The sequence below is a fragment of the Parabacteroides sp. 52 genome (genome assembly GCF_010500925.1).
In the GTDB taxonomy this organism is placed as follows: domain Bacteria; phylum Bacteroidota; class Bacteroidia; order Bacteroidales; family Tannerellaceae; genus QVMG01.
Genome location: NZ_QVMG01000006.1, coordinates 57,672 through 115,342, shown reverse-complemented (window position 1 = coordinate 115,342; position 57,671 = coordinate 57,672). Strand labels below are relative to the sequence as shown.

At 41.0% G+C, this 57,671-nt stretch carries 55 protein-coding genes, 1 tRNA gene and 1 pseudogene (2 of these 57 cut by a window edge); 22 read left to right on the top strand and 35 right to left on the bottom strand.

Annotation, left to right across the window (positions count from 1 at the left end):
* The 4 genes from D0T51_RS05675 to D0T51_RS05660 all read left to right on the top strand — a co-directional run.
* Positions 1-150: the 3' end of a glycosyltransferase gene (locus D0T51_RS05675; RefSeq protein WP_163726405.1), read on the top strand. Its footprint begins 1,041 nt before the window's first position; only the last 150 of its 1,191 coding nucleotides appear in the window; the start codon falls outside the window, past its left edge; its stop codon occupies positions 148-150.
* A gap of 161 nt (positions 151-311) precedes the next feature.
* Entirely contained in the window at positions 312-1,316 is a 1,005-nt protein-coding gene (locus D0T51_RS05670; protein ID WP_163726403.1) for a radical SAM protein, read from the top strand.
* 9 nt (positions 1,317-1,325) lie between these two features.
* Positions 1,326-2,399 (top strand): glycosyltransferase family 4 protein, encoded by a 1,074-nt coding sequence (locus D0T51_RS05665; protein ID WP_163726399.1) that lies wholly within the window; start codon positions 1,326-1,328, stop codon positions 2,397-2,399.
* A gap of 30 nt (positions 2,400-2,429) precedes the next feature.
* Positions 2,430-3,671 (top strand): glycosyltransferase family 4 protein, encoded by a 1,242-nt coding sequence (locus D0T51_RS05660; RefSeq protein WP_163726396.1) that lies wholly within the window; start codon positions 2,430-2,432, stop codon positions 3,669-3,671.
* A 10-nt stretch (positions 3,672-3,681) separates the two neighbouring features.
* Here D0T51_RS05660 and D0T51_RS05655 read toward each other — a convergent pair whose 3' ends face one another.
* Genes D0T51_RS05655 through D0T51_RS05635 form a run of 5 tightly spaced genes read right to left on the bottom strand, consistent with a single transcriptional unit; the run spans position 3,682 to position 10,090 of the window.
* Positions 3,682-4,572, bottom strand: coding sequence for a phosphorylcholine transferase LicD (locus tag D0T51_RS05655; protein WP_163726393.1), 891 nt, complete (start codon positions 4,570-4,572; stop codon positions 3,682-3,684).
* A 5-nt stretch (positions 4,573-4,577) separates the two neighbouring features.
* Positions 4,578-5,819: an oligosaccharide flippase family protein gene (locus D0T51_RS05650; protein WP_163726432.1), complete on the bottom strand. Its 1,242-nt coding sequence runs from the start codon at positions 5,817-5,819 to the stop codon at positions 4,578-4,580.
* 5 nt (positions 5,820-5,824) lie between these two features.
* Entirely contained in the window at positions 5,825-7,639 is a 1,815-nt protein-coding gene (locus tag D0T51_RS05645; protein ID WP_163726390.1) for an aminotransferase class I/II-fold pyridoxal phosphate-dependent enzyme, read from the bottom strand.
* An 11-nt stretch (positions 7,640-7,650) separates the two neighbouring features.
* Complete coding sequence (locus D0T51_RS05640; RefSeq protein WP_163726386.1) at positions 7,651-9,273, bottom strand: Wzz/FepE/Etk N-terminal domain-containing protein; 1,623 nt, start codon at positions 9,271-9,273, stop codon at positions 7,651-7,653.
* Between the two features lie 7 nt (positions 9,274-9,280).
* Positions 9,281-10,090 (bottom strand): polysaccharide biosynthesis/export family protein, encoded by an 810-nt coding sequence (locus tag D0T51_RS05635; RefSeq protein ID WP_163726384.1) that lies wholly within the window; start codon positions 10,088-10,090, stop codon positions 9,281-9,283.
* Between the two features lie 199 nt (positions 10,091-10,289).
* On the opposite strand from D0T51_RS05635, the gene D0T51_RS05630 reads away from it, so the two are divergent.
* The 9 genes from D0T51_RS05630 (at position 10,290) to D0T51_RS05590 (ending at position 18,753) form a co-directional block, all read left to right on the top strand.
* Entirely contained in the window at positions 10,290-11,123 is an 834-nt protein-coding gene (locus tag D0T51_RS05630) for a S1 RNA-binding domain-containing protein (protein WP_163726428.1), read from the top strand.
* A gap of 290 nt (positions 11,124-11,413) precedes the next feature.
* Positions 11,414-12,004: an imidazole glycerol phosphate synthase subunit HisH gene (hisH, locus tag D0T51_RS05625; protein ID WP_163726382.1), complete on the top strand. Its 591-nt coding sequence runs from the start codon at positions 11,414-11,416 to the stop codon at positions 12,002-12,004.
* Between the two features lie 8 nt (positions 12,005-12,012).
* Positions 12,013-12,735, top strand: coding sequence for a 1-(5-phosphoribosyl)-5-[(5-phosphoribosylamino)methylideneamino]imidazole-4-carboxamide isomerase (gene hisA / locus D0T51_RS05620; RefSeq protein WP_163726379.1), 723 nt, complete (start codon positions 12,013-12,015; stop codon positions 12,733-12,735).
* A 93-nt stretch (positions 12,736-12,828) separates the two neighbouring features.
* Complete coding sequence (gene hisF, locus D0T51_RS05615) at positions 12,829-13,584, top strand: imidazole glycerol phosphate synthase subunit HisF (RefSeq protein WP_163726376.1); 756 nt, start codon at positions 12,829-12,831, stop codon at positions 13,582-13,584.
* 20 nt (positions 13,585-13,604) lie between these two features.
* The gene (gene hisIE / locus D0T51_RS05610; protein ID WP_163726373.1) at positions 13,605-14,201 is read left to right on the top strand and encodes a bifunctional phosphoribosyl-AMP cyclohydrolase/phosphoribosyl-ATP diphosphatase HisIE; all 597 of its coding nucleotides are present in this window, start codon (positions 13,605-13,607) and stop codon (positions 14,199-14,201) included.
* A gap of 90 nt (positions 14,202-14,291) precedes the next feature.
* A complete protein-coding gene (locus D0T51_RS05605) occupies positions 14,292-14,963 on the top strand; it encodes a cell division ATP-binding protein FtsE (RefSeq protein WP_163726370.1) in 672 nt (223 codons plus the stop codon).
* Positions 14,964-15,051: 88 nt separating this feature from the next.
* The gene (locus tag D0T51_RS05600; protein ID WP_163726368.1) at positions 15,052-16,368 is read left to right on the top strand and encodes an aspartate kinase; all 1,317 of its coding nucleotides are present in this window, start codon (positions 15,052-15,054) and stop codon (positions 16,366-16,368) included.
* Positions 16,369-16,425: 57 nt separating this feature from the next.
* Positions 16,426-17,583, top strand: a complete 1,158-nt coding sequence (gene lysA, locus D0T51_RS05595) for a diaminopimelate decarboxylase (protein WP_163726364.1) — start codon at positions 16,426-16,428, stop codon at positions 17,581-17,583.
* Positions 17,584-17,586: 3 nt separating this feature from the next.
* Positions 17,587-18,753, top strand: a complete 1,167-nt coding sequence (locus D0T51_RS05590; protein WP_163726361.1) for a glycosyltransferase — start codon at positions 17,587-17,589, stop codon at positions 18,751-18,753.
* A 29-nt stretch (positions 18,754-18,782) separates the two neighbouring features.
* Here the strand turns inward: D0T51_RS05590 and lepA are convergent, their stop codons facing one another.
* A complete protein-coding gene (gene lepA / locus D0T51_RS05585) occupies positions 18,783-20,570 on the bottom strand; it encodes a translation elongation factor 4 (protein WP_163726358.1) in 1,788 nt (595 codons plus the stop codon).
* Between the two features lie 84 nt (positions 20,571-20,654).
* On the opposite strand from lepA, the gene D0T51_RS05580 reads away from it, so the two are divergent.
* Together D0T51_RS05580 and D0T51_RS05575 are read left to right on the top strand one after the other, a co-directional pair.
* Entirely contained in the window at positions 20,655-22,826 is a 2,172-nt protein-coding gene (locus D0T51_RS05580; protein ID WP_163726355.1) for a tetratricopeptide repeat protein, read from the top strand.
* 64 nt (positions 22,827-22,890) lie between these two features.
* Positions 22,891-23,670 (top strand): 4Fe-4S binding protein, encoded by a 780-nt coding sequence (locus D0T51_RS05575; RefSeq protein ID WP_163726351.1) that lies wholly within the window; start codon positions 22,891-22,893, stop codon positions 23,668-23,670.
* A gap of 67 nt (positions 23,671-23,737) precedes the next feature.
* Here D0T51_RS05575 and D0T51_RS05570 read toward each other — a convergent pair whose 3' ends face one another.
* Entirely contained in the window at positions 23,738-24,892 is a 1,155-nt protein-coding gene (locus D0T51_RS05570) for a DNA alkylation repair protein (RefSeq protein ID WP_163726348.1), read from the bottom strand.
* Between the two features lie 220 nt (positions 24,893-25,112).
* On the opposite strand from D0T51_RS05570, the gene D0T51_RS05565 reads away from it, so the two are divergent.
* Both D0T51_RS05565 and D0T51_RS05560 read left to right on the top strand, forming a co-directional pair.
* Complete coding sequence (locus tag D0T51_RS05565; RefSeq protein ID WP_163726345.1) at positions 25,113-25,823, top strand: DUF169 domain-containing protein; 711 nt, start codon at positions 25,113-25,115, stop codon at positions 25,821-25,823.
* Between the two features lie 14 nt (positions 25,824-25,837).
* Positions 25,838-26,470, top strand: coding sequence for a bifunctional 2-polyprenyl-6-hydroxyphenol methylase/3-demethylubiquinol 3-O-methyltransferase UbiG (locus D0T51_RS05560; protein WP_163726342.1), 633 nt, complete (start codon positions 25,838-25,840; stop codon positions 26,468-26,470).
* A gap of 297 nt (positions 26,471-26,767) precedes the next feature.
* Here the strand turns inward: D0T51_RS05560 and D0T51_RS05555 are convergent, their stop codons facing one another.
* From D0T51_RS05555 to D0T51_RS05510, 10 genes are all read right to left on the bottom strand, one after another.
* Positions 26,768-27,769, bottom strand: a complete 1,002-nt coding sequence (locus tag D0T51_RS05555) for a type II toxin-antitoxin system HipA family toxin (protein ID WP_163726339.1) — start codon at positions 27,767-27,769, stop codon at positions 26,768-26,770.
* Positions 27,766-28,092: a HipA N-terminal domain-containing protein gene (locus D0T51_RS05550; RefSeq protein WP_163726335.1), complete on the bottom strand. Its 327-nt coding sequence runs from the start codon at positions 28,090-28,092 to the stop codon at positions 27,766-27,768. The genes D0T51_RS05555 and D0T51_RS05550 overlap by 4 nt, the downstream gene beginning before the upstream one ends.
* Before the next feature lie 10 nt (positions 28,093-28,102).
* Positions 28,103-28,309 carry a helix-turn-helix domain-containing protein gene (locus D0T51_RS05545; protein WP_163726332.1) on the bottom strand — a complete coding sequence of 69 codons (207 nt, stop codon included), beginning with the start codon at positions 28,307-28,309 and terminating at the stop codon, positions 28,103-28,105.
* 326 nt (positions 28,310-28,635) lie between these two features.
* Positions 28,636-29,475 (bottom strand): AraC family transcriptional regulator, encoded by an 840-nt coding sequence (locus D0T51_RS05540; RefSeq protein WP_163726329.1) that lies wholly within the window; start codon positions 29,473-29,475, stop codon positions 28,636-28,638.
* Positions 29,476-29,522: 47 nt separating this feature from the next.
* Positions 29,523-30,062: a flavodoxin gene (locus tag D0T51_RS05535; RefSeq protein ID WP_163726326.1), complete on the bottom strand. Its 540-nt coding sequence runs from the start codon at positions 30,060-30,062 to the stop codon at positions 29,523-29,525.
* An 11-nt stretch (positions 30,063-30,073) separates the two neighbouring features.
* Complete coding sequence (locus D0T51_RS05530; RefSeq protein WP_163726323.1) at positions 30,074-30,607, bottom strand: flavodoxin family protein; 534 nt, start codon at positions 30,605-30,607, stop codon at positions 30,074-30,076.
* Positions 30,608-30,611: 4 nt separating this feature from the next.
* Positions 30,612-31,460, bottom strand: coding sequence for an aldo/keto reductase (locus tag D0T51_RS05525; protein WP_163726321.1), 849 nt, complete (start codon positions 31,458-31,460; stop codon positions 30,612-30,614).
* 4 nt (positions 31,461-31,464) lie between these two features.
* Positions 31,465-31,674: a tautomerase family protein gene (locus D0T51_RS05520; RefSeq protein ID WP_163726319.1), complete on the bottom strand. Its 210-nt coding sequence runs from the start codon at positions 31,672-31,674 to the stop codon at positions 31,465-31,467.
* A 4-nt stretch (positions 31,675-31,678) separates the two neighbouring features.
* Positions 31,679-32,689, bottom strand: coding sequence for an alpha/beta hydrolase (locus tag D0T51_RS05515; protein WP_373457008.1), 1,011 nt, complete (start codon positions 32,687-32,689; stop codon positions 31,679-31,681).
* Positions 32,690-32,732: 43 nt separating this feature from the next.
* Positions 32,733-33,203 (bottom strand): cupin domain-containing protein, encoded by a 471-nt coding sequence (locus tag D0T51_RS05510; protein WP_203583327.1) that lies wholly within the window; start codon positions 33,201-33,203, stop codon positions 32,733-32,735.
* A gap of 168 nt (positions 33,204-33,371) precedes the next feature.
* Here D0T51_RS05510 and D0T51_RS05505 point away from each other — a divergent pair, with 168 nt between their 5' ends.
* The 3 genes and pseudogenes from D0T51_RS05505 to D0T51_RS05495 all read left to right on the top strand — a co-directional run.
* Complete coding sequence (locus D0T51_RS05505) at positions 33,372-33,800, top strand: MarR family winged helix-turn-helix transcriptional regulator (protein ID WP_163726314.1); 429 nt, start codon at positions 33,372-33,374, stop codon at positions 33,798-33,800.
* A gap of 130 nt (positions 33,801-33,930) precedes the next feature.
* Complete coding sequence (locus tag D0T51_RS05500) at positions 33,931-34,437, top strand: DUF2269 family protein (RefSeq protein WP_163726311.1); 507 nt, start codon at positions 33,931-33,933, stop codon at positions 34,435-34,437.
* 2 nt (positions 34,438-34,439) lie between these two features.
* A pseudogene (locus D0T51_RS05495) lies at positions 34,440-35,027 on the top strand (DUF169 domain-containing protein); the annotation flags it as partial.
* A gap of 380 nt (positions 35,028-35,407) precedes the next feature.
* Here D0T51_RS05495 and D0T51_RS05490 read toward each other — a convergent pair.
* From D0T51_RS05490 to D0T51_RS05440, 11 genes are all read right to left on the bottom strand, one after another.
* A complete protein-coding gene (locus tag D0T51_RS05490; RefSeq protein ID WP_163726308.1) occupies positions 35,408-36,871 on the bottom strand; it encodes an RNA-binding domain-containing protein in 1,464 nt (487 codons plus the stop codon).
* A gap of 24 nt (positions 36,872-36,895) precedes the next feature.
* Positions 36,896-37,933 carry a nucleoid-associated protein gene (locus tag D0T51_RS05485; protein WP_163726305.1) on the bottom strand — a complete coding sequence of 346 codons (1,038 nt, stop codon included), beginning with the start codon at positions 37,931-37,933 and terminating at the stop codon, positions 36,896-36,898.
* On the bottom strand, positions 37,906-39,102 hold the full coding sequence (locus D0T51_RS05480) for a hypothetical protein (protein ID WP_163726302.1): 1,197 nt from the start codon (positions 39,100-39,102) through the stop codon (positions 37,906-37,908). The genes D0T51_RS05485 and D0T51_RS05480 overlap by 28 nt, the downstream gene beginning before the upstream one ends.
* Positions 39,102-40,151, bottom strand: a complete 1,050-nt coding sequence (locus D0T51_RS05475) for a nucleoid-associated protein (RefSeq protein ID WP_163726299.1) — start codon at positions 40,149-40,151, stop codon at positions 39,102-39,104. Before D0T51_RS05475 ends, D0T51_RS05480 begins: the two co-directional genes overlap by 1 nt.
* Before the next feature lie 29 nt (positions 40,152-40,180).
* Positions 40,181-41,413: a hypothetical protein gene (locus tag D0T51_RS05470; RefSeq protein ID WP_163726296.1), complete on the bottom strand. Its 1,233-nt coding sequence runs from the start codon at positions 41,411-41,413 to the stop codon at positions 40,181-40,183.
* Between the two features lie 14 nt (positions 41,414-41,427).
* Positions 41,428-43,404, bottom strand: a complete 1,977-nt coding sequence (locus D0T51_RS05465) for a restriction endonuclease subunit S (protein WP_163726294.1) — start codon at positions 43,402-43,404, stop codon at positions 41,428-41,430.
* Positions 43,404-44,840, bottom strand: a complete 1,437-nt coding sequence (locus D0T51_RS05460; RefSeq protein ID WP_163726292.1) for an N-6 DNA methylase — start codon at positions 44,838-44,840, stop codon at positions 43,404-43,406. Before D0T51_RS05460 ends, D0T51_RS05465 begins: the two co-directional genes overlap by 1 nt.
* Before the next feature lie 3 nt (positions 44,841-44,843).
* Positions 44,844-47,228, bottom strand: coding sequence for an EcoAI/FtnUII family type I restriction enzme subunit R (hsdR, locus tag D0T51_RS05455; protein WP_163726289.1), 2,385 nt, complete (start codon positions 47,226-47,228; stop codon positions 44,844-44,846).
* 4 nt (positions 47,229-47,232) lie between these two features.
* A complete protein-coding gene (locus D0T51_RS05450) occupies positions 47,233-47,433 on the bottom strand; it encodes a helix-turn-helix transcriptional regulator (protein WP_163726287.1) in 201 nt (66 codons plus the stop codon).
* An 80-nt stretch (positions 47,434-47,513) separates the two neighbouring features.
* The gene (gene mobA / locus D0T51_RS05445; protein WP_163726282.1) at positions 47,514-47,945 is read right to left on the bottom strand and encodes a conjugal transfer protein MobA; all 432 of its coding nucleotides are present in this window, start codon (positions 47,943-47,945) and stop codon (positions 47,514-47,516) included.
* A gap of 266 nt (positions 47,946-48,211) precedes the next feature.
* A complete protein-coding gene (locus tag D0T51_RS05440) occupies positions 48,212-48,589 on the bottom strand; it encodes a DUF3408 domain-containing protein (protein ID WP_163726279.1) in 378 nt (125 codons plus the stop codon).
* Positions 48,590-48,976: 387 nt separating this feature from the next.
* On the opposite strand from D0T51_RS05440, the gene D0T51_RS05435 reads away from it, so the two are divergent.
* A complete protein-coding gene (locus D0T51_RS05435) occupies positions 48,977-49,291 on the top strand; it encodes a helix-turn-helix domain-containing protein (protein WP_163726275.1) in 315 nt (104 codons plus the stop codon).
* Positions 49,291-49,590, top strand: a complete 300-nt coding sequence (locus tag D0T51_RS05430) for a helix-turn-helix domain-containing protein (RefSeq protein WP_163726272.1) — start codon at positions 49,291-49,293, stop codon at positions 49,588-49,590. Before D0T51_RS05435 ends, D0T51_RS05430 begins: the two co-directional genes overlap by 1 nt.
* A gap of 191 nt (positions 49,591-49,781) precedes the next feature.
* On the opposite strand, the gene D0T51_RS05425 is transcribed toward D0T51_RS05430, so the two are convergent.
* The 7 genes from D0T51_RS05425 to D0T51_RS05395 all read right to left on the bottom strand — a co-directional run.
* Entirely contained in the window at positions 49,782-51,002 is a 1,221-nt protein-coding gene (locus D0T51_RS05425; RefSeq protein WP_163726269.1) for a site-specific integrase, read from the bottom strand.
* 241 nt (positions 51,003-51,243) lie between these two features.
* Positions 51,244-51,316 (bottom strand) — tRNA-Phe (locus D0T51_RS05420).
* A gap of 83 nt (positions 51,317-51,399) precedes the next feature.
* The gene (gene thiL, locus D0T51_RS05415; RefSeq protein WP_163726266.1) at positions 51,400-52,431 is read right to left on the bottom strand and encodes a thiamine-phosphate kinase; all 1,032 of its coding nucleotides are present in this window, start codon (positions 52,429-52,431) and stop codon (positions 51,400-51,402) included.
* A gap of 11 nt (positions 52,432-52,442) precedes the next feature.
* Entirely contained in the window at positions 52,443-53,549 is a 1,107-nt protein-coding gene (gene lpxK / locus D0T51_RS05410) for a tetraacyldisaccharide 4'-kinase (RefSeq protein ID WP_163726263.1), read from the bottom strand.
* A 102-nt stretch (positions 53,550-53,651) separates the two neighbouring features.
* Positions 53,652-54,623: a DUF4922 domain-containing protein gene (locus D0T51_RS05405; protein ID WP_163726260.1), complete on the bottom strand. Its 972-nt coding sequence runs from the start codon at positions 54,621-54,623 to the stop codon at positions 53,652-53,654.
* Positions 54,620-56,077, bottom strand: coding sequence for a glycosyltransferase family A protein (locus D0T51_RS05400; RefSeq protein ID WP_163726258.1), 1,458 nt, complete (start codon positions 56,075-56,077; stop codon positions 54,620-54,622). The genes D0T51_RS05405 and D0T51_RS05400 overlap by 4 nt, the downstream gene beginning before the upstream one ends.
* 519 nt (positions 56,078-56,596) lie before the next feature.
* Positions 56,597-57,671, bottom strand: the 3' portion of a protein-coding gene (locus tag D0T51_RS05395) for a TonB-dependent receptor (protein WP_163726256.1). It continues 1,226 nt past the right edge of the window; the window shows 1,075 of its 2,301 coding nt (coding positions 1,227-2,301); the start codon falls outside the window, past its right edge; its stop codon occupies positions 56,597-56,599.

Genomic DNA, 57,671 nt, shown 5'->3' with positions numbered 1-57,671 from the left:
CATGCTGTAGAAGAACTAAAGGAAGAAATCATTAAAGCCTTTGATGTATTTACTGTTAATTTTGATTATCAGCAGATTAAAGAGGAATCATTGGAGAAGTTCAAAGAAGCGAATCATTATGCCGAATTGATGCGTATCTATGGTCTCTGATAGTATCAGATAGAAGGATGACGCCCTCCATATGCATTTATAGTAACTCGCTGGAGATTAAATCCTATAATCTTTGTATCTTTGCAGAAGAAAGCATAGTTAATTCATAGGTATGATGGAAGAAAGGAATTTCTTTCAAAATATAGATTAGAACAACTGAGATGAAGAATATAATACAAGCAAGCCTGATTACCACTTTTCGTTGCAATGCTAAGTGTAATATGTGTAATATCTGGAAGTATCCAACCAAACCTTCCGAAGAAATAGATCCTAAATATTATGCCAAATTACCGGACGGACTCCGCATAAACATAACAGGAGGGGAGCCTACTTTGCGCGAAGATATAGATGAGATCTTCCGTATCTTATACCCCAAAGCCTCATTGTTGGAGTTGAGTACAAATGGTTTTTATACAGATAAGATTGTACATTTAGCGGAAAAATATCCCAACATTCTTATTCGTGTCAGCTTGGAAGGTCTTCCGGCAATGAATGATTATAAGCGAGGTACGCATGATGGATTCGATCATGCCTTGCGAACCATGCTGGAATTGAGAAAGACCAAATGTAAGAATATCGGTTTTTCCGTGGTTATTTCAGAAGATAATTACAAAGATCTGCTTCATTTGTATGAATTATGTTCTTCTTTGGGGGTTGAATTGGGCAATTCTGTCGTGCACAACTCCTGGTATTTCCACAAAGAAGATAATGCCACGGAAGGAAAAGGAGCGTTGGAAGAACATGAAAAATTTGTATCGGCCCTGTTGCAATCCGAAAGAAGAGGATTGAAAAATAAATTGAAAGACTATGGCCGTGCTTACTTCAATAAGAGCATCCACCAGCGTTTGCGTGGAGATAATCCGGGTTATAGACCTCATTGTGGTGCGTTGAAAGACTTCTTTTTTATTGATCCCTATGGAAATGTAACCCCTTGTAACGGATCTAAAGAAGAATGGATATTGGGGAATATCATCGAATCGGATTTTGATGATATCATGCATTCAGCCAAAGCCCGGGAGATAGAAGAAAGAATATCTACTTGTCAGCGGAATTGTGCTTTTATTGTTACGGAAAGACATGATATGTTGCGCCGTCCCTGGGTGCCTATCAAATGGGTTGTCGACAATAAACTTCGGCTCATGCGTGGAAATAGAATCCAATTTTAATCTTGTCGGATGCGTATTTTTGTGTTTGGTACCAGGGGATTCCCCGGCGTGCAGGGAGGAGTCGAAAAACATTGTCAGGAGTTGTATACCAGAATGCCGGCTTCTTTTCAGATAACAGTGTTCAGGCGCAAAGCCTTTCTTGCACTGCATGCAGAAAAACACTATGAAAATATTCATTTCATCGATCTTGTTTCTACAAAGATAAAAGGGTTTGAATCTTTCTTTCACTCCTTTTTATGTACGGTAGTCTGTCTTTTGAAAAGACCGGATCTTGTGCATATCCATAACATCGGACCGGGTATATTTACCCCCTTTCTGCGGATGGCAGGTATCCCTGTTGTCCTAACCTTTCACAGTCCCAATTATGAACATAAGAAGTGGGGCAAGGTGGGGCGTTTTATCCTGCGGATGGGAGAGACGCTTTCGTTGAAATATGCGAATCGCCTTATTTTTGTAAACCGTTTTCAGCGCGAAAAGTATACGCAAAAGATAAAGGATAAATCGCTTTATATTGCGAATGGCATTGAAACTCCTGGGCTCAGTGAACGAACGGATTATATAGAGTCTCTTGGCTTACGATCCCGTCATTACATATTGGCTGTTGGCCGGATAACGCAGGAGAAAGGATTCGATTCTTTAATCGAAGCCTATCTGCCACTGAAGGACAAAGATATATCCTTGGTCATAGCCGGTACGGCAGATTACAAACAGGAATTTGCTGTGCAAGTAATGCAGAAGGCCAAGGAGAATGGGGTGGTGATGCCGGGATTTGTTTCCGGAGAGTCTTTAAGGCAGCTTTACTCTCATGCACGCTTATTCGTATTACCTTCTTACAGCGAAGGTTTTCCTCTTGTTCTTTTAGAGGCGATGGGGTATCATTTGCCTGTTGTGGTCAGTGATATTCCGGGAAATAGACAACTCGATCTGCCGGAAGAGGTCTATTTTACTCCGGGAGACTGTCCGATTTTATCTCATAAAATGGAGGAAAAAATACGCAGTTTTTCTCCTGTCTCTTATGATTTGACAAAATACAGTTGGAAAGACATTGCATCTTCTACAATGCAAGTGTATAATGACATATAGACAAGTATTTATCAGAGAAAACACAAGCGTATGCAGCAAAGACTAAAAATACTTATAACTGCCAATCATTGTGCGCCCAATCAGGGGTCAGAGCATGGGGTAGGTTGGAACTTTGTGTGGCAAATATCACAATATCACGATGTGTATCTGGTGTGCAATAAACACGATTATATTCAGGGTGTTATTGATTTTGTTAACTCAGAAGAAGGCAAGAAGAGAAATATAAAGTTGTATTTGGTAGAGCAAAAAGTGAAATATACCAAGAGGATACGCTTCTTTCCTTTCTTGTATTATATGGATTATGAACGTTGGCAGAAAAATGTCTATTCATTGGTATCGGATATTTTGCGTACGGAGCCGATAGATATCATACATCATATCACGAATATCACATTCCGTGAACCGGGTTTTCTCTGGAAATTAGACAAACCGTTTGTTTGGGGGCCTGTCGGAATTTTGGGGGATGAACCCATTAAATTCATTCATTTCTATAGCCGGAAAGAGGCTTTTAAGATGGTGATCAGGAGGTGGACCTGCATCTATCAATTGAATTTCTCCGGCCGGTTGAAAAAAGCCGCTCAAAGAGCCGCTGTCTGTCTTTGCGTAAGCAATCATGCTGCTCAGGTTATGCGAAAGAAATTGGGAGCGAGACGAACGGAGGTCATACCTGAAACCGGAGCTATCCTGCGCGATCTTCAGGCGATCCCAGGCCCAAGAGCTGCATCGGATCCGATTCAATTATTGTGGGTGGGAAGGTTTGACTCCAGCAAAGGTGTCTTATTTTTGATAGAAGCCCTCAAACGTATACAGGAAGTAGGGGATGTAAAGTATAAGTTAATCCTTGTAGGCGATGGTGACCAACGGGAAGAGGCTCTTGAATTATGTGAAGAATATGATATAGACTATGCGTATAAAGGCTATGTGCCGTATACGGAAGTAGCCGATTTGTATCAGCAGTCCCATCTTTTCTTTCTGACCAGTCTGATGGATGCGACGACAACTGTTGTTTTTGAAGCATTAGCTAATTACTGCCCTGTTATAGCTCTGAATCATTTGTCTTTTAGCGAGATTGTCGATCAGACGTGTGGAGCCAAGATCGACTTGCGGTCTCCGGAGCAAATAGCAGACGATATGGCTTCTACCATCCGCCATTTTTATTTCCATGAAGAAGAGCGTTATCCCTTGAGCCTGGGTGCCAGAAAGAAAGCAGAAGCCTATTCTTGGGAGAAAAAGATGGAACAGATCCATCGTATTTATCAGTCTCTAGTCTGATAAAGGAAAATTATACAGGATTGTTCATTTCCTCTTTATGAGGTACAGGGTATATGGGTTCCAAGGTGATATAATGTCCGGGACGCCTTTTCTCAGCAGGCGGCGGCGTCATATAATCGGGACCGTATAGTCTTGTTAGATAAGCGTCTGGATTGTTCGGTACATAAAAAGGATAGCCTTCGAATGATATCTTCCGCAAAGGGAATATCTCGTCGTGAGAGAAGAACCGGATCCATATCGTGTCGAATCCATGACCGATAAGGCTTTCATTCCCCAATTTTTTATTTTTCCGGATACGTTTTTGAGAGAATTGGATGTATTGAGTTTTTAATCCGTAGAATAAGGGTTTGAAATAAGAGATGAAAAGACTCTTCTTGGATAGATGTTTGTATAATTCTGCATCCAGGCATCTGGAAATAATGGAATTATAGCGTTTGATACATCTTTCGATAAAGAAAGACGGATTAGTCGAATGATATTTATCCATAGGGAAAATATCGATAAATATACCTTGTATATGTTTTTTATTTGCCTGTCCCGAAGTAATAAACAAACTGTTTAAGTCTCTCACCTTACAGGGCAGGGAGAGGTAGTCGTAGTTCGGGTCTGTTTCTCTTGTCTGTAAAAATAAATCGGAAGGGAATTCAGTAGGAGCAATGCGAACAAATTTTTCATAATCTTCTCTCATCATACAGATATCCAAATCATCATCCCAGGGGATAAAGCCTTGATGGCGAACCGCTCCCAGGAGGGTGCCAGAGCATAACCAATAGGAGATAGAATGTTTTTGGCATATATGGTCTACTATCCGCAACATCCGAAGCATAACCAGTTGGGCCTGGCGAAGCTTGGTCTCGCCGGTAGCTCTGTTGTCTGAAAAGTCCGAGTAAGTATTTTCCATGGCGTTTATGATTGGGGGGAAGAGAATAATTTGAACTGGATGATGCCTCGTATGCGCAAAGCAAACAAGAATGTTTCCGATACAACGACCATCATAGCAACTGTATACATATTAAGGACGTTGAAAAAATAAAGTATGCTCAGGCCTGCGATATGGAATATCGACATGCACATCACGGTCCAATTGGTATAAAGAGGGTGCCCCATTGCTGCCAGAAAAGGATATCCTACCAGCATCGAAGGAATGGTCACCAGGCATCCGATGCTGAAAATCCGGAATATATCTGTACTGAGTCCCGGATCTTTGTAGATAATATGAAAGATCGGGGTAGCCAGTAAGAAAATGAAAATGACCAGGGCAACATTGCCTGCGCTGATGTATTTCAATATCCTTTTGAAAAAGGGAACATCTCTTGTTTTTGCCATATGCGGGAATAAGACGCCTGTTACCGGACCTATTAATTGGTTATATGCCTGGTATATCTTTTCTGCAGCGGCATAATAGCCTGCAGCGGTATCTCCGCACACGAAGCTAAGTATCAAGGTATTGCTTGATGTTAAAGCGATAGATGCCCTTGATAAGAAATAACTGGAGCTATCGACCACAGCATATTTTATCTGTTTGAATGCGGGAAAGAAAAATCTCATTTTCATTTTCCGATAGATCAGATACAAGCTGACTATTCCGGAAGCTATATAACCGGCGCTGTAAAAAACCGGAACTAACAGATAGTCCTGTGAACCTCTGATGAATAAGAAAAAGCAAATGCAGCTGATGCCCTTGGTGATAACATTGATTAAGGTAATGTACTTCATGGACTCCATACCCTGGAAGAACCACATCGGGAACATCACATTTCCTATTACCATGCCAAAGAATAAAAGGTAGAACCCCGGATTATTACTGAACTTGGGTACTATTCCGATAAGGGCAGACAAAATGATAAAACTGAGTATGCCGAAAAGCAATCGTCCGATCATGGCACTGTTCAGATAAGAGTTGATCTTTTCTGTATTATTCCGGTGTTGTGAGATATATTTTGTGCCGGATAAGTTGAAACCAAAATCGGTAAAGATGATAAAATATTGGATCAGTGTATATCCTGCAGAGACTATACCCCAATGTTCAACTCCTAAGGTTCTGAATAAAAAAGGAAAAGTGATGAACTGTAATAAAAAATTAACCCCTTGTAAGGTTACAAGCGAGAAAAAGTTCGTAATCATCAATTTACTCAGACCCAGTTTCATCTGTTTCAAAGGCATTCTTGTTTGAGTGCTTCGTATAAAAGCGTATTCTCCTTTTCGCTTTTGATAGCGATTCGGATGAATTGTTTATCTTCTATTCCGCACTTGGCAGTACAATCTTTTATCAATATATTGTGTTTTTCAACGAGTATCGTGCTCAATTCGTTGGAAGAGTAGCCGGATAAGATCTCACATAAGAAGTAATTCGCCGAAGAGGGCATAACCCGCAAACAGGGTATTTCGTATAAAAGAGAATAGAACCTGTTTCGTTCTTTTACAAAAGACTTACACGCCTTCTCGTAATCCTCCTGGTACTTGACATAGATCTGCATATAAAACTCTGCAAAAGAATTTATATTCCAGATAGACACCTCTCGCTTGATATCATCAATAAGGCGTTCATCTCCGGAGGCCATGAATCCCAGGCGCAGTCCCGGTACCCCAAATGATTTGGATATGCTTTTTATAAGAATCAAATGCGGATTCTTTGCCAGGAAATCGGAGTCAAACAACGAATAGGCTTTGTCCGTATCCGCAAAATCAACAAACGACTCATCGATAATCAACCGGATATTTTCTTTTTTAGTCCACTCGGTCAGGGAAAGCAATTCCTCTTTGTGTATAAAATTACCCGAAGGGTTATCCGGATTAATCAGTATCAACTGCTGAATGGAATGTTGGCTGTAAAAACGGATAAGGTCTTCGCTTGTATATCTAAAAGAGTCGTTTTCCGGTTTATAATAGACCAATAACTCTTTCCGGATGCGGTTGGGGTATTCTTCAAAGGTAGGAAGGATGACACCCGTCGTTAATTCATTTGTCTGTAAATAGGCATGAATCAATTCGGCAGCTCCGTTTCCGACTACGATTTGTGCCGGTTTTATATTTACATAACGTGCCGCTAATTGCGCATTAACCTGCATGCCGGAGGGGTATTGGGTCAACAACGTATCGAAATTCGCTTTTAGCTCCGCTTTCATTTTCTCTGTCGGAAAGAAAGGATTGACCAGGTAACAAAAATCCATCAAGAAAGGAAAGCGCCAATATCCTCCGTATCTGTTGCCGTATAACTTCAATGCGCTGCCGGCATCAGCAAATAATGTTTCTGCATTATTCAGATCCTGTTGGTCATCAATTTCGTACCAGGCTTCCTCTTGCAGAGGCAATGCTTTTAGTTCCGGATTGTCCAGTAAGGAGATGACTTTGAGTACCTGTTCGTAATATTCATTATTTCCCAAAGCTTTACAATATGCCTCCAGGAAAGGAATGTATTTGTATTCAGAGAAATTGCGGCTGAATTTGTAGATGTTTACTGTTTTGTAATAGGAGGCACTCTCGTTGTATTTGAACGCAGCTTTGGAAATGAAGCTCAAAACGGAGTTGTCTTCGTTTAAGGTAACCACCGTTCCGTCCATCCAATTCTGATATTTTGCTACGACAGCTAAATTGGGATAAGGATGGGCGATCAGTTTTTCGAGTATTTCATCGGCAAAAATCAGATCCGACTCTAACAGGAGCGTATCGTCTTGTTTGAGTTTGTCTTTGGCCAGGTATAAGGAATAGATATTATTCGTTTTATCGTAAACCGGATTGTGAATATATTCAATCGCCATATTCTTATAAGAAGAGCCGATCAGTTTTTGAACATTTTCACCTTTATAACCAATAACCAGGAATACCCGTTCGATATGGAAAGAGTTTAGTTGGTCCAACATTCTTTCAATCAGGGTAACGCCATGTATTTTCAGCATACATTTTGTGTTATCCTTCGTCAGGTCTCCCAACCTTCTGCCCATGCCGGCAGCCAAAATTATCGCTTGCATAATGTGACTCCTTATGCTGTTCTTTTGTATTCTTTTTTCAATTCGACAAAGATCTTTTTGGATTCAATCCAAACGATGGGCGCTACCAGCGTGAAAAGCATCATACCCAAGAGGGCAAATAGTTTACGAGGAGCCACTCTTTTCTTTTTAACAAAGGCCTGATCTATTACCCGGGCACGGTCTTTCATGTCGCCGACGGTAAGTGCAATCTCTTCTCTTTTTTGTAAAAGGATGAGGTATACTCCCTGAAGAATCTCTTGCTGTCTTTTGTAGTTGGTGTATTCCCGTTCCAAAGTGGGCACTTCTCCCATCTTACTGTATAACTTATTCTCCTTGTTTTTCAGTTCGTTTACTGTCAGGGCAAGGCTGTTTTTGGCATTGGCAATCGTTTGAACGACCCCTTCCCGGAGTTTATCCAACTGTGCGTTGGTAGACTGAATAAGCGGACTTTCCGGGCGAGATGCTTTCAATATCTGGTTTCGCTCGATCAACTTTTGATTATACATAGAGATCGGTCCTCCTCCGCTTTCCCCGTCTTGTGCGGTAAGCAGGATAGGCACAATATTGTATTTGTTGGCAGGGTTTTCAACGAACTCACTCATCATATTTATAACATGCACCTGGGCTTCTGCTTCGATGATTTTAACCTGGAGTTCCTGCATTTGTCCTACGTAAAACTCAACATCGTACTGAATATCAGTCATGTTGTGTTTGAGTTTGAATTCTTCCAACACACGTTCGGTCTGATCCAATTCACCCAACAGATGGTCGATGCGCCCTTTGACGAAGAACATAGACTTGGCCGCTTCTTCCTGTTTGACCTTTTCATGGTGCTCGTTGAATTTGCGCATGAGCGTATTCAACAGATCTACCCCTCTGCGTTTTTGATGATCCTGACAGGATAATTCCAGTATGTTGGAGGATTTACTCACCTCGTCAATCAAGATGGCACCTACATATTGCTCGGCCACCCAATTTAAGGGTTTGACTTTGGCTTTTATTTTGTACGGTTTGTTCTGCTTCTCTGCTCCTTCTTTGTAGTTCAACACAAAGTCGCCTTCTTGCAAAGAGATTGTGGCCGGCAGCGAAGCATATTCGAATGTCCGTTTTTCCCCTTCGTCTTTGACGTTGACCTTGGCTTTCCCATCGCTGGCGATAGAGATGGTAAACTCGATATCATCCAAGATATTCGCATTGGTCTCCTCATTGAATGTGAGTGAAAGAGGGGCATCTGTATACAATGTATAAAGAAAAGAATTCGGTTTTTTGTATTCTACCTGAAGACCCAACTCTTTGATAACCTGTCCCATTAATTCGTTCGAAGCCAGGATTGTTTTTTCATCATCTACATTCACCGTAGAAGACGATCCCCCTCCCAGGCCGAAAGATTTCATTAAGCCGGCAGCCTCTCCTAGGCCGAAGGAGCCGCTGCTGCCTTCGTCTGCTTGCAGTTGAACGCGTGCCATTACCTCAAACGTATTAGGAACTAATGTCAGATATAAAACAGCCAGAAGCAGGGAGGTGATACCGGCTGCGACAAACACTTTCCAATGATGTAAATAACCAACAAAAATTTCTTTTAACCCTATTGTTTCTTTCTCTTCGTGAGCGGGTGTTGTCTCTATTTTATTCATGTGTATGTTATTTTCGAATCGCTAATATAACGGTTGTAATCACAGAAACGGCACTTAATATAGAAGAGAATACTGTTATATTGTATTGTTGTGCCTGGCTATACCGTGCGTTGCGGATTTTCGCCTTGTTGGGTGTCACATAAATGGCGTCATTCTGTTTCAGGTAATAAAAAGGAGAGGCAAACAGGGCCGGGTCGGTTATGTCGATAAAGCCTACTTCTTTTTTTCCGTTATTATCTCGCAGTATCATTATATTATCCCGTCGGGCATTGATTGTTAAGTCTCCCACATGCCCTAGGGCATCCAGGATGGAGATCCGGTCTGTCTTTATCGAAATGGGCCCCGGGCGGTTTACTTCTCCCAATACCGTTACTTTGAAGTTGACAATCTGCACTTTGACTATAGGGTCTTCGATATATTGGGAGATGTCTTTTTTCAATTGATCTTCCAGTTCGTGTTTGGTTAATCCTTGTACATGTATTTTTCCCAATACCGGATAATTAATATCTCCATTCGCATCGACAGCATATGTCAATAAAGCGGGAGCCGCCTGCACGACCACTTCTCCTTCGACCATGCTGGAATACGCATACGTAGGAGGGTTGAAAGGAGTTACCACATGCGGATCCCAACTGGTAACCGTGATCGTTAATAAGTCGTCCGGACATATAGGGGTACGGTACGTCTGAGCCATCTCTTCAAATTGAGCCGGAGTTAACTCTTCGATACCTTGGAAATAAACGACATCTTTGGGAGCAGAACAGGCTCCGAAAAAAAGAACAAAGAGGAAAACAAATGCTGCTAATTTTAATCTCATAGGTTTTTTTGTTGTTCAAATAAGGTTGCAAATATACGCTTTTTACTTTAACGCGGGAAATGATAAGCCTCCCGTTGGTTGAAGTTACACATATAACGACGGACTTATTGAAATATTGCTGCATGGGAGACTAAAATATACAAAGGAGTGTATGCTTTTTTATTATTATTTACGTATGTTTGCCGCAAAAGAAAAAAGCATGGTAGAAGTAGGGCAATATAATAAACTGAGAATTGTTAAGGACTTGGATTTCGGTGTTTACCTGGATGGAGGCAATGATTTGGAGATTTTGCTTCCGGCACGTTATGTACCCCGGAATGTCAAACCGGGTGATGAGGTGGAGGTGTTCATCTATCACGATAATGAGGGGCGACTGATTGCTACGACTGCTCAACCGAAGGCCGTTGTCGGTGAATTTAAATATATGCAGGTGAAGTCCGTCAATGCGATGGGTGCCTTTCTGGATTGGGGCTTGATGAAAGATCTGCTTGTTCCTTTCAAAGAGCAGAAGGTTGCCATGCAAAAAGACAGGTGGTATCTAGTGTATGTACGCATTGATAATGTTACAGGACGTATTATGGCTTCTGCCCGCGTAGAGAAGTTTCTGAATAATATCCCCCCGGATTATGTGCAAAACCAGGAGGTGGATTTAATCGTGATGGACGAAACGGAAATAGGCTATCGGGTAATTATCAATCATGCGCATACGGGCCTTGTCTATTTCAGCGAAGTCTTCCGGCGCCTTGAAAAAGGCGAATCATTGAAAGGATATATCAAAGAAGTCCGGGAGGATGAAAAGATAGATGTGAGCCTTACCCCCTTGGGTTATCAGAAAGTAGAGGGTATTGCAGGCGTTATCCTTGAATCCTTGCGAGCACAGGGTGGCTATATCGCCGTACACGACAAAAGTGATCCGGAGCTTATTTATTCTCTTTTCCGTTGCAGCAAAAAAGCTTTCAAACAAGCCCTTGGTGCCTTATACAAACAACAACTGATTCTTCTGGAAAAAGAAGGCATCCGCCTGGTGGATTAATCCCCGTATTTTCTTGCATTTTAGGAAGTCGTTTACTGTCGATGTGCATGGACTGTTCTGTTGCCGATGGGCATCAGCAATATTGCCGATGCGCATCAGCAATATTGTCGATGCGCTTCGGCAATATCGACGATGCCCATCGGCAATAGAATTCTCCTTATAGGAGTGCGAAGAAGGGGGTAGACTATTTAACACAAATGTTGCTTGTTTGTTTACTTTCTTACAGTATTATAAGGGATTGTTATGATAATTTGTTACTTTTGTGGCTTAATTTTTTAAGCAAGCCTAGAATGGAAGTTGCCATTATCAAATACAATGCCGGAAATATTTATTCAGTCGATTATGCCCTGAAACGATTGGGTATAACACCTGTAGTCACGGCAGACCCTGAAATCCTTCAAAAAGCGGATAGGGTTATCTTTCCAGGGGTGGGAGAGGCCTCAACCACCATGAAATACCTGAAGGAGAGAAAGATGGATGAGTTGATCTGCAACCTGAAGCAACCGGTCTTAGGGGTTTGTTTAGGTATGCAGCTCATGTGTAAACATTCGCAGGAAAACGATACGGACTGTCTGGGTATATTTGATGCGCAGGTCAAGCGTTTTATATCCCAGAAGCAGGAAGAGAAAGTGCCTCATATGGGTTGGAATACCTTGATGGAGGTAAAAGAGGGTTTGTTTTCCCCGGCCCTGGAGAACCAGTATGTTTATTTTGTACATAGTTATTATGTGCCGGTGAATGCCTTTACTGCGGCGACGACTGATTATATTCAACCTTTTAGTGCGGCTCTGCATAAAGATAATTTTTATGCGACCCAGTTTCATCCGGAAAAAAGCGGAGACATAGGGGAGCAGATATTGACTAATTTTTTAAAACTATAATCCGTCTTATGATAGAACTTATTCCGGCTATAGATATTATTGAAGGAAAATGCGTGCGTCTGACACAAGGCGACTATGATACGAAAAAGGTCTATAACGAAGACCCGCTGGAGGTTGCTAAAATGTTTGAAGATCATGGTATTCGTCGCTTACATGTAGTCGACTTGGACGGGGCGCGCAAAGGACGTATTATCAATTACCGTATCTTGGAGCGATTGGCTTCGCATACGGATTTGGTGATCGACTTCGGAGGCGGTTTAAAGCAGGACCAGGATTTGCAGATTGCCTTTGAAAGTGGCGCGCAGATGGTGACAGGAGGAAGTATTGCGGTAAAGAACCCGGATGTGTTTCTTTCCTGGATTGAGAAGTATGGCAGTCAACGGATTATCCTGGGGGCGGACGCCAAAGATAAAAAGATCGCGATCAGTGGCTGGGAAGAAACGACAGAGAAAGAGTTGATCCCTTTCATTGCGGATTATCACCAGGCCGGGATTCAGAAGGTCATTTGCACGGATATCAGTCGGGACGGTATGTTGGAAGGACCGGCTGTTGCACTTTACAAGGAGATTCATGAGGCGGTACCCGTCTATCTGATAGCCAGTGGGGGTGTCGGTTCAGTAGAAGATATTGAAAAACTGGAAGAAGCCCAGGTGCCGGCCGTCATATTTGGAAAAGCCATTTATGAAGGCAGAATACAATTGAAAGACCTGCGGCCTTTCATCAATTATTAATTATCAATTATAAATTGTAGGTGGTGAAAGTAAAGAAAGTCGTATTTGTCTGAACTTTATACTTTATACTTTATAATTTACAATTCTAACAGCATGTTAGCCAAAAGAATAATTCCCTGTCTGGACATCAAAGACGGAAAAACGGTAAAAGGAATAAACTTCGTAAACTTCCGGGATGCGGGCGATCCTGTTGAATTAGGGGCGCAATACAGTCGTGCCGGGGCAGACGAATTGGTCTACCTGGATATAACGGCCTCGCATGAAGGGCGTAAGACGTTTACGGAATTGGTAAAAAAGGTGGCGGCACATATCAGTATCCCTTTTACAGTAGGAGGGGGTATCAATGAGCTGAAAGATGTAGATCGCCTGCTCAGTGCAGGAGCTGATAAGGTGTCGATCAACTCGGCGGCCTTGCGTCGACCGGAATTAATTGAAGAAATCGCAAAAAATTTCGGTAGTCAGGTGTGTGTAGTCGCAATTGATGCTAACTTTGAAAACGAAAATTGGTTGTGTTACCTCCACGGGGGACGCATCCCGACGGAAAAGAATCTTTTCGATTGGGCGGCAGAAGCTGAAAAGAGAGGAGCCGGAGAGATCTTGTTCACCAGCATGACCCATGACGGGGTGAAAGACGGATATGCTCATACGGCATTGGCTACATTGGCCGATTCTTTGCATATACCCATTATCGCTTCCGGGGGAGCCGGGAAGAAGCAGCATTTCCGGGATGCCTTTCTCGAAGGGAAGGCCGATGCAGCTCTGGCAGCCAGTGTTTTCCATTTTGGGGAGATCGGCATACCCGAATTAAAAGAATATCTTCGCAAAGAAGGTGTGAACGTACGGATATAAAAAAATAAAAGAGATATAAGATGAAATTAGATTTTAATAAAATGGACGGGCTTGTTCCTGCAATTATTCAGGACAACAACACCCATAAAGTCCTGATGTTGGGTTTTATGAATGAAGAAGCCTATCAGCAAACGGTGGAAACCCAGAAGGTTACATTCTACAGCCGCACCAAGCAACGGTTGTGGATGAAAGGGGAAACCAGCGGAAACATTCTTTCTGTTGTCAGTATGAAGGTGGATTGTGATAACGACACCTTGTTGATCCGAGTCAATCCCGTAGGCCCCGTATGTCATACCGGCGATGATACTTGTTTTGGAGAAAAGAATGAAGAGGATATAATGTTCCTCAAGCAGTTACAAAACTTTATCGAACGTCGTCGGCAGGAGATGCCGGAAGGTTCGTATACCACCTCTCTATTCCAGAAAGGGGTCAACCGCATGGCGCAGAAAGTCGGTGAAGAGGCTGTAGAAACAGTGATCGAAGCCACCAATGGAACAGACGATGGTTTTATTTATGAAGCCTCGGATATGATCTATCACCTGATCGTATTGTTGACAAGCAAAGGCATGCGTATAGAGGACTTAGCCAAAGAACTTAAAAAGAGACATAAGGAATGAATTAGTGATTAGTGGTTAGTGATTAGTGTTTAATTTGATACTAACCACTAATCACTAACCACTAATCACTAACCACTAATCACTAATAAAATGGATAATCTGCTTACACTGGAGAACATAGAAATATGCCGTGACGAAAACTTGATACTGCGTGATGCTTGTTTTACATTGCATGATGGAGAGTTTGTATATGTTATCGGAAAAGTGGGTTCCGGTAAGAGTAGCTTATTGAAGTCTTTGTATTGTGAAATACCGATCAAACAGGGAGAAGCCCGGTTGATGGAGTACGATCTCAGAAAGATTCGCCGGAAGGATATTCCCTATCTGCGCCGGAAGCTGGGGATTGTTTTTCAGGATTTCCAATTATTGACAGACCGTTCGGTGATTAAAAATCTGGAGTTTGCCCTGAAAGCTACTGGCTGGAAGAAAAAGAACGAGATCCAAACGCGTATCGACGAGGTCTTACACCAGGTAGGGATGCAAACGAAAGGTTATAAGATGCCGCATGAATTGTCGGGAGGGGAACAACAACGCATCGTTATTGCGCGTGCCTTGTTGAACAATCCCCGGTTGATTCTGGCCGATGAACCGACGGGGAACCTGGATCCCGAAACCAGTGGGCAGATCGTACAACTCCTACATGATATTTGTAAATGTGGGACAGCCGTGATGATGACTACCCACAATTATACATTGGTACATAATTACCCCGCGCGTATCGTAAAATGCGAGAATGCATGTCTGAGTGATATTGGGGATTGATTTTTTATATAACTTTGCAGGCACATTGGTCAACATGTTTGATGTTTGACGTATAGGCAAAAGAAACAATTTAATACAGTAAAAGAAAATGAAAGTTTTAAAGTTTGGCGGTACTTCTGTGGGATCTGCGCAGAGAATGAAAGAGGTGGCAAAACTGATCACTGCGGGAAAGCGTGATATCGTAGTCTTGTCTGCCATGTCGGGTACGACCAACTCGTTAGTAGAAATTTCCGACTACTTGTACAAAAAGAACCCGGATGGTGCGAATGAGATCATCAATAAATTGGCCATGAAATACTATGACCATGCTGATGAGCTTTATGCAACAGACGAATATAAACAGAAAGCCAAAGAACTTATAAAATCTATTTTCGATCATATCCGTACATTCACCAAAGACCTTTTTACCTTGTTCGAAGAACGTATCATCCTGGCACAGGGAGAATTGATCTCTACCGGCATGATGAACCTTTACCTGAATGAGTGTGGGGTGTCTTCTGTTTTGCTTCCGGCATTGGAATATATGCGGACAGACAAGAATGCAGAACCGGATCCGGTCTATATCAAAGAGAAACTGGGTAAGTTCCTCCATGAATACAAAGACGCAGACCTGTATATTACCCAAGGGTATATTTGCCGGAATGCCTATGGTGAAATCGATAACCTACAGCGGGGAGGAAGCGATTATACCGCATCCCTTATCGGTGCCGCAGTGAATGCGGAGGAGATTCAGATATGGACGGATATCGACGGTATGCATAATAACGACCCTCGTATTGTCGATAAAACGGCTCCGGTGCGTAACCTGCATTTCGAAGAAGCGGCAGAATTGGCTTATTTTGGGGCGAAGATATTACATCCCACTTGTATCCTGCCTGCTAAACTGAATAATATCCCCGTACGTTTATTGAATACCATGGAGCCCCAGGCTCCCGGTACGTTGATATCCAATGTGACGGAAAAAGGAAAGATCAAGGCGGTAGCTGCCAAAGAGAATATCACTGCGATCAAGATCAAGAGTGGACGGATGTTGTTGGCTACCGGATTCTTGCGTAAGGTGTTTGAAATCTTTGAAAACTATCAGACGCCTATCGATATGGTTACTACCTCGGAAGTAGGCGTTTCGGTGACCATCGATAACCGCAAACACCTGGAAGAAATCGTAGACGATCTGAAGAAGTTCGGAACGGTTACAGTCGATTCCGATATGGTTATTGCCTGTGTGGTAGGTGATCTGGAATGGGACAATGTCGGATTTGAAGCCCGTATTGTGCAAGCGTTGAAAGAGGTGCCTGTGCGTATGATCTCTTATGGAGGAAGCAACTATAATGTTTCCCTGTTGATAAAAGAGGCAGATAAGAAAAAGGCTCTTCAGGCGTTAAGCGACCATTTGTTTAATAACTAACATATAAACAAGGGCAGTCGTAAAGGTTGCCCTTTCTTTTATCTTAAAATAAAACCGATGCTTAAAGGTGTGTTTCCTATAGAAAAGTTTAAGGCTATACCAACGCCTTTCTATTATTATGATATAGATTTGTTGAAAGAGACTTTGTCGCTCGTAAAATCAGAGGCCGACAAATATGGTTATCATGTGCATTATGCCGTAAAAGCCAATGCGAATCCGCGTATACTGTCGGAGATCGCTGCCTATGGCTTCGGCGCCGACTGTGTGAGCGGGGGAGAGATCCAGGCTTCTTTGGAGGCGGGCTTCCCGGCGCATAAAATCGTGTTTGCCGGAGTGGGGAAAGCTGATTGGGAGATCAACCTCGGCTTGGAAAATGATATTTTCTGTTTCAATGTGGAGTCGGCTGTCGAATTAGATATATTGAATGAGCTGGCTGAAGCCAAAGGCAAAGTGGCTTCGGTGGCGCTTCGTATCAATCCGGAGGTAGATGCGCATACGCATGCGAAGATTACGACCGGAATGAAAGAGAATAAATTCGGTATAAACCTGAGCATGCTGGGTGCTGTGTTGGATAAATTCAAAACATTGAAATACGTGAAGCTGATCGGTGTCCATGCACATATAGGTTCGCAGATCACGGATATATCCGCCTTCCGTAACCTGGCCATTCGTATGAATGAGATACAGGAGGAACTGGATGCGCGTGGTATGCAGGTGGCGAATATTAACTTTGGCGGTGGTCTGGGGATTGACTATTATCATCCGAACCATATGCCTATCCCTCCCTTTGATAATTATTTTGCTGCGTTTAATAAGTTGTTGCATGTGCGCCCCGGACAAGAAGTGCATTTCGAACCGGGACGTTCTATTGTTGCCCAATGTGGAAACCTGGTATCTCAGGTACTCTATGTCAAAGAGGGAGAAGTAAAGAAGTTTGCCATACTGGATGCCGGTTTCACGGAATTAATACGTCCTGCAATGTATGACGCTTATCACCGTATAGAGAATATCAGCAGTGATGAGCCGGTGGAGGTGTATGATGTTGTTGGGCCTATTTGTGAATCTTCGGATGTGTTCGGAAAGGATATTGAACTGAATAAGGCACACCGGGGGGATTTGTTCGTTCTTCGTTCGGCCGGTGCCTATGGAGAGGTGATGGCCTCGCAATATAATTGTCGTCAATTGCCGTTGGCTTATTATTCGGATGAATTATAAGAAATGAAAAGTTTATTTGTATTTACGCCGATAGAATGTATCCTGGTTGGAGTGACCGGGGGCTTATTCCTTATTCAATTATTATATTGGTTGGTGACTTATGGTCGTCCTCTGCGTAAATCAAGGAAAGTCTTTCCGCAAGAAAGAGGGGAGCAACACCCTGTTTCTGTTGTTGTCTATGCCAAAAACGAATCGGAGAATCTGCAAAAACATCTGCCCGTTCTGCTTTCACAGGATTACCCTGCGTATGAGGTTATTGTGGTAAATGATGGGTCGACAGATGAGAGTGATGATGTGTTGAAGACGTTTGAACAGGAGTATGCCCATCTTTATCATACTTATATACCGGAAGATGTCAAATACCTGAGCCGGAAGAAATTGGCGTTAACCGTTGGTATTAAAGCGGCAAAGAATGATATCCTATTATTTATCGAGGCGAATTGTGAGCCTTTGAGTAAAGAATGGATTTCTTCGGTAGTGAATGCGTATAAGCCGGAAACTGAGATTGTGCTTGGATTTTGTGCGTATGCCTATAAAAAAGGTTTTCTGCATAAATTAATAGCTTATGATAACTTGATAGGTGGTTTGCAATATCTTTCTCCTGCTCTTATCCGACGTCCTTTTGCCGGAAACGGACGGAACTTATCTTATCGGAAAGAGCTCTTTTTTCAGCATAAAGGCTATTATAAGTCGCTGAGTTTACATGCGGGCGATGATGATTTGTTTGTGAACGAATCGGCTTCCCGAAAGAATACGGAAGCGGTTTATTGTCCGGAAAGTATAACACAGATGTCGGCCATCAGTAATTTTAAGGTATGGAGAGAAATGAAAGCCTCCCGTGCCGCGACACAACAACATTATCGGGGAGGGAGACTTCTTTTTTATCGTTTGGAGGATTTATCCTATTTCTTCTTTCTCTTTGCGGTGATAATAACGATTGGAGTTGGTCTTTATGCCAATTGGCTTATCAGTCTATTGGCAGGCCTTCTTTTTGTCTTTCGGTATGTGGCAAAAGCCATAGTGTTACACAAATCCTGTAAATTGTTGCAACAAAGACCAACTACGGGTCTTTTGTTCCTTCTGGAATTTCTGCATCCATTGTTTAACCTATATATACGTGTTTACCGCCTGTTTAGGGGTAAGAACGACTATACCTTTAGGCTCGGATAAAGAAGGGGAGCGAAAATAATCTATTGGTTTTAGTCCAGTTTTAATACAGCCAGGAACGCTTTTTGCGGAACTTCTACGGTACCGATTTGTTTCATGCGTTTCTTTCCTTCTTTCTGTTTTTCCAATAACTTACGTTTACGGGAAATATCACCTCCATAACACTTGGCAGTAACGTCTTTACGCACGGCTTTGATCGTTTCACGGGCAATGATCTTGGAGCCGATAGCTGCCTGAATGGCGATGTCGAACTGTTGTCGTGGAATCAATTCTTTTAGTTTTTCGCACATGCGGCGGCCGAAAGTGACACTGTTGTCGACATGTGTCAAGGTAGAGAGGGCATCGACCGGTTCGCCGTTTAAGAGGATGTCCAACTTCGCCAGTTTGCTGGGACGGAAGTCGTGCAAATGATAATCAAATGAAGCATATCCTTTGGAGATACTTTTCAGTTTATCATAGAAGTCGATAACGATTTCTCCCAAAGGCATGTCGTAATGAATTTCTACACGGTCACCGGATATATATTCTTGTTTGAGGAGGATACCGCGTTTTCCCAGACAAAGTGTCATAATCGGACCAATGTAATTGGTGTTTGTTATGACAGATGCGCGGATGTAAGGTTCGTCAATATGATCTATATGCGTTGGATCCGGTAATCCACTCGGGTTGTGCACTTCTATGCAATTGCCTTTTTTGTCATATACCTTATAAGATACGTTCGGTACTGTGGTGATCACATCCATATCGAATTCACGATCCAAGCGTTCCTGCACAATCTCCATATGCAAAAGCCCCAGGAATCCACAACGGAATCCAAAACCTAAGGCAGCGGAACTTTCCGGCTGGAAGGTGAGTGATGCGTCATTCAATTGAAGCTTTTCAAGAGATGAACGAAGGTTCTCAAAATCTTCACTGTCAATAGGATATACACCGGCAAAAACCATGGGTTTTACTTCTTCAAACCCGGCAATAGCCTCTTGGGCTCCGTTTTTTACATGGGTGATCGTATCTCCTACCCGTACCTCCTTGGAGGTTTTTATACCGGAAATGATATAACCTACATCTCCTGTTAAGATCTCTGTGCGGGGAGACATATTGAGTTTGAGGATACCTACTTCATCGGCATCATATTCTTTTCCTGTCGCAATGAATTTTACATTATCTCCTTTGCGAAGCACACCATTTACCACTTTGAAGTAAGCGATAATGCCCCGGAAGGAATTGAAGACAGAGTCGAAGATAAGACATTGTAACGGAGCTTCCGGATCGCCTTTGGGGGCAGGTACTTTTCCAACGATAGCATCTAATATTTCATATACGCCTTCGCCGGTCTTGCCACTGGCTCGGAGGATATCTTCCCGTTTGACGCCCAATAGTTCCACGATCTGATCTTCTACCTCCTCCGGCATGGCACTGGGGAGGTCTATCTTGTTGATGATAGGGATTATTTCGAGGTCATTCTCTATGGCCATATACAGGTTCGATATTGTTTGTGCCTGAATACCTTGGGCGGCATCGACAATTAACAACGCGCCTTCACAGGCCGCGATAGAACGAGATACTTCGTATGAGAAGTCAACGTGTCCCGGAGTGTCTATCAGGTTGAGGGTATATTCTTCACCGTTTTGAGTATATTTCATCTGGATGGCATGACTCTTGATCGTAATGCCTCTCTCACGCTCTAAATCCATATCGTCAAGCACCTGTGCTTGCATGTCTTTGCCTTCAACCGTTTTGGTGTATTCGAGCAGGCGGTCGGCCAGCGTACTTTTACCATGGTCAATATGGGCTATGATACAGAAATTGCGAATATTCTTCATTTTCAAACAATATTTAGGTGTGCAAAGATAGAAATTTTAGAGTTAATCTAATACTTTTGGCATAGCATTTGTTATATATACATTATGACGATACAAGAAATAAATAAAGCCTATGACCGGATAATTGGTTCATTGGATAATAAAGAACTGAAGAATGCTTTTGTTTTTCTGCATAGCATGATTGCAGGAATTAATGAGTATGCCTTTCATGCCCGGTTGAATGAACTGCAGGAGACCTATACGTATATGTTGCGTTACCGGATGGAAGGTGCACGGGATCCAATGCAGGAACATATATATCATACCTTATTGACTTCTACTTATGAGCTTGCTGATAAGGTGAGGATCAAAGCCTTGTCGGTTGATTCGCCTTTGGTCTATTATTCGAAGCGACGGATTATGCAGTTGAACCCTCCTGTAAGTTATGCCGATCTACATGCTCAATTGAATGTATCGGCAGGGGTGGTAGGTAGAGAGAGCGAATATGAAAAGGCCCTGGCTATGCTTTTTGATAAGATATGGTTGTCCGATTCGTTTACCGGCGAAGAGGTGGCGGCCGTTCAGGATATTTTGAATGACTTCTCCCTGTCGTATGTTGTGGGAAGCCAGGTAGTCTCCGCATTATTCCTAGCCTTACAGGCTTCTTTTGATAAAGAAAAGATAAATCTGCTTTTTGATGCAGCAGGTTCACCTGAAGAAGAAATACGCGTACGGACTTTGATAAGTATTTTGCTTGTATTGTATACATACCGCAAACGTATCTATCTATATCCCCAAATAACTAACCGGCTGGATGCTTTAGCCGAAGGGAATGCCGGTTTTACGGCAGCCTTGCGGACGATCACTTTGCGTTTTATCCTGGCAAGAGAGACGGAGAAGATCACCCGAAAATTGCAGGAAGAGATTATTCCGGAGATGATGAAGTTGAGTCCGAAGATAGGAAATAAGATTCATCTGAAAGATTTTTCAGCCGAACATATGGGGGATGAAATGAATCCGGAATGGGAGAACCTTCTCAACGAAGGGGAGCTGGGGAAGAAAATGCAGGAGTTTGGAGAATTGCAACAGGAGGGAGCAGATGTGATGCATTCTACTTTTGTGCATCTGAAAAACTTCCCTTTCTTTCGGGAGTTTACGAACTGGTTTTTACCCTTTATGCAGGAACATTCGTCTTTGCAGGCGTTTCCCGGAAATGAAAAAGGGGCACATCTGATGTTGGATACAATGGCTATGGCTTCGTTTATGTGTAACTCGGATAAATATTCACTCTATTTCAGTATGATGCAGCTCCCTGATAAACACCGGGAAATGATGATCGGCCAGTTCGACAGTCAGGCTTCGGAAATGATTCAGCAGAACAAAGAGGAATTAATAACCAGGAGAGGTAAACTGGAGATCATAGCCGGGCAGTATATACAGGATTTGTATCGTTTCTTTAAATTATATCCGGGACGAAGAGATTTTGATGATATATTTACCTGGAAATTGGATTTTCATAATTTACCTATCCTGCAGCCTTATCTGTCAGATGAAGAAAGTTTGACTACCTTGGCTGAATATTATCTGCGCAAAGGGTATGCGGAAGATGCTTTGGTGATCTATCATCGTTTGATAATGAACGATCATGACAATGGAGTGTTGTTTCAGAAGATCGGATATTGCAAACAGATGTTGGGCGATTTAGAAGGGGCTTTACATATGTATTTACGTGCAGATCTATTGAATCCGGACAGTAAATGGCTCATCCGACGGATTGCCGGATGTTATCGTAACCTGAAACAACCGGAAAAGGCGTTGGAATATTATCAACGCTATGAGGCTTTACAGCCTGAAGATCTGTCCACACAAATGAGTATTGGGCATTCTTATCTCGAAATGAAAAATTATGAAGAGGCTTTGAAATATTATTTCAAGGTGGATTATCTGGATAGTAAGAGTAATAAGGCGTGGCGTCCGATCGCATGGTGTTCGTTCCTGACAGGAAGGTATGACCAGGCATTGAATTATTATAAGAAGATAGTGGAAACACATCCTGTGATGCAAGATTATCTGAATGCCGGACATACCGAATGGGCTTTGCAGCATATTAAAAGTGCCTTGGGGTATTATAAGAAAGCAGTAGAGATGGAAGCGGGAGATTTTCATAAGTTTCAGGAACAATTCAATCAGGATATCCCGGATCTGTTGATGGCCGGTATCGAAGAAACTGAGATCCCCTTGATGTTGGATCAACTGCGATATCTGTTGGAAGAATAGTCTTTCTGTTTGTAATGCGGGCGTATAAATACGAGATATATCGGATCAATAAAACATGAAAAACATGAAAATAGAAAATATCAACTTTGTTTACTTCAGTGCAACTCATACAACAAAGAATATAATGAAACATATGGTTAACCAGATGGAAGGCAATAAAAAAGAGTATAATATTACACAATATATCCCTGAAGTCGATATTGTAATGGATCGTTCTGACCTTTTGGTTGTGGGCATGCCCGTATATGCCGGGCGTATTCCGGCCATCACTCTTCCTGCACTTGGCCGGTTTAAAGGCAATGATACGCCGGCTATTATTGTATGTGTGTATGGTAACCGCGATTACGACGATGCGCTGCTTGAACTGAAAGATGTAGTGGAGGCGAATGGGTTTAAAGTAGTTTCGGCCGGGGCATTTATTGCACAACATTCTATATTCCCAAAGGTGGGGGCTAGCCGTCCGGATGTTCAGGATATGGAGCGAATCACCGGATTTGCACAGAAGAGTTGGGAGAAAATCCATTCAATAACGGATACATGTTCCTTGTCGGGAATAACCCCTAAAGGCAATCATCCCTATAAAGTGCCGGGGAAATTACCACTACAGCCTAGTGGGAACAAGAGGTGTACTGCATGTGGTACTTGCGTGAAACTTTGCCCCGTACAAGCGATCCCCGCTGATGCCCCACGCAAAACAGATAAAGAGAAATGTATCTCTTGTGCCCGTTGCATTGCTGTTTGCCCCGCAGATGCCCGTCATTTTGGAGGTTTATTGTATAAAGTCGCAGGAATGAAGTTTGTCAAAGCATATGCGGAGCGTAAAGAGCCGGAGTTTTATTTCTGATCGGATTGTTTATTCTACTTTTGTTGGGAGGCTTTATTAGAGAAACAGGTGTTTGATCATATAAAGTCTACTGAAATGGCTGTGGATTATCGATTAGTTCAAAATCATATTTCTCATACTCGTTTCCGTTGATTATAACAGCAACCTGATGGAGTCCGGGGTGGAGTTTTCGTGTGGTTACTACTTTGAAAGAATGTCTCCGAGTGATATGCGTCGTTGCATTTGCAGCGTACTCCTTTTCACTGATTTTACAGACTTTCTTCGATAAGGTACCATTTGCCTTTTGGTAATACAGTCCGTATTCAAGCCTCATTTTCGTTTTTTTGTTATTCTTATTCAGTATGCTGAAACTAAATTCCAACGAATTGCCGACTTTCACTTTGGGATTCGAAATATAAAAGTCTTCAATCAGGATATTTTTTACAGAACCCAAGCCGAATAATTTCATCACTTCCGGATTGCCTTGTTTGAGGAGTGTCCGGCAGCCGTGTTTAATGATCCAATCGACTTCTTCCGACTCTCCTTGCCATCTTTTTACTAAATCGATCACCACTTGAGGATTGTCTTTGGCTATGTCATTTAAGTTGTTGGCAACACTCAGTCGAACAAATCGAGCAGGGTCGTTTTTCAGATTCTCTAAAATAGGAATGATGGGAGCAGGGTTGGCTTTCAAATTCGGTAAAGCCATCGCCCAGGGCAGGCGCGGACGGCAGCCTTCGGATGCAAGCCGTCTGACTCCCCAATGTGCGTGCTTCGACCAAACGAGCATTTGCGCCATCATGGCATCGGGATATTTGACAATAAACGGATGAGTAACAAATTCGCAGCTTGTGAACTGGGTAATTCTTTCTATCGCTTTGACAGAGGTCTCGTAATCATCCAGCCCGTATTGTTCTATATAGTTGTCTAAAATCGCCCCATACTCCAAGAGTAAGCCAAACTTCGTATCGTCTATCTGGGAGCAATGAGGATATCTACTTTCTATACGATCCAATAGTTCAAGTATTTTAGCGATAGCATCTTTGTAATCTGCCGGTAAAAACTGTTTGAGTACTGTCGCTATGTGTATAACACGTTGTTTGAGTTCTCGGTTTTCCCATTCTTTATCCGTTACTTGAGATACGAATGTACGGGGATTCAAGTCGGGAATAACGAGCATTAAGTCTTTCGTGAATAGGTCGAAGAACTGCTCGTTATACATGTTTTTGAAAGGCTCTGCCATACTCACTCTTTAAATTTTACTTCCCGGTAAAGATACTTATATCTTAGAGAAGAATTATGATATCAAAAAACTTTCGGATCTTTACGGACTAAACAATAGCAATAAATAAGATGATTGAATTGGGGGAATCAGATATGGAGTGCCCTTCAAACAGCCTTATTGCTGGTCGTTATTGCTATATCGGTACAAAAAACGTGGAAAAAGAAAAAACAGCATAATTATGGAAGTAAAAGTATTTATTGACAATTACAGGGAAGCGTTCAGCGAAAAAGCCGAACTTCCGATAGTGTTTTGGTATTCCGATACCCCGCTTGCCGATACCGAAAAGATAAACGGTTGTTTCTTCAAAGGATTGAAAACAGTAAGAGAGGGAAATCCCATAAGCTTGAATGCCGAAGTCATAGGTTGCGGAGGAGGAAAGTTCTATACCGGATTTACAGAAATGCCCGAACGAGTACCCAACTTCGTTTCACTGAAAGAAAAGTATAAAAAGACACCCGAAATGGTGGTTGAGTTTATTGAACAGCTTGGCGTGCCGCTTACCAATCGAAAGTGTCTGAATTTTAACCGTATAGACAAGATTGACACTTTTGACAAGGTAGAAGGCATCTTGTTTTTGGCAACTCCCGATATATTATCCGGACTAACGACATGGGCTTATTTCGACAACAATTCGGAAGATGCAGTCACTTCCATGTTCGGCTCCGGCTGCTCGGCAGTGATAACCAATGCTGTTGTTGAGAATAATAGGGGAGGAAAGAGAACGTTCCTTGGGCTTTTCGATCCCTCCGTCCGCCCTTATGTGGAAGCTAATATTCTAAGTTTTGTAATACCAATTACCCGATTTAAGGAAATGTATTACACCATGCGTGAAAGTAGTTTATTCGATACACACGCGTGGAAGAAAGTTAGAGAGCGAATAAATAAGTAAAGATTTTTGAAGCGATGGTTGAATTTTGGGAATCAAGTTTTAGGGACAAGCAGGCTATGTGGGGATTGGAAGCGGCTGATTCTGCTTATATCGCTTTGGAATTATTCCGCAAGAACGGAGTAAAGAAGATACTGATCCCCGGATTCGGATATGGAAGAAATGCAAAGCCGTTTCTTGACAATGGCATTGAAGTAACCGGGATAGAGATATCGGAAACGGCTATTGAACTGGCTGAAAAACATTTTGGCGAAACGGCAAAAGTGTATCATGGCTCTGTAACCGATATGCCGTTCGATGATGAGTTGTACGATGCTATTTTCTGTTATGCCCTTATTCATTTGTTGAATGTGCGTGAGAGGCGGAAACTTATAGCTGATTGTTTCCAACAGTTAAATCCCGGCGGGTATATGGTTTTCTCTACCATCTCTAAAGAAGACGCCTTGTACGGGAAGGGGAAACGGCTTAGTAAAGACCGGTTTGAACGTATAAAGGGTGCTAAACTGTTTTTTTATGACGAAGATTCCATAAAACAAGAATTTCATAACTGCGGTTTGATTGATATCCAGGAAATAGATGAACCTGTAAAACAGATGGAATCTCGTCCTCCGATGAAGTTTACAGTTATCATATGTAAAAAGCCTGTGTAAGATGCTTTGCTGAAATAAAGGATTTCTTGGAAAAAGAAAATCCCTGAAAGTGATTGACTTTCAGGGATTTTCTCTTTTTTGCTTTTCTCATTCGTGGTGCCACCAGGAATCGTTATTTTGATTTAAGTAGCTGTATTTCTTATAGATATGTTTTCGAAAAAGAAGTAATCTCCCGCTATTGCTCCACCAAATTTTTGCACTACTTTGCGGCGAAATTCTTCACATCACATTTCCTACTACAAATATACGAGGAATCGTCATAATTTGGAAATTTAAACGATTCTTTTATACTCTTATTTAAAGTTTCATATCAGCAAGCCTATTCCGTCTTGTTTGATAGAGCATGCGATATTGTCTTTTGATTTTTTCAGATAAAAAAGAGTTATCTATCAGTTCATCTATTAAAAGCTGTTTAGTTATAAAAGTGGCCAACTCTTTATCTACCATTTTTTCAGGCAATCCTATTTGCAATCCAAATTGTCTAAAAGTTTCCCCATTGGCTTTTCCTCCTTTGAAATATTCAGGTTTATCATCTTTAAATAATCCTTTATCCAAAGCAAAATCAGTGTCATCAACATGAATTCTTGTATTTAACAAATCGTATGCGGGAGTAAGACGAAAATCATTTTCTCCCACATCCATGACTGAAAAGTTTTTCAAATGGGCATCCCCATTCGAAAAGAGAAAATTAAACAGAATCAGACGATAAAACTTCAACAGTTCAACTTGCCAAGCAGGTAGATACTTTTTTATTAGTTCCGCAACCTCTTCGTAACTATAATCATACTTGAAATTAACCCCGGTATTATCAGAGGTAACCCCTGCTAATGAAGCAAAATCTTCTACTCTATACTTACTACCATCGGAAGCAATATCAAATCGTTTTGTTATGTATGCGATTTCCTCGGTTTGAAAAAAGGATAAACCATTAGCTGTTGTTTCTATTTTGAAAACCTGTTCTGCTATTTGCATTGTGAGGTTTTCATTTGCAGCACATTCCAGTGGATTTTTTATTTCTACAGGTTTGGGCTTTAGTATATATGTCCCTTGCTCTCCTTCGGGGGTTAAATTTAACTCTCCATCCTTGACAACCATTGAGTATTTGCTTTGAACTCCTGATATAGAAATCCGTTTTTTGTTATCCATAAAGAGTTTTGCATCATCTTCATTTTTTTCTATTGATTCATAAGGAAGTATATGGGATACTTTTTGTTTATCAAAAACTCTTTTCAATGCTGCCGGACTATATGTGTTATATCCAGCAGCTAATGTCGAAGGGCAATTTTTTATTTCTTTCATTTGGAAACTGGTTTAACGGTTATAGCTCCTGTTGTATCATTTTGCGCTGTAGCTAATAGAATCCCAAAATGATCTTTTTCGTCAATGCGTAGTAATCTTGCTTGAGTAATCCTATTACTTCCTTCCGACAGCATATTAAAAAAGAATGGAAACAAACAATCAGAATGATATTCTTGTTGACTTTTGGGCAAGGTCAGACTAATAGCAGGTTTTATCTGATCATTAAAATAATCATCGTTATATCTGAATAGGTATTTCCTTTCAGAAGTTTCGGTTAATTCTCCGGCTAATATGCCATTCAGGTATATATTTGCTTTTCTCATTATTTATATTTTATAATTTGCTGGACTTGATTTTTATATCTATTTCTAATCCAAGCGTATTCAAGATATTCATAACAACCTTTAATGAAGGGTTTGCTTCACCTCGTTCTATCTTCGTAAGTGTATTTATTCCTACTCCGGCTAAAGCGGCAAGTTCTCTTTGTGTAATGGAAAGAGCTTTCCGACGTTCCTTGATAGTATTTCCTAATTCTTTCATAATCACAATATAATGGGATTTTGGGGCAAATATAAGATTAAAGTTTGAGAATGACAATAGAAATCACAGCATAATGGGATTTATAGTATTGCTTATACTTTAATTAGTAATTATTTTCACATAATCACAGTATATTGTGATTATTGTTGCTCATATTGGTAGAAGATGTACTTGGGAAAGATAATTGGAAAGAAGAATAGAAAGTGGATGCATATTTAGTTCAAAGTCAGCTGCTTTATTGTTTCAAACATTTTACTTCAACAAAAGTAGAGATGTGGGGTTCATGCAAAGACCATCCCTAAATCATCATGACTTAGGGATGGTTTTTATACTGTAACTTGAATAAAACTACTCGGCGCCACACCGTACTGTTTTTTGAAGGCGGTCGAAAAATGTGAGAAATTCTTGAAGCCGACCTCGACATAAACATCCGTCACGGATTTGCCCTTCTCGCGCAGCATCTCCTGCGCGGCTTCGAGGCGGCGACGAACAAGCCATTTTTCGGGCGACAGATCGCTGATCTTTTTGAAGTCGCGCTTAAACGTCGAAAGGCTGCGGCCCGTGAACGAAGCGATCTCTTCCATCGAAAGGTCGTACATGTAGTTCTCGTTCATGAAGTCAAGGATGTCGATTTTCCACGGCTCGACGAAGTCGAAAAGTGTGGCGTAGAACCGTTCGTCGATGCGCAGCAGGGCGTGTAAACCTTCGAGCATCTTCAGGCACATGATGTCGTCCGATGGCTTGATCGCCGAGTCGAAATAAGGTGTAATGGAGAGGAAAAGCCCCTTGATGTCGGGTGTCTCGGGTAATTTGATGACGCTTTGTTTGTGTTTTGCGGCATCGACGGGCAGGCGTCCCTTCTCGAACTCCTGAAAGACTTCGCGCAGCCAGTTGCGCTTGAAAGTCACGAAGATACCCATAAACGGCTCGCCGTCCTTGGGTTGCTTGGTCATCTCTACGCGGTTGTCGCGCCGCAGGAACACACTCTCGCCTGCACGTACGACCGTCCGCCGTTTGCCCTCTTCCAGTATGTACTCGCCGGAATAGACATAAACGAGAAAATGGTCGCGCACCATTTTAGAGCACATACAGTCGTCGCTGAAAAAGTAGCTGTAAATGATATCTGAATAGTTGAACGTAACGTATGTTTCTTTTCCTGTCTCCATAATGATTCTTTTCTACAAAGATACGATTTTGCTGAAAAGTCCAGTTGTTAAATAACGCCAATTTCTTTCAGCCACTTCTCGACTTCGGCTTTTAACGCTGCCGCGCGGCTTCCGCTCAGGCTCAGTCCGTTTTTGTGTGTTGAGTTTGGAGTTAATTTCTTTACATCGTTGAACCCCTGATCGACGCCGCCTCCGCCGTGGGTGCAGAACGGAATGATCGTCTTGCCAGCCAATTCGTAAGTGTCGAGGAATGTCGCCACTGCCATCGGATAAGTGCCCCACCAGATCGGAAAGCCGACGAAAACCGTGTCATACTGGTCGATGTTTTCGACCTTGCCCTTGATCTCCGGGCGGGCGCTGCTGCTCTTCTCGACCTTTGCCACCTCCGTCGTTTCGTGGTAGCCTTCGGGATATGCCTTGACCGTCTCCACCTTGAAAAGGTCGGCTCCGGTGAGCGATTGGATATGTTTCGCCACGGCTTCGGTGTTGCCAGTGCGGGAGTAATAAACGACGAGCGTTTTGCTCTGCTGACCGTATGCAGAAATAGTTGCAACCATAGCTATAAGTGATAAAATAATTGTTTTCATGTAGTTTTGAATTATAGGTTTTTACCCGCTTCGTATGCCTCTTCTACCGCTGGATTGCCGACGATCTCGCCCTTGTTCCACACACCGTAACCGACTATGGTTCCGGCGTATTCCACGTTGTCGAGGCAGTCGATGAAGCCCTGGAACGCCGCCTTTGTGCCGATCATTGTCTCCTCGCCCTTGTCGGCAAGCGTGGCGATCAGGTAGGCCTTGCCTTTCAGCTCGGTGTATCGCGGGACGGTGCGATCGATCAGAGTCTTGAGCTGTGCGTCCATCGTGTAAAAATAGACCGGAGTGCCGAACACCAGCACATCCGCGGCCAGCATTTTATCGAGTACCTCGGCCATATCGTCCTTCTGGACGCATTTATGCGTCGTGTTGCACACTCCGCAGCCGAGGCAGTAGTTAATTTTGTGGTCGCGGAAGAATATCTTTTCCACTTCGTGGCCCGCTTCCCGCGCGCCGCGCGCGAACTCATCGCATAGGGTATCCGAGTTGCCGCCCTTGCGCGGGCTGGCCGAAACGATCAATACTTTTTTACTCATAATTTTAGATGTCAAATTTGTGAACGCCCAACCATTTCACGAACTCGATGTCGCGGTGGTCGAAGAAGGCGCTTTGCGCCGTGTCGAGTGTGCGGATGGCGGCCATATCCTCGGCGGTCAGCTCGAAGTCAAATATATCGAAATTTTCGGCCATACGTTCCCGGCGAACCGATTTGGGAATAACAACTACATCACGTTGTATCATCCAACGGAGAACTACCTGCGCCACCGACTTTCCGTATTTGTCGCCGATGGATTTCAGAACTCCGTTATTGAACATATCGTTTTTCCCTTCGACAAACGGCCCCCATGACTCGATCTGCACACCATTCTCCCGCATGAACTCCTGCGTGGCGATCTGCTGGCAGAACGGATGCGTTTCGACCTGATTGACCGCCGGAACCACCTCGTTGTGCTGAATCAGGTCAAGCAGCCTGTCGGGATAGAAGTTGCTGACGCCGATAGCGCGTATCCGTCCCTCTCTATACAACTCCTCCATTGCCCGCCACGAGCCGTAGTAGTCGCCGAAAGGCTGGTGGATAAGATAGAGGTCGAGGTAATCGAGTCCGAGCTTGTCGAGCGACTTTTGGAACGCCTTTTTCGCGTTCTCATATCCGGCATCCTGAATCCAGAGTTTAGTGGTAATGAATAACTTTTCGCGCGGAATGCCGCTCTGCCGAATCGCACGTCCGACGCCCTCCTCGTTCACGTAAGCAGCCGCCGTATCTATCGATCGGTATCCGACCTCCAAAGCATCGAGTACCACGCTTTCCGTTTCAGCGGGTTCCACCTGATAAACACCGAATCCTAAGATTGGCATCTCTACTCCATTGTTCAATTTTACTGTTTTCATAATTTTATTCTCCTAAGTGTATGAACATAGCCTCCTGCGGCACCTTTTTCATCGAGTCCTCCCACTCGTTCATGGGGATATCCTCGACGGATACGGAGGCGATTTTCGTGCCTATTCCGAGTTCTTCGCAAAGCGCCTTCTGCATGGCGCGGGCTAATTTTTGTTTTGTCTGTTCGTCCCGTCCGGGAAACATCGTGATCGCTATGTGTGGCATAATATTATAGATTTTGGTTAAAGAATGATTCGAGTTTGTCGAAAGGAATCACATCGAGCCGATCGTAGAGGTCAGTGTGAACCGCACCGGGGATAATCAGCAATTCCTTGTTGTCGCCCTTCAGTTTCTTGAAAGCATCCTCGCTGAGATAACGTGAGTGCGCTTTCTCGCCATGTATCACCAGTACGGCACTGCGGATCTCGTCGCTGTAAGCGAGCTGGGGCGCGTTTATGAACGAAAGTGCCGAAGTCACGTTCCAGCCGCCGTTCGAGTTGAGCGAACGCTCGTGGTAGCCGCGCGGGGTCTTGTAGTAGTCATGGTAGTCTTTGACGAACTGCGGCGCATCGTCCGGCAGAGGATCGACCACGCCCCCGGCAAGGGCATACGTGCCGCTCCTGTAATCGGCCGTGCGCTGGGCATTGAGCTTACGGCGGAGTTCGTAGCGCGCCTCCTCGTCCATCGCGTCGTAGTATCCGTTGGCGCTCACACGGCTTATGTCGTACATGGTCGAGGCGACGGTCGCCTTGATGCGGGTGTCCATAGCGGCGGCATTGATTGCCAGACCGCCCCAGCCGCAGATGCCGATAAGCCCGATGCGTTCAGGATCTACGTCGTCGTGCGTCGAGAGGAAATCGACTGCCGCGCTGAAATCCTCGGTGTTGATGTCGGGCGATGCCACGTAACGGGGTTCGCCGCCGCTCTCGCCGCTATAAGACGGATCGAAAGCCAGCGTCATGAAACCGCGCGCGGCCATCTGGTTGGCATACAGCCCCGAAGATTGCTCTTTCACCGCCCCGAACGGCCCGCTGACCGCGATGGCGGGCAGGCGTTGGTCGCCGTGTTTTTTCGGGGTGTAGAGGTCGCTAGTGAGCGTGATCCCATAGCGGTTTTTGAAAGTTACTTTTTGGCGGATGACTTTATCGCTCAGTTCAAATGTATAGTGTTCCTGTTTTTCTGTGCCGCTCATGTCAATTGAATTTTTATCGTTCGTACTCCTGCCGCTGCATCCGGCCATTGCGAGTGCCGCGACGGTTAAGATCGCTAATTTTTTCATAGGTTTATTCTTTATAGCTGTCGTATTCCTCATCCGACACTGGGCCGTACCACGTCACCGCGCCTTTATCTGCCTGCGTGGTGATACCGATGTGTATGAATTCACTGTTGGGCGTCGCGCCATGCCAATGAACAACGTCGGGTTTTATCTCTACCACATCGCCTGGCCGGAGCAGGCGGATTGCGCTGCCTTTCTCCTGGTAATAACCTTCACCCGAAGTAACCAACAGCAGCTGCCCGCCCGGATGCGAATGCCAGTAGTTGCGGCAACCCGGCTCGAAGGTCACATTATACACCTGCGTGTCGAATGTCGCGTCGTTGGTCACAAGCATCTCGACCCATGCCGTGCCTGTGAAATTAGCCGCTGCTTTTTGTCCTTTCGGGAAAATCTCGTTTGCTTTCATCGTCTCGTTGTTTTTATTGCCACACGACACCGCTACCAGCGCCGCGCAGATCATAATAATCGTTTTTCTCATCGTTCATTGGTTTTATTACACCTCAACTTACAATGCAAAGGAACAACAAAGGCCGCAAAGCGGTTTTGCTCTGCGGTTCAAATGATTTTGCCCAAAAGGTCAATGTGAATTTTTAACGAATCAAACCTAAATTATTGACTAATCAATAAAATCCTTATCTTTGTAAGTATGAAAGACAATCAGCATACCTTGGGCTTCTTATTGGCACGTGCATCAAAAGCCATGTCTGTGCATTTGAATAAGTTATTACAGGAAGAGGGGATAGACCTTCCCCATTCGCAATATGTGGTCTTGCGTTTGCTTTACCTCGAAGATGGTATAAGCCAGCAGGAGTTGGCGGAGAGGGCTTTCAAAGATACGGCTGCCGTTAAAAGAACATTGGATATATTGGAGGGAAAAGGCCTGATTAAACGCACTCCTGCTCCTGCCAATATGAAAAAGAACAGCGTGATTATCACTCCGGCAGGACGGGAGCTAATGCCACGCGTTATGTCTTACCTCGAAAAATCAAAGAGTTCCTACCTGGCAGGTATCAGTGATGAAGAATATGATACCGTAACCCGTGTGCTTGAAAAGCTCTATCAAAATATCAGCTAATTTTTTTACCCATACCATTGACTAATCAACAGAAATAGATATGAAACGAGCTATTAAAACTGTTTCGCCAAAGGCGATGACATTCGTGCGAGTTCCATACGACCGAAATATAAAAAATAAATAATGACGTATGAAAACAGGAAAATTAAAACCGCAGGGAGTGAAAATCCTCAAAATGTTCCATATATTTTTGGCTTTTTGCTGGATTGTAGGGGGGCTTACTTTATGCTTATTGGTCTTTACTACCTATCCCGAATCGGGCGATGAACTATATATGCGCTCTCGGATATTGCAGATAGTAGACGATTATTTCATTATTTACGGAGCAATCGGGGCATTCATCACCGGATTGATTTATAGCATATGGACCAACTGGGGATTCTTTAAACATCCGTGGATTATTGTAAAATGGACCATGACAATCGTGCAAATATTATTCGGAACGTTTGTGCTTGGGCCCTGCATCAACAATAACGTTGTCATTGCCGATCAACTTCGTGATGCTGCTCTGACAGACCCGATATTTCTTGAAAACATTCGCATGACACAGTTATGGGGAACTGTTCAAACAGCCTTGTTACTGGTAGTCATAGTTATATCCGTACAAAAACCATGGAAAAAGAAAAAAACAGCATGATTATGGAAGTAAAAGTATTTATTAACAATTACAGGGAAGCGTTCGGCGAAAAAGCCGAACTGCCGATAGTGTTTTGGTATTCCGATACCCCGCTTGCTGATACCGAAAAGATAAACGGTTGTTTCTTCAAAGGGTTGAAAACGGTAAGAGAGGGAAATCCCATAAGTTTGAATGCCGAAGTCATTGGTTGCGGAGGAGGAAAGTTCTATACCGGATTTACTGAAATGCCCGAACGGGTACCCAACTTCGTTTCGCTGAAAGAACGGTATAAAAAGACGCCTGAAATGGTGGTTGAGTTTATAGAACAACTCGGTGTGCCGCTTACTAACCGGAAGTATTTGAATTTTGTCCGTATCGACAGGGTTGAAACGTTTGACAAGGTGGAAGGTATCTTGTTCCTGGCAACCCCCGATATACTCTCCGGCTTGACGACATGGGCTTATTTCGACAACAATTCGGAAGATGCAGTCACTTCCATGTTCGGTTCTGGCTGTTCGGCTGTGGTAACTAATGCAGTTATTGAGAATAGCAGAGGAGGAAAGAGAATATTTATCGGTCTTTTCGATCCTTCTGTCCGCCCTCATGTAGAAAGGAAATGAAACGAGTTTGTCGGTATGCAAAAACCAGCAAATCAGCACATTAGATACCATTTCGTTTGCTTTTTTTGGCCCGAAAAAAAAGCATATGAATAAGCAAAGAGAAATATTCTATAAACTGCCATTTTATGCGTTTTCAGGGGGGTGGTCTTAAAAAGAAAAATCCCTGAAACTGTCTATGTTTCAGGGATTTGCTTCGTTTTGCTACTCTTCTTAAGTGGTGCCACCAGGAATCGAACTATTCGATTAAGTGGCTATTAATCTGATTGATATATTTTTCAAAAAAAGGAATAATCTCTAAAAAGTCACCAAAAACTTGCAGTATTCTGCACATATTTGCTTTTAGGCTATTTCCAATACAAACATACGAAATTTTATTCTATTACAACCCATTTGCCTGCTTTAGTTGAACCTACATGCTTTATTATTCCTTTCTTGGTCAATTGTGCCAAATGGTATTTTATGCTATCAGGTGTACGGTCTAATAAGGCTTCCAATTCCTTACGAGTAATAGAAGAGTTGTTCTTAATTGCTTCTATTATTTCATCTTGAATATTCTTGGGTGTTTCTTGGGTGTTTCTTGGGCGTTTCTTGGGCGTTTCTTGCCCATTTTCTTGGGTGTCAGCCCCAAAACCTTCCTCAAAATACCGTTGTGAAACATTCTCGGTTGCTCGAAATGCGGTTATCAGGTCAAAGTCGAATATCGCTTCGCCGTTTCCATTCTCAACCAATTCTTTTTGTACCCGATAGATACCACGACTGAAACGATTGACATATCCCAGTATCTTCATGGCTTTTGCAATGAATGGGTTACGATAGTCGCTTACATTCGGAAAATTTTCCTCGCTCACTTTGCCGTACAGCCCACCCGGATTTTGTACCTCAATGCGGTTGTCGTATTCGTAGAACAGCACCGGAGCATTCGTCTGATAATCACGATGCATGATGGCATTCATCAAAAGCTCGCGTGTTGCCCAGTAGGGATATTTAGAAACCGTTTCCTCTCGTAACACACTGACTGGAATCGGTCTTTTCTGCGAAATACTTGTTTCAATGAAAGTGTCTATTCTCGCTAATTCCTTACAAAGATTTCCACTAAAAACCTGCTCGTTGATAATATCTCCCGCTCGGTCTTTGCCTTTGAAACGCACATATTGTACATACGAACCGTGCAGATAACGTTCCGGGTTCTTACCGAAAAGAACAATTGCACCGTTGGTAGGACAATTATACCGCAAATCATAATATCCCAATGAGGCAAGTTGTTCCTCGACAGGACGTTTATCTTCTGCCAATATATCTTCCGCTACTGCCTGAGGCAAGAACTCCCTTTTTATCACATCAACATCAAGGTCATTCATCGTTGTCCCTATGCAAGGCATCTCGTCAAATGTATGAATATTGGATAGACGTTTCTCCATTAAAATTTTCTCCTCTGCTTCTGTCGCAAAACTCTTTCGCGGACCAACCCGCACCCAAATACGCCCACGGTATCGAACCGGAGGAAATTCAGACGGCTGCACCTCTGCAACAAGCAAATCACCCTTCTCGAAACTGAATTTTTCAACAGTCATTACCGGCTGAGGAAGGACATTTCCATCCGTGCGGATATTTGAAACAGTCAACAGAAGTTCATCATCAACTTTCAACCCACTCAACTCTCCGTTGTCATGTGCGCCAATCATTAGGTAACCATTCTTCCCATTGCCTGAAATGTCATTGGCAAACGCACATATTGCCTGACAAAATTTATCCGTATTTGTCTTGGAAGTTGTTCGCTCTACTCGATAGCTTTCAGTATCGTGGAGTAGTTGGAGTATTTCTTGTTGGGTGATCATATATTTATTCGGTTTAACAACATATTATGCTTCTTCTTTATAATATACTTTGTAGTACTTCCCTTTCTCATCAACGCCTTGTTCAATTAAATCACGATTTCCATGTATGTGAATATCAAAATTTTTATCTAATTTAATAATACTTTTCAAGGTTTTTGTGCCTTTCTTAACAGCACTTTCGGATATTTCAAAGCTATCAGAAATACTAATTTCTTGTTCTTTTTGATATTCGGCTTTGAATTGTCTGAAACTTTCAATAATATCATTTTGCCCGATTACTTCTTTGGCGAATTTATCCATATTGAAAGACTCATTTTCCTTGAAAAATTTCACAGATTTATTTATTAGATCAGCTTGGTCTGCTTTGGAAACCTCAAATTGTTCAGGTAGTTCATTCTTTATGAAGTTCTTGCACAATGATAGGATGTTTTGAGTGTTGTAATATTCATCTTTTCGTTGGCGAACGTGCAAAAAATCATCTAGCCAATATTGCGCTTCCACTCCTTTATTTGTATTATCGACTACTGCAACGACATAACCATTCTCTTTTTCGGTGTTGAAAATCAAACAACCTTTATCTAATTTATTTATATTGACTCCTTGCTGACTTTCTATTTCAAAATTATCTCCCGAAGGATATACTTTTAAGAAAGTGTCTTTGTTTTCCGATTTAAATAAACCAATAGCATCAACTGTTTTTCCATCAATAACGCATTCTTTGAAATAAACAACATAGAATTCCCCTCCTTTTATTTTGGGGTGGGTACTTTGCTCATATAAGTGTTTTGCGAGATTTATCGATTGCTCATGAAGTGCTTCTGGACTATCGAAAATTTTACTTCCACAAATAAAAACCTCATTCATTGAAATATCAATATTGTGGTAGAAGTTGAAGTATTCTTCAGATTTGAAAGAAGAGAAAAAATATGCCTTCAATAATTCTTTGACATCCTCATGAATGTTAATTTCAGACGAAGATAACCGCAAAGTTTCTTCGTTTGTTTTATTCCCAATAATGTGAATAATAATATTGGCTATTTTTGAAATGTTTGACTGAACCATTGTTTTATGTTTTGAATAATTTCGGGATTTTGACATATAAATAATGTAACTGCTATTATTGTTAAAGCAATGGGGAGTCCCCATGTTATACCTCGAATAATAAGAAGTCTTGTTTTTTGTTTACTTAGCTCAATATCGACAATTGAAAAAGCATTTTGTATAATCAGACTGTTTGAAATGAAAGAGTTCTTGTATGTAGTTATACTATTTTCTATAAACGTCAATGCACTTTTTTGATTTCTAATGAACATCTCTATTAATGTGGAAAATACGAATAATGCACAGATTAATCCTATATTTTTACCTGTATAGATTACATTAAAATCCATGCTTGCTACGGCTAACACAAATGCTGTTGGAATTGCTATAAGTTTTGTTTGAGATTCGTTAATAACAGCCTGTATCTTTTTAGAATAATCTAATGCAGCATCATCTAATTCCGCTTTGAGTTTGTTGTATGAGAAATTTCTGATATAATACTGATAAGCATCATTCGCATTGCTAAGAAATACCTGTATCTTAGATAGCAAATAAGGGAATCTTTCATGTTCTTCAATAGGCGATAAAAAAGCTATTAGTTCATTAAGAAATAGAAATCTTTTATCCGAATCAAGTTCATTGAATATTGACGATATAGTCTCTATTTCTCTAACATTCGTTTGACTTAATTGCAGAATATTAGTTTCGTTATAACAAATAGGAAGTAGCAATGCTTTATCTTCTCTAAATATTAAAGTAAAATCTATTCCGACCTCAGAGTAATTGTGTTTTGCGTTAGCTTTTATAGCATCAATAAGTTTTACGACTTCCAAATAAGACTTAAGAGCTCCGTTATCATTATTGTTGAAACAATTAAGACTTCTTATATAGTATGGCTCATTGGGCAATTGATATAGATTATTGTCTACAAAGACCTTGAAATTTTCGAAATATCCAATCTTGGATAAATGAAACAATGATAGCTCAATATTTATAATTGAACCTATTTTCAAATCAGAGCAAATAACAATAGTGCCATTTTCATAAAAAGAATTGACACACTGTTGAGTATCTAATTTTTGCAAACAATCTAAATTGCCAACAGTATGATTGCTCAAAAAAATACTATCCCCATTTACTTCAATATCGGAAGAGTTTATAACATTTACGACCTGACTCAGCATATTCATTAATTTGAAATTTGGTCAGACAGTGAAATGTTTTTAATTGTCAATAGCTTCTTACTATCATCATAAATAACTTGCTTGCTTAGCAACAGTTCATTACTAAACTCTACAGATAGTTTCCCCTCCTTATCTTTGTATTTTACAGAGCCAACACTTCGTAATACACTTGGGTCACCGCTTATTATTTCATCAACCCCATAATCTTCATCTGAAGCAAATTCCTTAAATAAGTCAGGATTTTCATTGTCAATCAAAGCAGATATTGCTGATAAAGAAATCTCTTTCTTTTCTTTTAGACAGTCTTTGCAGTAATTAGAAACTCTATTCTTAGTTTCAGCTGTTTGTTCTCTGTTGTAATTATTATTTTGGCAGAATTGGTCAAGGGCATTAACGAGTCGTTTTGAAGACTCAGTACTTGTTGTTTTATTCGCAGTGCCAATAAATTTAATAAAATAAGCACTTAACTCCTTGTTGCCTTTTATTAATGATAAATAAGTTTTTACATCTGTATTATTATTTACAATAAAGTCATTCAATCTTGTCAAATTTATTTGACAAGCAAGATCTATTTTATTCAGTTCAATATTTTTAATATCTTCGATTGTCAACTTTTCTTCATTGAAAACATAGCCATCTTTATTGTTAATAGCCAATATCAGCAAAAATTCATAATTTTTTTCTGTGTCAATATAGTTGGTAAAAACAAGAAAACCGCCAGTCGCTGGAGCTACATCTTTAATAATGTATTTATAGTAATCCATACAATTACAAGAAAAAGTAAAGAAGTCTTCTTGTTTATTGTTATATGACAGAAGTGCTTTTTTAAATCTATTGGTTTCCAAATCATCAAAAATTCCGTAAGTAGGTGCGGATTTTTTATAATAAGCATCCGAAGTTATTGCAACAAATTTTTTCTCTTTGTCAGTTGGAGAAATAATTGATTTTGCCAATTTTAGATTAGCACGTCTTTCTCCTCTCGTTTTGTTGATTTTATGAATCACAAAACCTTTCATGTTTATATTGTGCCCAATTTTTTTGATTTTCTTAGCCATAATATTGCGATTTAATTATTTTGTTTCAATTACTTCTTGGATTCAATAATTCCGAAAATTCTACCACTACTGATATGGTTTATTTGTTGATACGATTGGTAATCGTATCGTTTTCCACTTTCATTAAATACAAAATCCAAATCAGTTTGGTGAAGTTCATCTGTTGCTTGACTTAACCTTACCCTCAACTCAATAGTCACTTTGTCGCTCATTTCATAATTCTGATATTCGTAGTTTAGAATTCCATCAAAGTTTTGAGAAATAATGAGATTGATAAGTGCTTTAGGCATTGCAAGCATAAATGCCTGTATGCCATTATCTTTTTCAATAAAGAAAAAAGAGCCTAAAACTTCATTATAGTTAATTGACGCAAAGTTTTTCATTTGCACCATATTCACACGATAACCATGATTTGATTTTAATGGCTTATTATTGTATATAGTATAATCCTGAGAATCTAATATTTGTCCAATCCTTTCATGCAGTTCCATTTGGATATTTTTATTAATTCCAATTTCAGCAAATAGCTTGGAGTAATAAATCAATCTTGATATTAATCTGTATTTTTTCGGATTCCATTCAACTTCATAAGGATCGGGGTCTACAAGCCAAACTTTTGCTGTATTGTGATCATCTAAAACGCCAATCGTTCCATAATAGATATTGGTGTGCCTTCCTATTCTACCTGCTCTTTCTCTATCGAGGATTGATTCTTTTTTATCTTTTATGCTTCGATAGTGATTGCTGACAGACGGACTCTTACTTGTATTGTCATCATTGATACAGCCTTTGTTTTCTACCTGTATAAATCTTGTGCCATCCGAAGCCATTGGTATTTGGTAGTCGAAATCTTTTAGTCTTTTACCTCCAGCGTAAATATTTTGAGTAATAGCCCAGTCTGCCTCTGTCAATCCATGAATTTGATTTACAACATTAAGTCCTAATGACACGCCAATTCTTTCGGTCATACCAGTGGTGCTTAATCTTTCTGAGGTTTTTTTAGCAGTTATTGTTCCTGCCGATAAATCAAGATAATCGTCAACATCTCCTATGCGGTGTTGAACTCGGTCTTTCAAATCTTGATAGGTTCTAAAGCCTGCCTCATCTGCCTGTTCTGTAAACAGCATATATGATTTGAACTCATCTTCATTAATCGTAAATTTATGACCAATCATTCGATTGATTGTTTCATAATTTTCATAATCTTTGAAAAGTTCTGCCTCCTTTTCGTTGTAATAGTTGACTGATAGATTTAGTGACATAGGCAAATTTTATTTCAATTTATATTTTTCAATCCTTCAGGAATTATTCCTAAATCTTTCATTCTCTTCAATACCACTTTAACTTCATTTTCTGTAAACTTCTGTTTTTCTTCAGACCATTCATAGAATCGTTGGAGTAACAGTGTTTCTGAGTATATGACATTGTTTTCTGCTAATATATTCTCCATGCATGCGTATAATGTTGCCACAATCTCTACTGAACTTGACTTTGCTTGTTTGAAAGTGTCGATTATATATTGAATGCTCGCACTCTCAGAAGAAAAATATTTTAAATAATCGGAACTGTGTGTCCCCACTTTTTCTAAAGGCTGGTATTTTAGACTTTCGGCTCCTTTGTATTCAAACCACTTATGTAGTTTTAGTTGCTTGTCGATAGAACGCATCAGTTGATTATCATACGGTCCCATTGCTTGCCGAAGAAAATTTGTAGGCAATTGCATATTGGCTGTCTTCTGACAGAGAAATATTAACTTTTGCAACTTTAAATGCCCAAGCGTGGGTTCTTTATGTAATTGCCAAACAATTTCTGCGGCTAACACGCTACGCTTGTAGTAATCTACATTTGTTGGTTTTAATGCGACTGTTTTTTCTTTCGGTTTATGCTTTTTTGTTGGTTCAGTTTTTACAGAAAATTCATTTTCTTGTTTTGCTTCTCTCAAATCGAAAGTCTCATTGAACAATGCCTTCAGTAAATCTTGGCTGTGTTTATTCAGGTTGTCGATTTCTTCGCTTAGTTGATTACATTTCTTCATAAAGGTTTCGACCTTTTCAACTATGACTTGCTGTTCAACAAGAGAAGGAAGTACAAATATAAAGTTTCTTAAATATGTCTGACTGATATTAGGTTGCGACATCCCCCAAGAATCTTCAATCATTTTACTTCTATTAGCCATCAAGTAATAAAACAAATATTTTGTTTTGACTCCTTTGTTCTCAAAAAAACCACAGATAGCTTGATTTGTTGCCGCTTTTCTATTGAGAATTGCTAACTTACCAGCTGTCGCTCCGTACATCGCGATTAGCAATGTACCATGAGGAAATAAGGTTGCAGAGGACTCTTGTAATCCAAGATTCGTAATAAATTCCTCTGAGTTATCATCTAATATATTGTCGTTAAGTTCGCCTGATTTATACCATATAACATCCCCTTTCCAATATTTTGAATTTGCCCTATTTGGTGTTCCACCAGAAGTTGTAGAAAAGACTTCGCCTAATCTACACCAAACCCAACCATCAGGCAAATCAAATGGAACTTCCTCTTCTTTAATTGGAGGCAGAGGTTTTTCTTTTTTGATTTTCTTTTCCTTGATTAATTTTTCTTTTTCTGCTTTTATTCGTTTGAGTAACTCATTCGCTGCTTCTACATCTGGGTTTTGTTCTCTCCATTCGGCTGTGAGTTTTCCTTGTATAGCATCTTGGAGAATGGATTGCTTTAGTAGTTTGGCTTGCTCATTCTGAATTATGTTTTGAATAGACACGCATTCAAGTTTAGTTTTAAAATTGAGAATATGCTCTAAAATTATTTTCTGTTCCGTCTTTTCCGGAAGCCATATTTTTTGATTGAAGAATTTATCTTTTTGTAATCGGATTCTTTGAGTTGTTCCATCACTCCCTTTTTTGCATATTTCATCAAACCAAACCGTTGAAGTCATTTGAAGAAATAACTCTTTTAATATTATATTCTCATCCAAATCAAAATACCAAAAATCATTCGTAACGACTGCTCCATCAAGTTCGAAAGGAACAATTCCAAATGCTCCGTTTCTTGCATCAATGCCAGAGAGGATAAAGTCTCCTTCTTTTACGATATACATATTTGACTTTATTTCACAACCTTTCTTCTTTTCTCGCAAAACGACTCCTTTGTGGTTCATTTTAACTGTAACCAATTTATACTCCTCATTGTCTTTTAATACAATGGGACGCTTTATCCTTTTCAGAAAATCTTTAATAAAATATTGTTTTGCCATTATTTTAATAGATTTTCAAGTTCTGTAATTATAGTCTTTGACTTCTCTATGGATTCTTTTAGGTTAAAAATTGCATCTTCGGTACTTATAGTAATCTCTTCTGATACGGTGTTCTTATTTTTAATATCTAAATCCCAGTTATTCAAGTCTCCAATTTTAACCTTCCAAGCTACTTCATTTTCGACACGATTATTCCACCATTCAATCAAAGGTTTAAACTCATCAAATTGTATCGGCTTCTTTTTTGAGTAACTTTTCTGTCCTTCAGGCAATTTGTGTTCATAATACCATATTTCTTTCGTTGGAGAACCTTTTTCAAAGAAAAGCAAATTAGTGCTTACTGTTGCAGGAAAGAATGTGCTTTGCGGTAAACGGACAATTGTGTGTAGGTTACAGTCTGTGAGTAGTTTTTCTCTGATTCTTGCTTTAACGCCCTCGCCGGTAATAGAGCCATCAGGTAATACAATGGCTGCTCTACCTGTAGATTTGAGCAATTGTAACATCAATATCACAAATAGATCAGCACTCTCGCGACATCTGAATGTTGCAGGGAAGTTTGTTTCAACTCCATCAGCAATACTGGCCCCGAATGGAGGATTAGCCAATATCACATCCACTTGATCTTTCTTACCAATGCTGTTGTATTCTCTTTTTAAACTGTCAATATAGTGATAATCGGGAACATCAATTTCGTGTAGTATCAGGTTGGTTAGTCCGAGAACATAAGCAACAGGCTTTAGCTCCCAACCAGTAACGGCGGTTTGTAAAATAGCTTCATCATCAACCGTTTTAACATAGTGTGTTCTTACATGGTCGATAGCTGCTGTTAAGAAACCTCCTGTTCCTGCGGCAGGGTCAAGAATCTTCTCTCCCAGTTTAGGGTCAGTCATTTGAGTCATAAGTTGAGTTACTGCTCTTGGAGTATAATACTCTCCCTTATTTCCCGCATCTCTTAGTTCTTGCAGAATACTTTCGTAAATATCGCCAAAAATATGCTTGTCATCTGAGTTATTAAAATCAATTTCATTAAGCTTATTTATCACTTTCCGCATTTCATAACCACTTTTCATGTAGTTATTAGAGCCATCAAACACTTCTTTTACAATGGCAGCACGTTTAGGATTCGTTATGCTTGATAAATTTCGAAGTGTTGTAAATAATCCTAAATCATCTAGGGTTGTGCTGTCTATAAAATGTAATAACTCATCTCCTGTAATTCCCTCGGTGTCAGCGGCCCAATTCCTCCATTTGAATTTTTCAGGAATCACAGAAAAATAATTGTCTTTTATAACCTCAAGCTCTTGATCTTTGTCGTCCATTATTTTCAGGAACAACATCCAGCCCAATTGCTCAAGTCGTTGTGCATCGCCAGAAATACCTCTATCTTGACGCATTATATTTCTTATATTGCTGATAACAGCTCCTACATTTGCCATTCGTTACGCTACTTTGTATAATTCGTTCTCTAATTCTTTTAATGCCTCCAAATACTTATCTTTACTACCAAAAGCCTTGATAAGTTCCAATGGTGAGCCTAGTTTGTTCAAGGGAGAAAGTTTTAGCACATCCAAACTTTCGATAGTAAGTAAACCATCATCAGCATATTTATCTAAAAGACTCTTTATTACAGCCTGTGCCTTTTCACTGTATTTAGAAAAATAGTTTCGTTTTTTTACATTGTTTGCCCGTTCTTTCCGAGTTAAAGGTTTTGCATCAAAAGCCACATGACAAATCAAATCAAAAGGATCAAAATCTTTACCTATTTCTTCTTTCAACGCATCGAAGAAAATGCCTTGTTGTTCCAAATTCTCAACTATCACTTTTTTCTTATCTGCATCATTCCACGATTTCAAGAAAGTTTCTAAAGAAGCATATTGCCCTTTCACATTCTTCTTAGTGTAATCTTTCAGACTTTCGGTTATTATTTTCCCATCTGTCCCCAGATATTGTATTCTTTCATTGATTACTGTAACCCTTACTCCGTCTACTCTTATTTTTTCTCTTGGATTTGGTGGAATAACTATATCTCCGCCACCTTCAATAGTCGGCAGTTTCTCATCAGGGAAATCAACGACTTCTCCATCTATTATGTCAATAATAGGTTCATCGGTTGTTTCGTCCTCTGTTCCTGATAAATCGTCCTCTTCCGAAACATTCTTAATCATTACAGGATCGCCATCAAAAGCAGAGTCTGCAAAAAGATTGGTTACATTTCGGAAATCCATTATCGTAAAATATGTTTTACCATATTCTTCGTTTATTCGAGTTCCTCTGCCAATAATTTGCTTAAACTCAGTCATTGAACCAATATTGCTATCTAATACTATCAATTTACAGGTTTGTGCATCAACACCGGTAGTCATGAGTTTTGAGGTTGTGGCTATAACAGGATAACGTTCCATTGGATTTATAAAACTATCCAACTCTCTTTTCCCTTCTTCGTTATCCCCTGTTATTTGCATGACATATTTGCTGTTTTGGGCAACAAGGTCAGCGTTTGCATTTGCCAATGCTGTCCGCATTCCTTCTGCATGTTCAATGTCAATACAAAAAACGATTGTTTTAGCAAAACGGTCATTGCTTTTGAGAAATTCTGTTATTTTTTTCGCAACTAATGCTCTCCTTTCTTCGACAACAATATTTTTGTCAAAATCAGTACGATTGTAAATTCTATCCTCAACGGGATTTCCTTCTTTATCCAAGAAACCGACTGGCGGTCTCCATCCTTCAGCATCAATGTCAAGTGTAATTTTGATTACTTTATATGGTGCAAGAAAGCCATCATCAATACCCTGTCTTAATGAATATGTATAAACAGGCTCTCCAAAATAGTAAATATTTGAAACTTCGGTTGTTTCTTTCGGAGTTGCTGTCATTCCAATATGAGTAGCTGTTTTGAAATATTCTAAAATTTCCCTCCACTTACTATCTTCTTTGGCACTTCCCCTATGACACTCATCCACAACAATCAAATCAAAAAAAGTCGGACTGAATTGCTTATAAGCATCTTCTGATTTACTATCAGATAAACCTTGATATAATGCCAAATATACATTATAGGCTGTATCAATGTTCTTATTTTTAATGATAGTCATAGCATCTTTAAAGTGCCTGAAATCTCCCCGAGCAGTTTGGTCAATAAGAGCGGTTCGGTCTGCTAAAAATAAGATTCTCTTTTTAGCTCCACTTTTCCACAATCTATATATTATTTGAAATGCGGTATATGTTTTTCCTGTACCAGTAGCCATTACCAATAAGATTCTCGGTTGATTTTTAGCCACTGCTTCAATGGTTCTATTGATCGCGATTTGTTGATAATAACGAAGAGATCTACCTGAATTGTCTTGAAAATAATCGGTAGAAATGACTTTCTCAATTTCTTCCGTTTCAATCCCTTTGTACTGTTTGTATTTCAACCAGAGTTCTTCTGGGCTTGGAAACTCGTCATTTAGTAATTCCTTTTCTATTTGTCCATCTGAAATGCTTTTATCGTGAAAATAAAATCCATCTCCATTACTACTAAACACAAAAGGAATATCCAACGTATCTGAATATCCTAAAGCCTGTTGAATTCCGGCTTTTACAGTGTGGTTATTGTCTTTAGCTTCAATAATAGCTATAGGAACATTGGGTTTATAAAAAAGTATGTAATCGGCAAATTTTCGTTTCCCTCTTGCGGTAATTTTCCCCTTAACATAAATCCTACCATCAGTAAAATAGATTTCACGACCAAGTTGAGTATGTTCATCCCACCCCGCTTTTATTATAGCAGGAGTTATGAATTTTGCTTTAATGTCAGCTTCTGACAAATCTTTTTTGTTCATAACACTATGGCTTATTATCCACAATCAAATCCTTAACGTTTACCTGTAACAACTCCGCAATCCGAAAAAGCGTTTCAAGGCTTGGCTGCTTCCGGTTACAAGCATAAGCATTGACCATCTTAAAACTCTTATCAAGCTCTCCAGCCAGCCATACCTGCGTTAATCCTTTCTCTTGCAAAACCTCCTTAATACGATTCATTTTCATCGGATTACTTATTTGTTTCGTCTCCAAAGATAGGAAATTCTAAGGGATACATCGATAAAATCTTCGCATTTTAAATAATCCTAAAAGAATCGTTGCTTAAACTCTTCACAAAGCGCAATAATTTTCTGTTGAATAGTGACTAACTCAAGCGTTATTTTTTCTAATTTATAAAGCAATGCAAGTGCTTTTTGCTCCGGAAAATTACTTTTAAGTTGTTTGACAACTTGATTGTAATTGACTCCAACTGCTCGAAATTGTGCATGAAGTTGGGTTAGTTTTGCCACATATTTTAGTGTTCCTTCGTCAGTTTTTATCACTCGAAAACTTTCATTAAATACTCGTGCTTTGACAAAAATCGACTTTGCATAAACGCCGGATTCTTCATACATGGATAAAAACCTAGCATATTCTTGATCCGAAAAGCGAACCATTACGCAGTTCTTGGCTGGGTCATTTTTTATAGGACGTCCTCCTTTGCTCCATTTTGAGCGTGAATTTGTTTCTTCTTTCATAAATCATCAAATGTGTGGAGTCTGCATGTCTCCACCGATAAATAATTTCCTGTTTCTATATCGTCACCCATGCAATGGGTTTCATTAAAAGCACCGACTTCGGAGGTGCGTCCCCCCCCCTTGTGGGCAAGGAGGTTTTGAGTTACGTGAAATGAAATGAGTAACTCAAAACACACCTTGCTGAGAGCCGAAACATAAATGTTTCTTGCTCTCAAATCTGTCCGCCGGCGGACATCATTTAGCCGTTCAATGTAAAAAGGCAATTTCTATTGGTCGGAATCATTGTGTTGAGAAGATTCCGATTCTGCATCATCAATATAATCATCACCCAAGAGTTTTCTCATTTTCTCTCTATTACGCCTTATATCTTCGTCGAAATCTACTTTGAACCGGATTTTTTCCTCTTTGTGAAGACTGTTTAATAGCTCTTTATGGACTTCGATATGGTCGGAGATTATTGAATCCGCCAATGAAGATGTTGTAGTGTAATGTTTCCACTTGAATAAGCTCACAATGCGCTTTAAATTATCATGTGTTTCCGGGCTGATATATACGGCAAATCGTCCCCTTATTCGTTTTTCTTGACAATACGCCTTAATGTAATCCTCTTTTGAAATCTGTTTTTTCTTTCTTCCTGCTTTCATTTCTTATTTTATTTCAGTGTTAGATATTTATGTCGAAATAGAGTTTTTTATTGAAACTTATATCGGCATCATTAATTACCTTTTTGTTGAATTAATAACAGATTCTATTTTCTATGTCAATTCTGAGTTGTATTAGGATTTCCAATCAGAACATAGTATTTACCTCTGTTTTGAATTCAGTTTTGAAGCAAAGAAACAAATAGTAATTGATAACCAGGTCGTTGCCGATTTTTATGCAGTGATATGCAGTATTTTTCATTGATAAGACTTCTTTTTGTCCACATACCGACGCCACAAGCTGCCACCTCTTGAATTTGTGATAGTTAAGCGAAAATGTTATTATATATTTGAGCCGAAAAAAAGAATATAAACTAAAATATAGATAGCATGAAGATTATTAATATCGAAGAATCAGTATTTGAGAAAATGATGGAGCGATTCGGTACATTTACTCAAAAGGTGGAAGCTATATGTAATCGGAATAGTGACAAAAGCATGAAGAAATGGCTGGACAATCAGGACGTTTGTGTGATTCTGAATATCTCCAAACGCTCGCTACAGAACTATCGGGATAATGGCACGTTGCCTTATACCCAAATCGGGCATAAGATGTATTACAAACCTGATGATATAGAACGGATTACTCCGCTTATTATACAAAAACAGAAAGACTTAACCTATAAAAGAAAAGAGCATAAATAATGAAAAATGATAATTTGATAACGCATAGCGACGAACGGATCGTATCGTTCTTTAAATCCCTTGAAAATATGCTGGATGGCTTGGATAATCTGACTAAAAATTATCGTCCAATGCTGAAGGGAGAACGTTATCTGACTGACAGAGAAGTATCAGAACGTTTAAAGTTGAGCCGTCGTGTTTTACAGAATTATCGAGACGAAGGTCTATTGCCCTATTGTAAGTTGGGCGGAAAAATACTCTATCGGGAGTCGGATATTCAGCGTATGTTGGACGAAGGGTATCGAAAAACTTTAGGTTAATGTTTTTCTTCTTTTCAACCGATATGCATCTTCTATGCGGAGAACTAAATAAGCAAGACTTTCCGATAAAAATACACTAATCCATAGGATTCGGAAGATTTTTATCGGAAACGAAGCTTGGTCTTGTGTTTTAGGTCGGAGCATATCTTTGTATATCGGTTAAAGAGAAGGAAAATTTGGAATTAGACATTCTAACTGTTTATTCTCAGCTCAACCTCTTGCATATCTTTTAAAATACTTTGATCCAACACTTTGGCATAATGTTGCGTCATGCGGGTATTGGAATGACCGAGCATTTTTGCCACATTGGACAACGATACATTATTTGCCAAAAAAATTACCGAAGCCGCCGTGTGGCGTGCTGTATGCGTAGTCAGATGCTTCTTAATTTCGCATAAATCAGCAATTTCTTTCAAGTATGAATTCATGCGTTGATTGCACATTACTGGAAGTAAAACGCCTTTTTCCAAACAAATCGGATGATTTTCGTACTTCGCCAAAATTTTAATAGGAACGCTTAATAATGGAATGTTACACATATTGTTTGTCTTTTCACGGGTTTTACGAATCCAAGGATTACCATTGTTGTCCATTACAATATGTTCTTTCCTCAGATTATAAACATCAATGAATGCCAGTCCGGTGTATATGCAAAATAAAAAGACATCCCGCACCAACTCCAATCGGTGAATTTTAAATTCTTTTTCGGCAAGCCGATTGATTTCGTCCATTGTCAGGAACTCTTTATTGACCGGAACTTCATGAAATTTAATTCCAGCAAACGGATTGCGAACTATATATTCATTAGCAATTGCCAAGTGAATCACCTTCTTAAAGCATTTCATATAACGAATAACCGTATTCTGTGCACATCTCTTCTCCGTTTTCATAAAGAACTCAAAACTGCGGACAAATTCACTATTAACCTCCCTCAATAGCAGGTCGTCTTCACCGTATTTTTCACGAATAAGCTCTTGCAGATAGCGGGCGCAACATTCATACCGCCTGATTGTAATATCCACATAATCTATTCCGATTAGCTTGCGGCATTGTTCGTTATGTTCATTGAAAAAAGCGACTAAGGTTTTGCGGTCTTCTTCATCCATCCCCAAGAATTTATTTCGCAGAATCTTGGCAGTAATCGTTTTACCGTCCTGTTCCATAGTATTGAAGAGTTGTGATAGTCTTATCTGTGCCGATTCAATGTAGTCGTTAAGGTCTCTGGACTTTCTATCGCGACCTCTGGAACATTCTTTGGCTTGATTCCAAAGCGAAGGATTAATACTTTTTTTCGTGCGAATCTCCTCACGTTGTCCATTGACAGTGATTCTCATGCTTACGGGAGCTTCTCCACTCTTAAGCAACTGGTTCTTCTTTAAGAAGAACAAAATTCCAAATGAATTTCTTCTCATTTCCTTTCAATTTTAATGGTTCAAAATTACGGAAATAAGCCTGAATAAAACTTATGCAAAATGCATCATACCAGCGAATTAAAATCAAATTGGTGACTATTTTTAATAGTCTCGAAAAAGTCACCGATTACGCCACCAAGAACGTTATTTTTTGCCCTATTTTGCACTTTCGTGAGAAAACAAAAATCCCTGAAAGTGATTGACTTTCAGGGATTTTCTCTTTTTTTGCTTTTCTCATTCGTGGTGCCACCAGGAATCGAACCGGGGACACAAGGATTTTCAGTCCTTTGCTCTACCAACTGAGCTATGGCACCATTTGCACTGGTTTTTCAATACGGGTGCAAAGATAGGGGGATTTTTTGAATATGCAATGTTTTATGCGCTTTTTTCTATAAGACTATGCATTGAGGGAGTTCCAGCCTTGGGCTCTTAATTCGACTTCACCTCCGTCACGGCCTACCAGATAGTTGCCTAGTTCGGCTTTGGTGATGTGGCCGATGATGTGTATGCCTTCTAATTCAGATACTTTCTCATGGTAGGAGAGGGGGACGGTGAATAATAATTCATAGTCTTCTCCTCCGTTGAGGGCCGCGGTGATTAGGTTCATATTGAATTGTTCGGCCAAGGCTGCGGTTTGGAAATCAATGGGGATTTTGTCCTCATAGATGCGACAGCCCACTTTGCTTTCCCGGGAGATATGTAATAATTCGGAAGAAAGACCGTCGGATATATCGATCATCGCGGAGGGTATGATTCCGGCTTTATCGAGCAGGTCTACCATGTCTTTGCGCGCTTCCGGCTTTAATTGTCTTTCCAGAAGATATTCTTTTCCGGCAAAGTCGGGGGCAAAATCTTTTTCTCCGTTGTATATCTTTTTTTCCCGTTCCAATAGTTGGAGTCCCATATAGGCAGCGCCTAAATCACCTGATACACAGATGAGATCTGTTTCTTTTGCACCGTTTCGATAGACTACTTTGTTTTTATCGCCTTCGCCCAGACAGGTGATGCTGATGGCTAATCCTGTTAAGGAGGCGGAAGTATCCCCTCCCACCAAGTCTACTCCATAGATATCACAGGCCAGCTTTAGTCCGGTATAAAAATCTTCTAAATCTTCCACGGAGAAACGTTTGGAAATACCGATAGATACCGTTATTTGTTTAGGTCTTCCGTTCATGGCATAAATGTCCGAGAAGTTGACCGCGGCCGATTTATACCCCAGATGTTTTAACGGTACATACATCAGATCGAAATGGATCCCTTCTAATAAGAGGTCGGTAGTTACCAATACTTGTTTATCTTTATAATCAAGAACTGCGGCATCATCGCCCACTCCCATGAGGGTACTTTTGTTTTTTATTTCTAAACGATCTGTGAGATGGCGTATCAAGCCAAATTCGCCTAAGGAGGCTATTTCTGTTCGGTTACTCATATTTTTATCTGTTAGAAATCAGCAAATCCTTTGTGCTGAATATCTTTAATGTGTTTCAATATTATTTGATCAAAGAGTGTTTCCCGCTTGCCACAAAAAGTGACAGTGATCGGTAAGGCATATAAGACCGGTTTCCATTCTTCCGGCATATACGGGTTATTTAATAAACGAGCCGCATCTTTTTCGGTGACGATAATCAGTTTTTCCGTTGAAGTCATTTTGTCAAAGAGGGATCTCAACTTCTGTATATCTTGTTTTTCAAAAGAGTGATGATCCGGATAGTTTATTGCGGTCACTTTTTTGGAGTACCTGCTGATCTCTTCCACAAAAGGAGCCGAAGAGGCTATGCCTGAAATCACCAAGACATCATCATTCCTTCTGATGTCTCGCAATACGCGTGGAGAAGCTTCAGGAAAAACCGGCTTTAGGTCGTCATAGATCACCCGGGTAAAGAATAATTCCTGGTGGGCGAAAAGCTTTAAATCATCTTCGATAATCCGGTATTCAATGGGTTTGAGATCTTTCTCGCATTTTGTTACGATGACAATATCGGTTCGTCGGACGGCGTCGGCATGTTCGCGCAAACGCCCTACGGGAAGAAGTTTGTCGTAATAGAACAGCCGGTGATAATCGGTCAGTAGTATAGACAAAGACGGTTTGACATACCTGTGTTGAAAGCCGTCATCCAATAAGATCACCTCCGGTTTTTTTTCTTCCGGCAAAGCCAATAGGTTGCGTATGCCTCGCCGGCGATCCGAGTCGACAGCCAATAAGATATGCGGGAATTTGCGTTTTATCTGATACGGTTCGTCTCCTATATCTTCGCTGGTACTTTCAGTTGTAGCCAACAGATAACCGGAGGATTTGCGTTTATAACCTCTGCTAAGTACGGCTATTTTGTATCGTTTCTGAAGCATACGGATCAAGTATTCCGTATGGGGTGTTTTGCCGGTGCCACCGACAGTCAGATTGCCAATGCAGATAACGGGCACGGGATAGCGTTCAACCGGTAATATTCCCCAGTTGAATAGCTGGTTTCTTAATCGCACTCCCAGTCCATAGAAAAAGGCGAATGGAGCCAGGTAATACTTTGGTTTTATTGCGCTGTCAGAAGGCATTCCGTAACTAACTATTTCTTCACATTATACAAAGAATGTGATACTTTTTGTTTACGGCAAAGATAATTAACAAATTCATTATCTTATCCATTTTTCTAATAATTAATGGCCTTTAGGGGCATTTGCAGTTATTTTTTTGGCAATTTCGGCAATTTCGGTGTCATTGAAACAAACCTGACTGTAAATATCCTCCAATAAATCTTTCCGGATCTTTTCAAAATCTTCCTCTCGGGCGGTCACAAAGAGGCCTCCTATATCGGCAGCCCCCGGGCTGGATAATAAACGTTCTTCTCCTTTTGCTGCGAACTGCCAGGGGCGATGTTTTTTACGTGGAATGATCGTGATCGTCCAGGTTCCGTTCTGGTAGTGTGCGAACATATTCATGCCGGGTTCTACTTCGTCGGGTTTTACGACAAGATGTTTGTACACCAGCTTGAATAGGGTATGGGCCGCTTCGATTGTTTGCGCCTTGATTACAAATCCGTTGCGTAGGTAATGGGTGAGTTGATATAAGGTTCCTCCCGGTAGTTGAATAAGTCTTTGTCCCTCTTCAATCCGCGTATACACCTCATCGTCTATAGGCATAATATGGCGCGTGACAGCCTGGAAATGCGCGTGATCGGGAGCAGAAGCCCCACTTTTAGGCCCGTTGTAAAAAACAGTAAAGGCATCCAGGGCATGCGCCAGTTCCAAAAAGTCTTCAAAGCGATGCAGGATCCGTTGGTCGACATGCTCTATAGAGGGAATCGTGAAATGCTCCGGGAAGATCGGATAGGGATTGACTAACAACAAATACTTTGCCTTCCAGACTCTCTTTTCCTGTTCGGGTGGAAGGTGGTGAGAGCATAAAAAACACTTTCTTTCTTTCAGGGAAAACATATCCACCTTGGCATTGCTTGAGAGCATCCGGGAGGGGGTGAATTGGACTTTTATAGTAAATCCATCCATCTCAAATGTCTTTAACCGTATAGACTTTAACAGAAGAAAGTTTTTATTCGCCAAGGGCCATTCCTTTAGTTGCCTGTTCAATAATCGGATGGCTTCGGCGGAATACGTGTTTGTCTCGGGCATCATATTTTCATTTTATGTATACGGGCTTCTAATTCCCAGGTTCTTATTTTGTCTTTGTATGTGTTGTGGGTGTTCATTTTCAGAACATCCAATGAGGCATCCGAATTGTCTTCCCAACGGCGGCAGAGATAGAGCACATCGTATATGCGTCCGATCCGATATTCCCGGCTGATGCGCAGTCCCAGGGCATAGTCTTCGCCATAACTGGTGTTGGGCAGATTGATTTGGCGAAGCAACGGGGTGTAAAATGCGCGGGGAGCACCGAGTCCATTGATGCGCAAGGCATTGTTTTTCCCGTTTTCCGGGGTCCATTCCCGGTGGTCAATGATGCCGGGTGGAATGGTTTCCATCTGAAAGTTTGTCATCCGGTAAGTGCCTACGACCATGGCGCATTGCTGATCGTAAAAGGCATCCACTATTTTCTGCAGGGTATTCTCATCGCTATATACATCGTCGCTATCCAATTGAATGGCAAATTTGCCGCAAGCCGGATGGTGTACGCCAGTGTTCCAGCAGCCACCGATTCCTAAGTCCTCCCGATCGGGACGAATAAGAATCACTTGGGGATTCTCTGCATAGCTCTCGATGATTTGCGTTGTTTGGTCGGTTGAGTGGTTATCAATGATAATCAGGTTGTATGCAAAAGAGGCCCTTTGTTTCAATACCGAGTCGATAGCCTCTTTGATGGTACGTTCTCGGTTGCGGACGGGTATGATTACAGACGCTTCTACGGGGAATGTCTCTAGGTCGAAGTCTACTGTCTTGCAGGCAGGAGGCAGGTATCCGCCTATTTCTTTTAAGTGCATAGTGCATGCCTTTTCCATTTCAATCTGCACGGCCCGGTTCTTGGGATCGACATAGTCGAATATCTTTTCTCCGGACTTTCGTGTGTCCTTTTCCAATACCGTATACAGGTATTCATTGATATGGACTAAGGGATATTTCTGAGAAACTTTTAAGCGTAAATCATATAATCCGGCATACATATAGTCGGTATGCATGGCTTCTGCCGCTTCTTTCAACGCTTGGGTTTTGTATAATAGGACAGACCCGAAGTTGAAATCATCCCGTAAGCTCCCCTTTTGATAATCAATAACCGGATGCATAGTGCATTTCCCTTCTTTGATCTCAAAATAATCAGAATAGACCATGCCGGCTTGTGTATCGTCGGCAATAGTGACAAAGCGTTCGAGGGCAAACAATCCGGGTTGTAAAACCTGCTCTTTGTTATAGAATAACACATAATCGCTTTGGGCCTTTTGGGCTATCAGGCGGATCAGGGAGCTATTCGTTCTCTTTTCAACCGGAAGTATATGCGCCGGAGAAATTGTCTGCGCCTTTGGATTTGTTGTTATCAGGTAGATGTTATTGACGAAAGCAGATTCCAGTAATTGCTTGACGGTTTGTTGGGTATTGCAAAAATCTTCATACGCGATGAAGCAATCTATTCTTTTCATTGGCTTGTCTTTCTTTTGTTGTGACAAAATGGAATTTGATGCATTGAATAAACAAAGGTAAGAAAAACCTGACAGGGCATGCCTTTTAAAACGTTTGATATAACAACTTATGGCATATTTGTGTGGTGGGAAAATGTGTTTTACGACATGTTTGTGTTAAATAGGGTTAAAAACGGCCACTAATTAGAGCTGTTTTTATGCTGCATAACATAAAATGCTTATATTTGCACTGTGTTTTTCATGGTATTAGATTTTAAGGTTAACAATGAAGATTGGTTGTCGCGATGACAACCTTTTCTTTTTTATATATACCAGGAAAGAAAGCAAGACGCCTTTCTGTCTATTTATAAACCAGATCTCCCCTAAAATGATCCGTTATTCCTGTATTTTAAGAGCATATTATAAGGATAATTCTATTGCCGATGGGCATCGGCAATATTGACGATGCTGTTCAGCAATATTGTCGATGGGCTTCAGCAATATTGCTGATGCCCATCGGCAATAGAATTCTCCCCAGTTTTAATAAGATATTTTACATCCGACAAAGAAGCTACGAGGCAATCCGGGGCCATAGATATAGCCGGAATCTCTGTTTTCGTGTTTATCGAAATCATCCTGAAAGGCGTTGAATATGTTTTGCACCCCTGCGTTCAGTTGGAAAACTGTCGTTTTGTATAAAGGGAAATCATAAGCGACTTTGATATTCATATCAAAAAAGTCAGGTGTTTTCTCTTCTCTGTCTTCCGGGATATACCCTTTCATGTGTTGCACCAACATACTTCCCGTATACGTTCCGGTAAGGGAGGCAGAGAGACGTTTGACGGGGGTGAGGGTGCTGGTGAAATAGCCATATACATCCGGTGAGCGGAACATTTTCTTTTGAGGGGCTATTTTTTTGTTGCTGCTCCATTGTTCGGCCTCTTTGTAACGGCTGCGTTGCAGGGTGGCACCGGCCTGAAATTGCATCCAGGAGTAAGCTACTTTGCCTTCGAGGTTGATACCCATAACACGGGCCCCTTTGCCGTTGCGTCGTTCCATGACCATATTGCCTTCTTCGTTTTCTCCTTTTTCTTCGAGCACGAAGACGTCTCTGAGATCTGTATAAAAACCTTCAATAAGGAAATTGGTCTGGGTTGCTCCCTGGCGGCGGTAGAAATCCACAGAAGCGCTGATGCTTTGGGAATTTTCCTCTTTCAGATCATCGGATAATTCGATCAATACCACATCACCCCCCACAGCTGTGATATGCAAATCTTCGTCAAAGGCCTGTGGGGCACGGAAGCCGCTGGAGTAGGAGAGGCGCATATTGATATCGGCAGTCGGGTTGTAACGGATGTTGGCACGCGGACTAAAGATAGCATTGTCTATCAGGTTGTGCTTGTCAATGCGTCCGCCAATCAAGAAGCTCCACCGGGCATTTTTCCATTCGTTTTGCACGAAAGCGCTACCGATACGAACGGTTTGGGCTATGGTTCGTTTATAGCCTAACATTTCGTCTTGCAGGTCGTCGTAGCTGTATTCCGCACCACCGGTGAACTGCGCCGGCATGAAGATTAGATTGTCCCAGTCGTATCCATATTGTGCTCCTCCGACA

Excerpts from the sequence above, each read along its gene's own strand:
- D0T51_RS05670 (WP_163726403.1), top strand. The coding sequence starts at position 312 with ATGAAGAATATAATACAAGCAAGCCTGATTACCACTTTTCGTTGCAAT.
- D0T51_RS05665 (WP_163726399.1), top strand. The coding sequence starts at position 1,326 with ATGCGTATTTTTGTGTTTGGTACCAGGGGATTCCCCGGCGTGCAGGGA.
- D0T51_RS05660 (WP_163726396.1), top strand. The coding sequence starts at position 2,430 with ATGCAGCAAAGACTAAAAATACTTATAACTGCCAATCATTGTGCGCCC.
- D0T51_RS05655 (WP_163726393.1), bottom strand. The coding sequence starts at position 4,572 with ATGGAAAATACTTACTCGGACTTTTCAGACAACAGAGCTACCGGCGAG.
- D0T51_RS05650 (WP_163726432.1), bottom strand. The coding sequence starts at position 5,819 with ATGAAACTGGGTCTGAGTAAATTGATGATTACGAACTTTTTCTCGCTT.
- D0T51_RS05645 (WP_163726390.1), bottom strand. The coding sequence starts at position 7,639 with ATGCAAGCGATAATTTTGGCTGCCGGCATGGGCAGAAGGTTGGGAGAC.
- D0T51_RS05640 (WP_163726386.1), bottom strand. The coding sequence starts at position 9,273 with ATGAATAAAATAGAGACAACACCCGCTCACGAAGAGAAAGAAACAATA.
- D0T51_RS05635 (WP_163726384.1), bottom strand. The coding sequence starts at position 10,090 with ATGAGATTAAAATTAGCAGCATTTGTTTTCCTCTTTGTTCTTTTTTTC.
- D0T51_RS05630 (WP_163726428.1), top strand. The coding sequence starts at position 10,290 with ATGGTAGAAGTAGGGCAATATAATAAACTGAGAATTGTTAAGGACTTG.
- hisH (WP_163726382.1), top strand. The coding sequence starts at position 11,414 with ATGGAAGTTGCCATTATCAAATACAATGCCGGAAATATTTATTCAGTC.
- hisA (WP_163726379.1), top strand. The coding sequence starts at position 12,013 with ATGATAGAACTTATTCCGGCTATAGATATTATTGAAGGAAAATGCGTG.
- hisF (WP_163726376.1), top strand. The coding sequence starts at position 12,829 with ATGTTAGCCAAAAGAATAATTCCCTGTCTGGACATCAAAGACGGAAAA.
- hisIE (WP_163726373.1), top strand. The coding sequence starts at position 13,605 with ATGAAATTAGATTTTAATAAAATGGACGGGCTTGTTCCTGCAATTATT.
- D0T51_RS05605 (WP_163726370.1), top strand. The coding sequence starts at position 14,292 with ATGGATAATCTGCTTACACTGGAGAACATAGAAATATGCCGTGACGAA.
- D0T51_RS05600 (WP_163726368.1), top strand. The coding sequence starts at position 15,052 with ATGAAAGTTTTAAAGTTTGGCGGTACTTCTGTGGGATCTGCGCAGAGA.
- lysA (WP_163726364.1), top strand. The coding sequence starts at position 16,426 with ATGCTTAAAGGTGTGTTTCCTATAGAAAAGTTTAAGGCTATACCAACG.
- D0T51_RS05590 (WP_163726361.1), top strand. The coding sequence starts at position 17,587 with ATGAAAAGTTTATTTGTATTTACGCCGATAGAATGTATCCTGGTTGGA.
- lepA (WP_163726358.1), bottom strand. The coding sequence starts at position 20,570 with ATGAAGAATATTCGCAATTTCTGTATCATAGCCCATATTGACCATGGT.
- D0T51_RS05580 (WP_163726355.1), top strand. The coding sequence starts at position 20,655 with ATGACGATACAAGAAATAAATAAAGCCTATGACCGGATAATTGGTTCA.
- D0T51_RS05575 (WP_163726351.1), top strand. The coding sequence starts at position 22,891 with ATGAAAATAGAAAATATCAACTTTGTTTACTTCAGTGCAACTCATACA.
- D0T51_RS05570 (WP_163726348.1), bottom strand. The coding sequence starts at position 24,892 with ATGGCAGAGCCTTTCAAAAACATGTATAACGAGCAGTTCTTCGACCTA.
- D0T51_RS05565 (WP_163726345.1), top strand. The coding sequence starts at position 25,113 with ATGGAAGTAAAAGTATTTATTGACAATTACAGGGAAGCGTTCAGCGAA.
- D0T51_RS05560 (WP_163726342.1), top strand. The coding sequence starts at position 25,838 with ATGGTTGAATTTTGGGAATCAAGTTTTAGGGACAAGCAGGCTATGTGG.
- D0T51_RS05555 (WP_163726339.1), bottom strand. The coding sequence starts at position 27,769 with ATGAAAGAAATAAAAAATTGCCCTTCGACATTAGCTGCTGGATATAAC.
- D0T51_RS05550 (WP_163726335.1), bottom strand. The coding sequence starts at position 28,092 with ATGAGAAAAGCAAATATATACCTGAATGGCATATTAGCCGGAGAATTA.
- D0T51_RS05545 (WP_163726332.1), bottom strand. The coding sequence starts at position 28,309 with ATGAAAGAATTAGGAAATACTATCAAGGAACGTCGGAAAGCTCTTTCC.
- D0T51_RS05540 (WP_163726329.1), bottom strand. The coding sequence starts at position 29,475 with ATGGAGACAGGAAAAGAAACATACGTTACGTTCAACTATTCAGATATC.
- D0T51_RS05535 (WP_163726326.1), bottom strand. The coding sequence starts at position 30,062 with ATGAAAACAATTATTTTATCACTTATAGCTATGGTTGCAACTATTTCT.
- D0T51_RS05530 (WP_163726323.1), bottom strand. The coding sequence starts at position 30,607 with ATGAGTAAAAAAGTATTGATCGTTTCGGCCAGCCCGCGCAAGGGCGGC.
- D0T51_RS05525 (WP_163726321.1), bottom strand. The coding sequence starts at position 31,460 with ATGAAAACAGTAAAATTGAACAATGGAGTAGAGATGCCAATCTTAGGA.
- D0T51_RS05520 (WP_163726319.1), bottom strand. The coding sequence starts at position 31,674 with ATGCCACACATAGCGATCACGATGTTTCCCGGACGGGACGAACAGACA.
- D0T51_RS05515 (WP_373457008.1), bottom strand. The coding sequence starts at position 32,689 with ATGGCCGGATGCAGCGGCAGGAGTACGAACGATAAAAATTCAATTGAC.
- D0T51_RS05510 (WP_203583327.1), bottom strand. The coding sequence starts at position 33,203 with ATGAGAAAAACGATTATTATGATCTGCGCGGCGCTGGTAGCGGTGTCG.
- D0T51_RS05505 (WP_163726314.1), top strand. The coding sequence starts at position 33,372 with ATGAAAGACAATCAGCATACCTTGGGCTTCTTATTGGCACGTGCATCA.
- D0T51_RS05500 (WP_163726311.1), top strand. The coding sequence starts at position 33,931 with ATGAAAACAGGAAAATTAAAACCGCAGGGAGTGAAAATCCTCAAAATG.
- D0T51_RS05490 (WP_163726308.1), bottom strand. The coding sequence starts at position 36,871 with ATGATCACCCAACAAGAAATACTCCAACTACTCCACGATACTGAAAGC.
- D0T51_RS05485 (WP_163726305.1), bottom strand. The coding sequence starts at position 37,933 with ATGGTTCAGTCAAACATTTCAAAAATAGCCAATATTATTATTCACATT.
- D0T51_RS05480 (WP_163726302.1), bottom strand. The coding sequence starts at position 39,102 with ATGAATATGCTGAGTCAGGTCGTAAATGTTATAAACTCTTCCGATATT.
- D0T51_RS05475 (WP_163726299.1), bottom strand. The coding sequence starts at position 40,151 with ATGGCTAAGAAAATCAAAAAAATTGGGCACAATATAAACATGAAAGGT.
- D0T51_RS05470 (WP_163726296.1), bottom strand. The coding sequence starts at position 41,413 with ATGTCACTAAATCTATCAGTCAACTATTACAACGAAAAGGAGGCAGAA.
- D0T51_RS05465 (WP_163726294.1), bottom strand. The coding sequence starts at position 43,404 with ATGGCAAAACAATATTTTATTAAAGATTTTCTGAAAAGGATAAAGCGT.
- D0T51_RS05460 (WP_163726292.1), bottom strand. The coding sequence starts at position 44,840 with ATGGCAAATGTAGGAGCTGTTATCAGCAATATAAGAAATATAATGCGT.
- hsdR (WP_163726289.1), bottom strand. The coding sequence starts at position 47,228 with ATGAACAAAAAAGATTTGTCAGAAGCTGACATTAAAGCAAAATTCATA.
- D0T51_RS05450 (WP_163726287.1), bottom strand. The coding sequence starts at position 47,433 with ATGAAAATGAATCGTATTAAGGAGGTTTTGCAAGAGAAAGGATTAACG.
- mobA (WP_163726282.1), bottom strand. The coding sequence starts at position 47,945 with ATGAAAGAAGAAACAAATTCACGCTCAAAATGGAGCAAAGGAGGACGT.
- D0T51_RS05440 (WP_163726279.1), bottom strand. The coding sequence starts at position 48,589 with ATGAAAGCAGGAAGAAAGAAAAAACAGATTTCAAAAGAGGATTACATT.
- D0T51_RS05435 (WP_163726275.1), top strand. The coding sequence starts at position 48,977 with ATGAAGATTATTAATATCGAAGAATCAGTATTTGAGAAAATGATGGAG.
- D0T51_RS05430 (WP_163726272.1), top strand. The coding sequence starts at position 49,291 with ATGAAAAATGATAATTTGATAACGCATAGCGACGAACGGATCGTATCG.
- D0T51_RS05425 (WP_163726269.1), bottom strand. The coding sequence starts at position 51,002 with ATGAGAAGAAATTCATTTGGAATTTTGTTCTTCTTAAAGAAGAACCAG.
- thiL (WP_163726266.1), bottom strand. The coding sequence starts at position 52,431 with ATGAGTAACCGAACAGAAATAGCCTCCTTAGGCGAATTTGGCTTGATA.
- lpxK (WP_163726263.1), bottom strand. The coding sequence starts at position 53,549 with ATGCCTTCTGACAGCGCAATAAAACCAAAGTATTACCTGGCTCCATTC.
- D0T51_RS05405 (WP_163726260.1), bottom strand. The coding sequence starts at position 54,623 with ATGATGCCCGAGACAAACACGTATTCCGCCGAAGCCATCCGATTATTG.
- D0T51_RS05400 (WP_163726258.1), bottom strand. The coding sequence starts at position 56,077 with ATGAAAAGAATAGATTGCTTCATCGCGTATGAAGATTTTTGCAATACC.